46 protein-coding genes (1 of these 46 only partly in view) are annotated in these 52451 nt (G+C 38.5%); 4 read left to right on the plus strand and 42 right to left on the minus strand.

All coding sequences use genetic code 11. The features are described 5' to 3' along the window. From BANA01_RS13090 to BANA01_RS13150, 13 genes are all read right to left on the minus strand, one after another. Nucleotides 1-690 carry the 5' portion of an enoyl-CoA hydratase/isomerase family protein gene (locus BANA01_RS13090; RefSeq protein WP_063253437.1) on the minus strand. It extends 84 nt beyond the left edge of the window, so only the first 690 of its 774 coding nucleotides appear in the window; it begins with the start codon at nt 688-690; its stop codon lies off the left edge, out of view. A 218-nt stretch (nt 691-908) separates the two neighbouring features. After that, nucleotides 909-1313 carry a Zn-ribbon domain-containing OB-fold protein gene (locus BANA01_RS13095; protein WP_063253438.1) on the minus strand — a complete coding sequence of 135 codons (405 nt, stop codon included), beginning with the start codon at nt 1311-1313 and terminating at the stop codon, nt 909-911. Nucleotides 1314-1317: 4 nt separating this feature from the next. Next, nucleotides 1318-2487 (minus strand): acetyl-CoA acetyltransferase, encoded by a 1170-nt coding sequence (locus BANA01_RS13100; RefSeq protein WP_063253439.1) that lies wholly within the window; start codon nt 2485-2487, stop codon nt 1318-1320. Nucleotides 2488-2562: 75 nt separating this feature from the next. Beyond that, on the minus strand, nt 2563-3324 hold the full coding sequence (locus BANA01_RS13105) for an SDR family NAD(P)-dependent oxidoreductase (RefSeq protein ID WP_063253440.1): 762 nt from the start codon (nt 3322-3324) through the stop codon (nt 2563-2565). A 19-nt stretch (nt 3325-3343) separates the two neighbouring features. Beyond that, nucleotides 3344-4549, minus strand: a complete 1206-nt coding sequence (locus BANA01_RS13110) for an acyl-CoA dehydrogenase family protein (protein ID WP_063253441.1) — start codon at nt 4547-4549, stop codon at nt 3344-3346. Nucleotides 4550-4570: 21 nt separating this feature from the next. Further along, a complete protein-coding gene (locus BANA01_RS13115; protein ID WP_063253442.1) occupies nt 4571-5626 on the minus strand; it encodes a phosphotransferase family protein in 1056 nt (351 codons plus the stop codon). A 106-nt stretch (nt 5627-5732) separates the two neighbouring features. Then, nucleotides 5733-6515 carry an enoyl-CoA hydratase/isomerase family protein gene (locus tag BANA01_RS13120; RefSeq protein ID WP_157411785.1) on the minus strand — a complete coding sequence of 261 codons (783 nt, stop codon included), beginning with the start codon at nt 6513-6515 and terminating at the stop codon, nt 5733-5735. A gap of 85 nt (nt 6516-6600) precedes the next feature. Beyond that, the gene (locus BANA01_RS13125; protein WP_063253444.1) at nt 6601-7413 is read right to left on the minus strand and encodes an enoyl-CoA hydratase/isomerase family protein; all 813 of its coding nucleotides are present in this window, start codon (nt 7411-7413) and stop codon (nt 6601-6603) included. Then, nucleotides 7414-8505 (minus strand): acyl-CoA dehydrogenase family protein, encoded by a 1092-nt coding sequence (locus BANA01_RS13130; RefSeq protein ID WP_063253445.1) that lies wholly within the window; start codon nt 8503-8505, stop codon nt 7414-7416. Next, a complete protein-coding gene (locus tag BANA01_RS13135) occupies nt 8502-9656 on the minus strand; it encodes an acyl-CoA dehydrogenase family protein (protein ID WP_174524421.1) in 1155 nt (384 codons plus the stop codon). Before BANA01_RS13135 ends, BANA01_RS13130 begins: the two co-directional genes overlap by 4 nt. Before the next feature lie 133 nt (nt 9657-9789). Further along, nucleotides 9790-10728, minus strand: coding sequence for an MBL fold metallo-hydrolase (locus BANA01_RS13140; protein ID WP_063253446.1), 939 nt, complete (start codon nt 10726-10728; stop codon nt 9790-9792). Between the two features lie 78 nt (nt 10729-10806). Continuing rightward, nucleotides 10807-11961, minus strand: coding sequence for a thiolase family protein (locus BANA01_RS13145; protein WP_063253447.1), 1155 nt, complete (start codon nt 11959-11961; stop codon nt 10807-10809). Between the two features lie 51 nt (nt 11962-12012). Further along, nucleotides 12013-12780: a 3-hydroxyacyl-CoA dehydrogenase gene (locus BANA01_RS13150; RefSeq protein ID WP_063253448.1), complete on the minus strand. Its 768-nt coding sequence runs from the start codon at nt 12778-12780 to the stop codon at nt 12013-12015. A 220-nt stretch (nt 12781-13000) separates the two neighbouring features. Between BANA01_RS13150 and BANA01_RS13155 the strand changes: the two genes are divergently transcribed. Beyond that, nucleotides 13001-13600 (plus strand): TetR/AcrR family transcriptional regulator, encoded by a 600-nt coding sequence (locus BANA01_RS13155; protein ID WP_063253449.1) that lies wholly within the window; start codon nt 13001-13003, stop codon nt 13598-13600. Between the two features lie 98 nt (nt 13601-13698). Here the strand turns inward: BANA01_RS13155 and BANA01_RS13160 are convergent, their stop codons facing one another. Further along, nucleotides 13699-13947 (minus strand): hypothetical protein, encoded by a 249-nt coding sequence (locus tag BANA01_RS13160; protein ID WP_063253450.1) that lies wholly within the window; start codon nt 13945-13947, stop codon nt 13699-13701. A 141-nt stretch (nt 13948-14088) separates the two neighbouring features. Between BANA01_RS13160 and BANA01_RS13165 the strand changes: the two genes are divergently transcribed. Continuing rightward, nucleotides 14089-15456 carry an aldehyde dehydrogenase gene (locus BANA01_RS13165; RefSeq protein ID WP_063253451.1) on the plus strand — a complete coding sequence of 456 codons (1368 nt, stop codon included), beginning with the start codon at nt 14089-14091 and terminating at the stop codon, nt 15454-15456. Nucleotides 15457-15505: 49 nt separating this feature from the next. Here the strand turns inward: BANA01_RS13165 and BANA01_RS13170 are convergent, their stop codons facing one another. The 9 genes from BANA01_RS13170 to pruA form a co-directional block, all read right to left on the minus strand. After that, a complete protein-coding gene (locus tag BANA01_RS13170; RefSeq protein WP_063253452.1) occupies nt 15506-17107 on the minus strand; it encodes an amidohydrolase in 1602 nt (533 codons plus the stop codon). A gap of 46 nt (nt 17108-17153) precedes the next feature. Then, entirely contained in the window at nt 17154-18485 is a 1332-nt protein-coding gene (gene brnQ, locus BANA01_RS13175) for a branched-chain amino acid transport system II carrier protein (RefSeq protein WP_063253453.1), read from the minus strand. Nucleotides 18486-18719: 234 nt separating this feature from the next. Then, complete coding sequence (locus tag BANA01_RS13180) at nt 18720-20090, minus strand: sigma-54 interaction domain-containing protein (protein WP_063253454.1); 1371 nt, start codon at nt 20088-20090, stop codon at nt 18720-18722. Between the two features lie 163 nt (nt 20091-20253). Further along, nucleotides 20254-20946 (minus strand): amino acid ABC transporter permease, encoded by a 693-nt coding sequence (locus tag BANA01_RS13185; protein WP_063253455.1) that lies wholly within the window; start codon nt 20944-20946, stop codon nt 20254-20256. Between the two features lie 39 nt (nt 20947-20985). Further along, on the minus strand, nt 20986-21780 hold the full coding sequence (locus BANA01_RS13190; protein WP_063253456.1) for a transporter substrate-binding domain-containing protein: 795 nt from the start codon (nt 21778-21780) through the stop codon (nt 20986-20988). A 22-nt stretch (nt 21781-21802) separates the two neighbouring features. Then, on the minus strand, nt 21803-22525 hold the full coding sequence (locus BANA01_RS13195) for an amino acid ABC transporter ATP-binding protein (RefSeq protein ID WP_063253457.1): 723 nt from the start codon (nt 22523-22525) through the stop codon (nt 21803-21805). Between the two features lie 211 nt (nt 22526-22736). Continuing rightward, a complete protein-coding gene (locus tag BANA01_RS13200) occupies nt 22737-24002 on the minus strand; it encodes a Glu/Leu/Phe/Val family dehydrogenase (RefSeq protein ID WP_305802734.1) in 1266 nt (421 codons plus the stop codon). Between the two features lie 68 nt (nt 24003-24070). After that, complete coding sequence (locus BANA01_RS13205; RefSeq protein WP_063253459.1) at nt 24071-25273, minus strand: ornithine--oxo-acid transaminase; 1203 nt, start codon at nt 25271-25273, stop codon at nt 24071-24073. Nucleotides 25274-25285: 12 nt separating this feature from the next. After that, nucleotides 25286-26830: an L-glutamate gamma-semialdehyde dehydrogenase gene (gene pruA, locus BANA01_RS13210; RefSeq protein WP_063253460.1), complete on the minus strand. Its 1545-nt coding sequence runs from the start codon at nt 26828-26830 to the stop codon at nt 25286-25288. A 206-nt stretch (nt 26831-27036) separates the two neighbouring features. On the opposite strand from pruA, the gene BANA01_RS13215 reads away from it, so the two are divergent. Then, a complete protein-coding gene (locus tag BANA01_RS13215) occupies nt 27037-28464 on the plus strand; it encodes a sigma-54 interaction domain-containing protein (protein WP_411834857.1) in 1428 nt (475 codons plus the stop codon). A 97-nt stretch (nt 28465-28561) separates the two neighbouring features. Then, a complete protein-coding gene (locus BANA01_RS13220) occupies nt 28562-28975 on the plus strand; it encodes a hypothetical protein (protein WP_063253461.1) in 414 nt (137 codons plus the stop codon). A 39-nt stretch (nt 28976-29014) separates the two neighbouring features. Here BANA01_RS13220 and BANA01_RS13225 read toward each other — a convergent pair whose 3' ends face one another. From BANA01_RS13225 to BANA01_RS13315, 19 genes are all read right to left on the minus strand, one after another. Then, nucleotides 29015-29287 carry a DUF1292 domain-containing protein gene (locus BANA01_RS13225; RefSeq protein WP_063253462.1) on the minus strand — a complete coding sequence of 91 codons (273 nt, stop codon included), beginning with the start codon at nt 29285-29287 and terminating at the stop codon, nt 29015-29017. 83 nt (nt 29288-29370) lie between these two features. Beyond that, nucleotides 29371-29895 (minus strand): type 1 glutamine amidotransferase domain-containing protein, encoded by a 525-nt coding sequence (locus tag BANA01_RS13230; RefSeq protein ID WP_063253463.1) that lies wholly within the window; start codon nt 29893-29895, stop codon nt 29371-29373. Between the two features lie 487 nt (nt 29896-30382). Continuing rightward, nucleotides 30383-31756: a nucleoside recognition domain-containing protein gene (locus tag BANA01_RS13235; RefSeq protein WP_063253464.1), complete on the minus strand. Its 1374-nt coding sequence runs from the start codon at nt 31754-31756 to the stop codon at nt 30383-30385. Continuing rightward, complete coding sequence (locus BANA01_RS13240) at nt 31753-32448, minus strand: FeoB small GTPase domain-containing protein (protein ID WP_063253465.1); 696 nt, start codon at nt 32446-32448, stop codon at nt 31753-31755. Before BANA01_RS13240 ends, BANA01_RS13235 begins: the two co-directional genes overlap by 4 nt. Continuing rightward, nucleotides 32438-32692 carry a FeoA family protein gene (locus BANA01_RS13245; RefSeq protein WP_063253466.1) on the minus strand — a complete coding sequence of 85 codons (255 nt, stop codon included), beginning with the start codon at nt 32690-32692 and terminating at the stop codon, nt 32438-32440. Before BANA01_RS13245 ends, BANA01_RS13240 begins: the two co-directional genes overlap by 11 nt. A 132-nt stretch (nt 32693-32824) precedes the next feature. After that, nucleotides 32825-33688 carry a DUF3307 domain-containing protein gene (locus BANA01_RS13250; RefSeq protein ID WP_063253467.1) on the minus strand — a complete coding sequence of 288 codons (864 nt, stop codon included), beginning with the start codon at nt 33686-33688 and terminating at the stop codon, nt 32825-32827. 19 nt (nt 33689-33707) lie between these two features. Further along, a complete protein-coding gene (locus BANA01_RS13255) occupies nt 33708-34484 on the minus strand; it encodes a hypothetical protein (RefSeq protein ID WP_063253468.1) in 777 nt (258 codons plus the stop codon). A gap of 98 nt (nt 34485-34582) precedes the next feature. Beyond that, nucleotides 34583-36859: an ATP-dependent DNA helicase gene (locus BANA01_RS13260; protein ID WP_063253469.1), complete on the minus strand. Its 2277-nt coding sequence runs from the start codon at nt 36857-36859 to the stop codon at nt 34583-34585. A gap of 112 nt (nt 36860-36971) precedes the next feature. Then, nucleotides 36972-38213 carry a glutamate-5-semialdehyde dehydrogenase gene (locus BANA01_RS13265; RefSeq protein ID WP_063253470.1) on the minus strand — a complete coding sequence of 414 codons (1242 nt, stop codon included), beginning with the start codon at nt 38211-38213 and terminating at the stop codon, nt 36972-36974. Nucleotides 38214-38221: 8 nt separating this feature from the next. After that, complete coding sequence (gene proB / locus BANA01_RS13270; protein WP_063253471.1) at nt 38222-39334, minus strand: glutamate 5-kinase; 1113 nt, start codon at nt 39332-39334, stop codon at nt 38222-38224. Between the two features lie 345 nt (nt 39335-39679). After that, nucleotides 39680-41923 (minus strand): AAA domain-containing protein, encoded by a 2244-nt coding sequence (locus BANA01_RS13275; protein ID WP_063253472.1) that lies wholly within the window; start codon nt 41921-41923, stop codon nt 39680-39682. Between the two features lie 132 nt (nt 41924-42055). Continuing rightward, a complete protein-coding gene (locus tag BANA01_RS13280) occupies nt 42056-43411 on the minus strand; it encodes an aspartate aminotransferase family protein (protein ID WP_063253473.1) in 1356 nt (451 codons plus the stop codon). 16 nt (nt 43412-43427) lie between these two features. Further along, nucleotides 43428-44894 (minus strand): CoA-acylating methylmalonate-semialdehyde dehydrogenase, encoded by a 1467-nt coding sequence (locus BANA01_RS13285; RefSeq protein ID WP_063253474.1) that lies wholly within the window; start codon nt 44892-44894, stop codon nt 43428-43430. Nucleotides 44895-44983: 89 nt separating this feature from the next. After that, nucleotides 44984-45202, minus strand: coding sequence for a hypothetical protein (locus BANA01_RS13290; protein ID WP_063253475.1), 219 nt, complete (start codon nt 45200-45202; stop codon nt 44984-44986). A gap of 29 nt (nt 45203-45231) precedes the next feature. Further along, nucleotides 45232-46701 carry an NCS1 family transporter gene (locus tag BANA01_RS13295; RefSeq protein ID WP_063253476.1) on the minus strand — a complete coding sequence of 490 codons (1470 nt, stop codon included), beginning with the start codon at nt 46699-46701 and terminating at the stop codon, nt 45232-45234. A gap of 160 nt (nt 46702-46861) precedes the next feature. Next, on the minus strand, nt 46862-48280 hold the full coding sequence (gene hydA / locus BANA01_RS13300) for a dihydropyrimidinase (RefSeq protein WP_063253477.1): 1419 nt from the start codon (nt 48278-48280) through the stop codon (nt 46862-46864). A 15-nt stretch (nt 48281-48295) separates the two neighbouring features. Continuing rightward, nucleotides 48296-49582: an NAD-dependent dihydropyrimidine dehydrogenase subunit PreA gene (preA, locus tag BANA01_RS13305; protein ID WP_063253478.1), complete on the minus strand. Its 1287-nt coding sequence runs from the start codon at nt 49580-49582 to the stop codon at nt 48296-48298. Between the two features lie 80 nt (nt 49583-49662). Continuing rightward, on the minus strand, nt 49663-51027 hold the full coding sequence (locus tag BANA01_RS13310) for an NAD(P)-dependent oxidoreductase (RefSeq protein ID WP_063253479.1): 1365 nt from the start codon (nt 51025-51027) through the stop codon (nt 49663-49665). Nucleotides 51028-51562: 535 nt separating this feature from the next. After that, nucleotides 51563-52240, minus strand: coding sequence for an oxidoreductase (locus tag BANA01_RS13315; RefSeq protein WP_063253480.1), 678 nt, complete (start codon nt 52238-52240; stop codon nt 51563-51565). Between the last annotated feature and the right edge of the window lie 211 nt (nt 52241-52451).

Raw genomic sequence — 52451 nt, forward strand, 5'->3', positions numbered from 1 at the left:
GAAGAGTTCACCTTCTTTATTTAATCCTTCTATTAACCCAATATTTATTCCTTGATTAATACTGATTTTGCTATATTGAACGGCTAAGGGAGCTTTTTTTGTTATGATTTTAGCAATTTTTTCAGCCTCATTTAACAAGTTCTCCTGATTGACCACCATTTGAATAATACCCAGCTTTTCTGCTTCATCTGATGTAATCAGCTTCCCAGTATAAATCATTAGTTTTGCGAGTCCTGGGGAAACAAGCTTTGGCAGTCTCTGTGTTCCACCTCCGCCTGGGATCACCCCTAACCCCACTTCAGGTAAACCAAACTTTGCATTCTGTGTCGCAATACAAATATCACAACACATTGCAATTTCAAAACCTCCACCTAATGCTGAAGCATTTATTGCAGCAATAATTGGTATCGGATAGTTCTCAATATAAGAAAATAATTTTCTGCTTTTATTTACCCGATTTCTTCCACTTTCTTCATTTAATTTTGCTAATTCCTTTATGTCTGCTCCTGCGACAAAAGTCTTTTCACCTGTGCCGGTCAAGATGATGACGTGATTGTTATCCTTTAATGATTCTAAGACAACTTGTAGTTCATGCTTCACTTCATCACTTAATGCATTAACTGGTGGATTGTCTATCTGAATAATGGCATATTTTTCCTTTTGATGTACTTTGTGAAATTTAAAGCTCATATGGTAACCTCTTTCCCGATTTATTTTATATAAAATAAAAGTGAGATTACTTTCAGTTTTATTTTATAACAGCGTAAATATATTGTAAACTAAAAAGTCGATATTTTTAGAATTGTCCAAAAATTTTTGTAAGAACTTTACTATAACTAGTAAAAAGATGACAAAGTTAACTATTCTTACTTTGTCACCTCTTTAATTTCCTTATAACAGAATCAACTCTAAACAAGCTCAAACTTAGGTAATACCATCCCTTCTTGCTTTTGAAATATTACCTTAACATCCATATCACATCGTACTTCCTCAACATCACAATTAATAATATTAGACATCAACCTTACACCCTCATCTAATTCTATTAATGCGACAATATATGGTACATCCTCTATAAGGGAAGGGTGTGCGGCCCGGCGTGCAATGGTATACGAGTACACTTTGCCTTTTCCACTTGCTTCAACCCAATTTAGCTGGTCTGACATACAATGAGGGCAAACCTCTCTTGGGTAAAAAATATGATTCTTACAATCATTACATTTTTGAATTAACAGTTTCCCTTCACTGCAGCCATCCCAAAAGGTTTTAGAATCACCATCAGGTGTTGGAATTGGTTTTTTGTATTCAGTCATAACTTTAATCCCTCCCTAAAATACACGTAGAAGAAGTGGAAAGCGAGCCGCCTATACCATTAACCAACGCTATTTTTGCACCTTCTACTTGCCTTTCGGCACATTCCCCGCGCAATTGGCGGACAGCTTCAATTAATAAAAATATGCCATACATCCCAGGGTGTGCATAGGAAAGACCCCCGCCGTTTGTGTTTAATGGAAAAACTCCGCCAGGGGCAGTTCTTTGATTGGCAACGAAGTCCCCTCCTTCTCCAGGCTTGCAAAAACCAAGGGCTTCAAGGGTGAGCAAAACAGTAATAGTAAAAGAATCATAGATTTCAACCACATCAATATCATCATGTGTAACTCCTGCCATCTCAAATGCCGCTTTTCCAGATTTCTGCGCCGATGTGACCGTTGCTAAATCAGGCATTGCATGAATTGACCAATGGGAATGTGATTCTCCCTGGCCCAATATCCAGATAGGTTTCTTTCGACAATCCTTTGCTCGTTCGGCTGAAACTAATACAATCGCTCCTGCGCCATCGGTTACAAGACAGCAATCCAACAAATGCAGTGGATCACTAATCATTTTAGAATTTAACACATCATCTATCGATAAAGGTTCTCGCTTTGTAGCTTCTGGATTGAGCTGTGCCCATTTTCTTGTGGCTACAGCAATCTCAGCAAGGTGCTCTTGTTTTGTGCCGTACTGATGCATATGTCTATGAGCTGCCATTGCATAGGCACCTACTGGGTTTGGCAATCCAAAAGGTGTTTCATATTGCCCTGTAAGAGTAGTTGGTTTAACAGGCAGCCTCACGCTATCTGAGGCTTGCGTACTTCCATATAATATCAAAGCCACTTCGCACAATCCCGATTGGATTGCAGCTGCTGCATGGCCAACATGTGCTTCAAATGATGAACCACCTATTTGTGTGGAATCCGAATATCTTGGCTGTATCCCTAAATATTCACCGATAACAGCAGAAGGAAATTGCCCAACTCCAGGCAATCCCCATAATCCTGCTGTAAATAATCCATCCACTTCTTCTTTTTTAATTCCTGCGTCATCTAATGCCCTTTTAGCTGCCATAGCCTGTATTTGAAAAACGGATTTGTTTCCTATAACTTTGCCGTTTTCTAACTCGACATCTCCGACCCCCACAATAGCGGCTGCCCTTTTTATTGACATTTATAAATCGTCCTTCCCCAAATATATTCCGAAATTTCATTTAAAAGGTTTTTTGAACTTTTCTTTCTCTTACTACTATTCTACTGTTTTGCCGCCGTCAACAAAATAAGTCTGACCAGTAATATAATCAGAAACCTTGGCAGCCAAATACACTGCCATGGACGAAATATCCTTTGCTTCTCCTAAACGTCTTTGCGGTATCATTTTAAGCATTCGGTCTAAGGCTTTCGGATCCGATAGATCTTTTTTATTTATGTCCGTTGCAATTAACCCTGGTGCGATAGAGTTAACCTGAATATTGTAACGAGCCCATTCATTTGCGAGTGACCTGGTGAGGTGCATAACAGCCGCCTTGCTCGCTGCATAGGGTGCAATATTTCGATAAGCTCTTGAACCTCCGATTGAAGAGATATTGATGATTTTTCCAGTCTTTTGAGGAATCATAATTTCAGCAGCTTGTTGACTGCAAAAAAACAGCCCCTTTAAGTTGATATTGAATATATAATCCCATTCTTCTTCTGTCACATTAATGGCTTGATTAGTAGAATTAGCCCCGGCATTATTTACTAGAATATCAAGTTTTCCAAATTCTTGAAAAGTAGTTTTAAACATTGCTTTAATTTCATTTAGGTTGGAGACATCCGCAGAAATTGGTAGTGCCCTTCGGTTCATTAGGCTGACTTCATGTGCAATTTCTTCACATTTTCCGATGTCCCTGCCAACAATAACAACATCCGCACCTTGTGCTGCGTAATCTTTTACTATTTGTGCACCAATCCCTCTACTTCCTCCTGTGACTAATGCAACCTTACCTGTTAAGTCTAGTAATTTTTCCAAAATAGGTTAGCCTCCTGTCCTATTGATATTTTTTAATTTCTAATTTAGCAATAGTAGTTTTATGGACTTCATCTGGACCGTCAGAAATTCGAGTAGTTCTGGCCTTTGCCCACAATTTTGCCATCGGGAATGTATCACTAACTCCGCCGCCGCCATGTACTTGGATTGCTCGATCGATTACCTTAAGTGCCATTGAGGGTGCTGCTACCTTTATCATCGCTATTTCACCCCGAGCTTTTTTGTTTCCAACGGTATCCATCATGTAGGCTGCTCTTTGAGTGAGTAAGCGTGCCTGGTCAATCTCAACTCTTGATTCAGCTATCCAATTACGTATAACACCTTGCTCAATTAATGGTTTTCCAAAAGTAACCCGTTGTTGCGCTCTTTTAATCATGTATTCCAAAGAGCGTTCTGCAGAGCCAATCAGGCGCATACAATGATGAATTCTCCCCGGTCCAAGTCTTCCTTGAGCAATAGCGAATCCTTTTCCTTCAGCCCATAAAATATTCGAAGACGGTACCCGTACATTGTCAAAAATCACTTCACTATGCCCATGTGGCGCGTCATCATAACCAAAAACGGATAAATGCTGGATGATTTTTACTCCTGGCGTATCTTTTGGTACAAGTATCATAGATTGCTGATCATACTTAGGTGCTGTTGGGTCCGTTTTGCCCATGACGATTAATATTTTACAATTTTCATAGGCAATACCAGAAGACCACCATTTTCGTCCATTAATGACATAACTGTCACCGTCTTTTCTTATACTTGTTTGAATGTTCGTCGCATCAGAGGAGGCAACCTCGGGTTCTGTCATACAGAATGTTGACCGAATCGTTCCAGCTAGTAATGGTTTGAGCCATTTCTCTTTTTGTTCCTCTGTTCCAAACTTCTCTAGTATTTCCATATTTCCAGTATCAGGAGCCGCGCAATTAAACACCTCAGGTGCCATTAACGAACGTCCCATGATTTCCATTAATGACGAAAACTCTAAATTTGTTAATCCTACTCCGTGTTCATAATCAGGCATGAACAAATTCCACAGTCCAGCATTTTTAGCTTTTGCTTTCAATTCCTCCAAAATCGGCGGAACCTGCCAACGATTTTCATTTTGATTTAATTGTTCTTCAAATAAGTTTTCATTGGGATAAATATACTCTTCCATAAATGCCGTAATTTCATTTTCCAACCTTACGAGTTTTTCTGACTTTTCAAATATCATTATTCTTACCCTCCATATACTTTATAAATTTTTATTCTGGGTTAGTTTTTCTGCATAAATGATGAGATTTTTAACACTATCCTGGAATTTAGCAAAACGGTAATCTTGTGTGGCACCGGTTTTGTATCGATAGTAGATTTGTTGTTGAGTGACAGCTATTTTGAAGTAAGCTAAGGCAAGATAGTAATTAAAAGAGGATATATCACGATTCGTTTTATTAGCATAGCTTTCTAGAAATTCCTTTCTACTAATAAAACCAGCTTGGGCAGTAGTTGTTTCTAAGCTATTTTTTAGTAAATCAGAATCCGTTACTTCAACCCAATAACTTAATGAAGCGGCGAGGTCGAATAAAGGGTCCCCAATGGTAGCCATCTCCCAATCTAAAATAGCCGTAATAGATTTGGAGTCGTCGGAAAGTAAAACATTATTTAACTTAAAGTCGTGGTGGATAAGGGTTGGTTCTTGAGGTTTTGGGATGTTATTAGCCAGCCATTTAATTAAATGATCAATAACCTTTATGTCATCTGTTTTATATCTGTCATATCTGTTTATCCAATTTTGAAGTCTTCTTTCAATGAAACCCTGTGGATAACCAAAATTCTCTAAACCAGCTTTTTTGTAATCCACATTATGAAGTTCTACGATAGCGTCGATCATTAGTTGTGAAATAAGTTGTTTATCTTGGATGGTCATATTTTTTTTACGTATCAAATCGTCATTAAGGGTCAGCCCTTTCTTACGTTCCATGATATAAAAAGGACTACCTATAATTGTTTTATCGTCACTGTAAATATAAGGCTTTGGCGCTAATGGAAAACAAGTATAAAGATTATTTAATAATTCGTACTCTCTTTTCATGTCGTGTGCCTTTGGCGGTAATGGCCCAAATGGCGGTCTTCTTAATACTGCTTCCCATTCACCCATTCGGATTTCATAGGTTAAATTCGATTTCCCTGAAGGAAATTGTCTTACCTCTATATTATCATCAGGAATATCCGACAATTGATTTAATACAAACTGTTTAAGGGATTTCTGGTCTATTCCTTCTCCCTGTCTAATGGGAATGGTTTCATTCATTTAGATTCCTCCTAAAAGTAAAAGTGAGCACACTTTCATTTTAATTTTAAAAGAATATTTAGAAAATTTCAACTTATATATTGTGTATTTAAATATTTTTTTGATTTTACTTACCGATGAAATTTGGTGCCCGTTTTTCTCTAAATGCTAGTAACCCTTCTTTATGATCCGTTGTCTGCTGCAAAACTGCCTGCGCAAAATTTTCATATTGGATCGTCCCATTTAAATCAAGGTATTGACTGTTTTCTATAATCGTTTTAACAAATGTCATAGCCTGTAAGGGTCCAGCTGCTAATTTTTTTGCATAGTCTAATCCTTCAGATAATGCTTGATCTTCCTCAACTAATCTATTTACAATTCCATACTGGTAAGCCTCCGCTGCAGTCACAATAGCACCAGAAAATATTAATTCTTTTGCTTTCCATGGACCAACTATTTTTGGCAGAAAATGAAGAAGTCCACAGTCTGGTACTAACCCTACATTAATAAAACTTAATCCAAACTTTGCATTTTTCTGGGCTAAAATAATGTCACTGGCCAATGCTAAACTCAACCCAGCTCCCATTGCATAGCCGTTTATAACGGAAATAAAAATCTTTTTCATCTCTGTGATACGTGTTATAACCTTAGTGGCCTGACTCATGATTTCAATCGTTTCAAGGGTAGTCCTATCCCCCATACTTTTTACATTTCCACCGGCACTAAATGCTTTACCTTTACCTGTTAATACGACAATCTTCACTTCTAAGTCGTTTTCAACTTGATTTAGTACATGGTTTAAATCATTGATTAGTTCGGAATCTAGGGCGTTTAGGGTTTCGGCTGAATTTAATGTTATGACCGCTATATTTTCAATAACGTCATACTTAACTTTTTGATTGAATGTCATCTTCATGCATTCCTTTCAAAACCTTAATAAATTATGATGAAAAAATGCAGGGTAAAGTCCTGCACTTTCTTAAGATCTGATTCATTTAGCTAAAATTAGGTTTTCTCTTTTCAACGACTGCATTAACCCCTTCTTTAAAATCCTCTAGTTCTGTCACAATTCCCATTGCTGAAGATATCATATCTAAAGAAGTACGCAAATTGATATCTAAACCCTGATAAACTGCTCTCTTTGTAAAACGAATCGTTTCTTGCGGACCATTTACTAATTTTTCAACATAATTTTCAACAAATTCATTTAACAGATGATCTTCAACTACATGTGTAACCAGACCAAGTTCCTTCGCCTCTTTTGCTGTAAACACCCTGCCCGTCCATAACAAATCTAACGCTTGATCAACACCAACCATCCGTGGTAGAAAATACGCTGCTCCATCACCTGGTACGATACCAGCTTTAATATAACTTTCAGAGATTTTCGTCGTTTCAGCAGCGATTCGGATATCACAAGCCAAACTCATATCAAATCCCGCACCGAATGCGACACCATGTAGTACAGCAATTACAGGTTTATCAATCTCTTGTAATAGAAGAGGAATTCGTTGTACTTTTTTCCATAGTTGGTTTTTTCTAGCCAATGCTGTTGATGTAAGATCTTCCTGTCCTTCACTTTTAAGGAAGCCCTCACCTTTAGCCATTGATTTAATGTCTCCACCTGCACAAAATCCACGCCCATTTCCGGAAAGCACAGCAACACGAATATCATCAGAATCACGAATTGTCTCTAGTGCATGAATCCACAAAGAAATCATTTCAGAACTGAAAGCATTTAGTGAATCTGGACGGTTTAAAATGATTCTTGCGATATTGTTTTCAACATTAAAAATTAAGTCCTGCATTTATTGTTCCACCTTTTTAAGGGTATTTTTTACATTCGTCATTAATGACCATAATTCATTTTTATCTAGTTTCATTAACTCAGCTGTAACAATTTGCTGCCAATCTCTTTCTGTCCCATTTTCATCTCTCCAAGACCAAAGCCTGCGGGTATTGTGATGTAATGTATGTTCATACGTAAATCCAATTGCAGCAAGTACTTGGTGTGCAATTTTACAAGATGTCCCTGCAGCTTCATTCACACGAATTTTGGCTAGTGCAATCTCTTTTGAAAATGGATTTGTTTCAAATGACTTTATCGCACAATTAGCCGCCATACTTGCTGCTGCTGTTTCACCTGTCAGAAGTGCTAGTTGCTGTTGAATGGCTTGAAAACGGTGGAGAGGTTTTCCGAATTGCGCTCTTTCGGATGTATGGTTAATCACAATATCTAATATACTTTCTAACGCCCCCGCCATCATGACAGATCTTGTAAGACCTCCGGCAAAAAATAAATAATTTAATTGTTCATCTTTATCAATATGGATTACAGTTGAATCCTCCACATAGACATTGTCAACACTTACCTCATCCCGTGCCTCACCAGCAAGATTCATGTTGTTCTTTATTTGGGCATAATCTAAATTGACTGTGGTGAGTACATCGCCTTCAGTTGTTTTTCCGAATACAAGCATTTTATTTGCATATCGTGCCCAAGGAACATTTTTGGCCCTCCCTGAAATACTCCAGCCATCATCGGTTTTATTTAGCACAAAGGATTGTGAATCATCAGGGTATGAAATCGTTACAATTTCCTCTGAAACGGAAATTCCAAGTCTAGATAAAATCCAGTTGGCCATATATGTTTCTGCAATGGGGATAGGTGCAGCATATTTTCCTGCTAAGCGGAGGATACATAATGCATCCGAATGATCTCCACCGTTTCCACCCAACTCTTCCGGGATTGCAACCGTTATCATTCCATTGTTTACAAGCTGATTCCAAAGGTTCCCTGCCCACTGACCTTCTTCTGCACTATTGATTACTTCTTTTGTAGAATACTTTTGCATAATTTTTTCAGTGGTTTCAATGATCATTTCTTGGATTTCACTCATTTTTGAATTACCCCCTTTGCAACAATGCCACGTAAAATTTCCGTTGTACCCCCTCTTAAGGTAAACCCAGGTGAATGTAAAATTGATTGAGCCATAAATCGTTCAATCAAAGAATCTGATTGTAGTGAAGGAGTTACATTTACAACTAATCTAGCAATCTCTGCCATCTCCTGTTCTAATTTTGTTCCCATATCTTTTACAAGAGAGGCAATAGTATTTGAAGGGACACCTTCTTCTAACAGTTGTGCTATTCCGAGAGACATATTTCGTAAGGTCCATAATCTAGAAACGACTGTACTTACCTGATTTAATCCATTTTTATCCCCTTGTTCTACTAAAATATTGGTAAGTTCATTTAGAAGTGGAAAGGTACTAAGAAAGCGCTCGGGACCACTTCGTTCATATGCTAATTCAGCCATTCCTTGATTCCATCCATTCCCAATTTCACCCACAACCATTTCATCCGGAATAAATACATCATCAAAAAATACCTCGTTAAAATGGTGTTCTCCAGTCATTAGTTGAATGGGTCTAATTGTCACCCCAGAAGAGGATAAATCGACTACCAATTGACTCATAAACGCATGACGGTTGTTGGGGTCCTGAGTAGAAGTTCGGCAAAGAGTAATCATATAATGAGAGAAATGTGCTCCACTTGTCCAAATCTTACTGCCATTTAAAATCCATCCTTTATCCACCTTTACGGCTCTAGATTTGATAGCAGCAAGATCTGATCCGGCATTTGGTTCACTTAAGCCAATTGAGAAATAGCATTCACCTTTGGCGATTTTAGGTAAAAAAAACATTTTTTGCTCTTCTGTACCAAATTTAAGAAAAAGTGGGCCTGATTGCCTGTCTGCAATCCAATGTCCTGCAACAGGTGCACCTGCGGCTAAAAATTCTTCCGTTACAATATATCTTTCAATGGAGGAACGTTCTTGACCACCGTATTTAGCCGGCCACGTCATTCCTATCCATCCTCTTTCTCCCATTTTTTTTGATAAATCAGGTGAATATCCGCTAAGCCAGCTATCACATTTAGGTTCGAAAGTACCTTTTTCTCTTTCCTCTGATATAAATTGTCTAATTTCATCTCTTAACTCTTCAGACTCTTTGGGAAGTTCAATGATAGGAATACGAATAGCTTTCATTGATATATCACCTCAATAGTTATTTAAAATTAAATATCTAATTTTAATGTATGTAAGTTATCTCCTAAAATAAAAATGAGACCACTTTCATTTTTATTTTAAGTGATTATTTTGAATTTTGCAACTAATTTTCTTATAAAGCTGTATAATACCATGTTCCACCTTCAATAAATTTTTTCGCTCGATGTTTAGATATAAGGTACTCCAAATGTGCGAGCGTCTCACCCACTGCAAAACGTGTTTCATGGATATTCAAGTTCTTAAACAGCTTTGAGTTAACCTCATAAATGGTAGCAGGTTGAATAATCGACTCATATGTCTGCTCTAATCGTTCGTGGTGATGTGCCAATAATTTTTCAATTCGTTGATTAGCATTTCTAAATGGTTTTCCATGAGAAGGAATGACATAGTCAACATCCAATGATTTTATTTTTTCCAAGGAATTCATAAAAGATTGTAACGGATTTTGATTACCACGAAACCAGTACGAAATATTGGGAGATATTTTCGGTAAAATATGATCGGTTGAAAATAATATACTATTCTCTTTATTAAACAAAGTTATTAAACCATCTGAATGCCCCGGAGTATGAATAACCTCATATTCATACTTTCCTATCACCATTTTTACACCTTCCTCAAGATAGTGCTGAATCGTTGGATAAGGCTTGACATGTTGATTAAAGCTGCGTTCATCGGAAGTTATCACCTGTGATAAATTATTAGGAAGCCCACAGGTATCATAATGCTTATTTACATTCCTTATTGTATTTGGTTCCCAATAGGTCAATCCTGCTTCTGCGTCTATTTCCGTCATCCACACATCTGCGTTTGTAAGCTGCTGCAGGGTTCCTGCATAGCCGAAATGGTCAGGATGGTAATGTGTTACAATAATATCCATGACATCATGTGTTTCAATAATGGGTCTCCAAATATCCCTAGATACTTCATTATTTAATCCAGCATCTATAATGGTCCATCCTCTCAGTCCTTCTGCTAAAAAGCAATTTACATGATTTAATCGAAATGGCAAAGGGATAGTTATTTGTTTTACACCTATATCGCTTAGCAAAATATTAATCTCCTTTCTTTTTTTACAAAGGAACAAGCAACAAATACATATTTTTTGCTGCTTATCCCTTAGAGTTTCTTATTCACTAATTCTTTCAATAATCGTTCCGTTCGCCATACCGCCGCCTTCACAAATTGCCTGTAATCCATAACGGCCGCCAGTTCTTTCTAGTTCATGCATCAACGAAATCATCAATTTTGCTCCTGTTGCTCCTAGAGGGTGTCCAAGAGCAATCGCTCCTCCATTAGGATTCAATTTCATCGGATCCGCTTTTATTTCTTCTAACCAGCACATTGGCACCGGTGCGAATGCCTCATTAACTTCATAGGTGTCCATATCTTCAATTGTCAGACCTGCTTTAGCTAAAACCTGTCTTGTTGCTTCAATTGGACCTGTCAGCATTAATGTTGGATCAGAGCCCACTACTGAACGGGCGACAATCCGGAATCGTGGTTTAAGCCCCAGTTCCTCCGCTTTCTCACGTGACATCAATAATACAGCCGCAGCACCATCACTCATTTGGCTGGCGTTTCCTGCATGGATTTTTCCATCTTCCTTAAAGACTGTTTTAAGTGTGGACAACTTTTCTACAGTGGAGCCCTTTCGAGGTCCTTCATCCTGCTTCACGACCACCGTACTGCCATCCTCTAAAGTAACCTCTAAAGGCATGATCTCTCTGTCAAATCTACCTTCTTCTTGCGCTTTTAATGCACGATTATGGCTTTCTACTGAAAATTCATCTAATTGAGTGCGTGTAAACCCCCACTTATCAGCAATTCTTTCTGCAGATAAGCCTTGATGAATAATTTCATACCGTGAAGTAAGCTCCTCACTTAATTGTGAATTTTGACGAGTCGAACCAAGTGGGACACGTGTCATGCTTTCAACTCCCCCGGCAATCACAATATCCATATCACCACTAAGAATGGCTTGGGCAGCAAAATGAATGGCTTGCTGACCGGAACCGCATTGTCGATCTAAGGTGGTTCCTGGCACATGGATTGGGAAATCTGCCATTAAAACGGCATTACGTGCTATATTTATACCTTGTTCTTCCACCTGTGATACACAACCCATGATTACGTCCTCTACCATCCCAGGTGAAATGCCGGCACGATTTACTAATTCTCTTAATACCTTTGCAGCCAAATCGTCTGGACGGACTGAGCTCAATATTCCTTTTCTTTTTCCAACAGGTGTACGAACACCTTCTACAATCACAACTTCACGCATAATCTCTTCCCCCATTTGTAATTAATATTTTTATTGTAAAAATTTCGCGGCTTACCTAGGTGCCATACGAATGGCTCCATCTAAGCGGATGGTTTCTCCATTAAGCATGGAATTCTCGATAATTGACTGTGTTAATTGCGCATATTCAGAAGGACGTCCGAGTCTGGATGGAAATGGAACCTGGGATTCCAATGCAGCTTTTGCCTGCTCCGTTAGTGAAGCAAAAAGAGGTGTTTCAATTAATCCAGGTGCGATGGTCATCACTCTGATTCCGGATTTCGCTAAGTCGCGTGCGATTGGAAGCGTCATTCCTACAACACCGCCTTTGGAAGCACTGTAAGCAGCCTGACCAATTTGACCATCAAATGCGGCAACAGACGCTGTATTAATAATTACTCCTCTTTCACCTTCTTCATTTGGCTGGTTATTTGCCATTTGGGCAGCAGCAAGACGAATCACGTTAAACGTACCAATTAAATTGATTTCAATCACTCTTTTAAAATTATTAAAACTGTGTGCTTGGTTTCTGCCTACAGTTTTTTCAGCAATAGCAATACCTGCACAATTCACCACCGTATTAATACTCCCAAATGTAGCAATCACAGATTCGATGGCGTTTTGTACATCATCCTCATTCGTTACATTCGTTTTGTAAAAAACAGCGTTCTCCCCTAATTCTTCTGCTAACTTCATCCCTCTTTCTTCAGAGAGGTCGAGAATAGCTGCCTTACCACCGTTTTTAATAATATTCCGGACTGTTGCTTCTCCAAGTCCCGAAGCACCACCCGTTATCAAAGCTATAGAATCTTGTATTTTCACCTTATTTCCCCCTTTCTAGTGATACCGTTTTCATCCCTTGTAAAAATAATAGCAATTTTCTAATAATTTTACAATTGATTTATTTTTTGAACACAAAGTCAAAAAATCTTTGAACGCTGTTGATTTATTAGATATGCTGTCCTATAGTTAAACAAAGGCAAAAAATTAACCAATAATTGATGATAGATTACGAAGTTTAAAGTGTTAGGAGGTAAAGTATATGTCCTCTTTTAGAACGCAGAAAATGGCGAAAAAAAAGCAGGAAATCCTTCGTTCTGCTGCAGCTGTTCTTGTGGAAAAAGGATACCAAGGAACGACGATGGAAGAAATTGCTGCCAAACTCTTGATGACAAAAGGATCGATGTATTACTATTTTAAAAATAAAGACGACCTTCTCTATCAATGTCATTTAATGATTATGGAGATTTGTCTAGATGGAATTGAGAAAGTAATTGAAAGTGATTGCAACCCAATCGAAAAGCTAAGAAGTGCGATTAAGGAACATATTCTACTTGCTGCAAGTGAAAAATCAATGTTCATGGCTCTAACAAAGCCAAATCATAATTTTTCAGAAGAGCAGCTAAAAGAAGTTCTCGACCTTAGAAAAAGTTACTCTCACTATTTTGATAGAATCATTCATGAAGGTATAAATAAACAGGTGTTTGGTGAAGTGGACGTAAAAATGGTACGTTTAATCATTTTAGGTGCTCTTAACTGGATCCAAGAATGGTATAACCAAAACGGTCCCCAAAGTGCAGAAGAAATCTCTGAAGCTTATGCTGACTACTTATTAAAAATGTTAATAAAAGCGGACGGTTAATTTTTTAGTAAAGTGGCTGGAGTGACTAAAAATGCCATTTTGATTTTCGGTGCACTCCAGAAAGAAAACCTCCTTGTGAAAATGGGAGGCTTTCCTTGTTATCCTATTTTTTCTTCATTTTCTGAACTTAAAAGTACTCTCTTATTCGAAGTCATTGGGGTAAGATTGGATCGCCTTACTAAATAGTTTAAGTGATCCAGTGGCATTGACCCATGTCCTTTTCCATCTTCTAGTGTAAATTGAACGGTAATACCATTATTAGTGGTAACCGTCATTGAATCTGCAGAATTAAAATTCCCCTTAATGCTTTGAGAAATTTGATATTTCATTCCTATTTCAATAGACATTCCCTATCTCCTTTACTGGTATTTAATTATAGTATTCTCCGATAATTTTTATTCATACAAAATTATTCCATTTAGCCTAAAACAAAACTGGTGATTAAAATATGTTGTGATAAAATATCATTATCTATGAGGAGGTGTCCTATGGAAGGGTTTAGTCATTTATTAAAAATGCAGCGTGATTTCTTTCAAACCGGAAAAACAAAAGATGTATCCTATCGAATAGAAGCATTAACAACCTTAGGGGACATGATTCGCTCACACGAGACAGAGATTATGACAGCACTTAAAAAGGATTTGAATAGAAGTGACTTCGACTCTTATATTAGCGAAATGGGAATATTGCTTGAGGAGATCCGCTTTACGCTTAAACATATAAGAGATTGGACACAGCCAAGAAAAGTAAAGACAGCAATGACTCAAATAGGATCTAAGGGCTATATTTATTCTGAACCATATGGAATTGCTTTGATTATTTCTCCCTGGAATTATCCTTTGCAATTAGCCATAGCTCCTCTCATTGGTGCGATTGCTGCGGGAAATTGTGCTGTCCTTAAACCCTCTGAACTAACACCTGAAACATCAAACCTAATGGCCCAGCTGATCAATAAGACATTTCCTGAAGAGTACGTTTCAGTTGTTCAAGGTGATGCCGAAACCACTCAGCTGTTATTAAAAGAAAAATTTGACTATATCTTTTTTACCGGAAGTGTTTCCGTTGGGAAGGTCATTATGGAAGCAGCCGCAAAGCACTTAACCCCTGTTACTCTTGAACTAGGAGGAAAAAGTCCTTGTATCGTTCATCATGACGCAAATATTAAATTAGCAGCGAAACGGATTGCCTGGGGCAAGTTTATTAATGCTGGTCAGACATGTGTGGCACCTGACTATTTATATGTCCACAAAGACATAAAGGAAGAATTTATAAAGACATTCAAAGAAAGTATCAATGAATTATATGAGGATATCGTTAAAAAAGGGGAATTTACAAGAATCGTAAGTGAACGTCATTTTAATCGTGTGACCGGCCTGTTTTCGGGCGGGAAAATCCTTCATGGCGGCAATTATTCAAAGGATACTCTTACAATTGAGCCGACCGTGCTTGACGGTGTCACGTGGGACGACCCAGTAATGCAGGAGGAAATTTTTGGACCCGTTCTCCCTGTTCTTGAATATGATCATGAAACAAACGTGATTCAAAAAATTAACGAACACCCTAAACCATTAGCTCTTTATATTTTCTCAGAAAGCAAAAAGTTCCAAGATAGTATTTTGGATTCTATCTCTTTCGGAGGCGGCTGTATAAACGATACCGTCATGCACCTCAGTTCACCATACCTTCCATTTGGCGGTGTTGGTGAAAGTGGAATTGGTGCTTACCATGGCCGAGGCAGTTTCGATGTCTTCTCCCACCAAAAGAGTATTTTAAAGCAGACGACCACCTTTGATTTACCTTTTCGGTATCCAAACCGAAAAGACGCACTAAAGCAAATTAAACGCTTTATTAAATGAATAGCGTGTAAAAGCCTTGCAGATAGTGACTGCAAGGCTTTTAATATCATTATTTAATGGGTACTCTATCAAGTTGGTAAACCAATTCTCCACCAATATAAGTTTCTAAGACATTTATTTCATCAATCTTTTCCGGATCCACTTCAAGAATATCTTGGTCCAGAACGATAAAGTCTGCTTGATAACCAGGGGCTATTTGTCCAATATTGGGAATTCCAGATATCTCTTGCGCTGCTTTTGTGTATAATGTAATTGCAGTTTTAATATCTACTTTTTGGTCTTGACCTGTATCAGTTCCATCATAAGCTTTACGAGTTACAGCAGATTTTATACCAACGAATGGATTTACAGGATCAGCCCATGCGGTTGCTGGTGCATCAGATGAAAAGGCTACCTTCACTCCAGCTTCTAACATGGATCGGACAGGATACGTTAATTTAGTCCGCCCTCTTCCTAAGTTTTTTAAATAACTTTCAATTTCGGCAAAAAGAAAAATGGGCTGGGTAACAAAGGCAATTCCTGTTTCGGCAGCTCTTTTAAGTGCCCGTGGTGTCGGCATTGCAGCATGTTCAATTCGGATAGATGGTGTATCCTTTAACCAGCCTTCTGTGCCATAGAAAGTATCAATAATTAAATCAATCGCCTGCTCACCCATCGCATGGACAACCAATTGCACATTATGTTCTACTGCAGCTTCTTTTGCGGCTAATAATTCTTCCTTAGTTGTCATTTGAATACCGAAATTAACTTGATCCCCTAAAAACGGAGGGTTCACCCATGCGGTTTGGCCCGAAACACTTCCATCTGCAAATAATTTAATGCCTCCGATGTATATTTGACGCTGTTTATTCGTTTTTTCACTTGTTAAAAAGCTTTTCCCTTTTAAATCTTCCCATTTATAGTTAATAACCGTACGTTGTTTTAATCCTTTTTCTGCTGCTAGATTATACATCTCATAGTAATCCGTGGGCTCTGCCTTACCAATAAGCTCTGAGATCGCAGTGATTCCTTTTGATAGTAAAAGTGGACTTAGCTCAGCTAACAATTCTGCATCTTCTTTAAGTGTTTTTGACGGGATAATAGTAGCGAGGAGGTCTTTCGCATTTTCACGCAATACCCCCGTTGGTTCACCATTTTCATCACGGTCAATCTTTCCGCCTTGCGGGTCTGGGGTATCCTTCGTTATCCTTGCTAATTCTAACACCTTGCTGTTAACAGCAACGATATGACCACAGGTACGAGTAATAATCACCGGTACATCCGCTGCAGCTTCATCTAAATCCCAACGTGTTGGTGAACGCCCCTCCAACAATTTACCTTCATCATAGCCCCATCCTTCGATCCATAAATCAGGGCTTTGTGCAGCCCTTAGATTTCTTATCTTTTCCTTTAACTCTATAATTGAATGAACATTTGGAGCCATACAGGCAATTTGCTTGGCGGCACTTGCCAAATACAACGGATGTAAGTGGGCATCAATGAGTCCGGGAAGTGCACGTCTTCCGTTAAGGTCAATACTTTCTCCATCAATATTCACCAGTTCCGACTGATCACCTGTCCAAACAATCTTGCCTTCTCGTATCACCATGGCACTTACGATTGGTTGATCTGGATTCGAAGTAAAGATTTTCCCATTAATAAAAGTTTTCATTAGATTATATTTCTCCTCTCGTTGTGCGTTACAATCCTTTGTATAATTAGTCATGGTTTACAGGATTTATATCCATTCCATACTTATCATTTTTTGATACCAAGTTATTAATAACTGCGCCGACAATAAATCCAATAATGGCTGGCAGCAGCCAGGCAAATCCAACTCCACTTAATGGAATCCTTGAAATCCACTCATTTGCAAATGAAACATTCATACCAAAGGCTCCTAACGTTTCAAATAGACTAATTAATAACGTTAAGATAATAGAACCTTTGTACGCACCTGCATTCGGAATATATTTACGAAAGATCCCTAAAAAGACTAATAAAATAGAAATAGGATATAACCCTAAAAATAATGGAAGGGAGAAATTAATAATATTCTCAACACCTAGTAATCCGACAGAGACGCCTGAAATACATATTAAAATCACCCAAGTTTTGTAACTTATTTTATTTTTCGTTAATTGGCTGAGGAAATCAGCTATGGCGGCTGTAATACCAATGGCTGTTGTCAAACAGGCTAATGAAACGGCAACAGCTAAAGAAACCGTACCGTAATTACCCAGTAATTGATTGATAAGACTAGTTAGTAAAGCCGTACTCTCAATGTCTTTTGGAAACAAACCGCTGCCTTCTGCTCCTAAGTACAGTAAACCACCATATACGATTAACAGACCGATTCCAGCAATAACTGTTCCGTTAATAACAATTTTTCGCATATCAGTAGATTTGGTGTACCCTTTATCAACTATGGCTGCCATAAAAACGGAAGCACATAATAGTCCAGTAAAAACATCGCCAGTTTGATAAGCTCCTATAAAAGCATGACTAAAAGAGTTTTCAAGATTGGTTTGAATCGGTTCCCCTACTGGGTCAAAGGTGCCCTTCAATACAATAAAAAGGAGAATAGCGAATAATGCCGGAGTTAAGAACCTCCCTACTTTATCTAATAGATTTGATTTATCCATTGCAAAATAATAATTAAGTCCAAAGAAAATAATCATCGTACCTGACACCGGGAAATCAGGAAATAGTGTATGTACACCTATTTCATGTGTGGTAGCGGCCGTTCGCGGTACCGTAACCAGCATCGCAATAAAAACCATACAAATAAGGTTAAATGCCTTGTGAAACCATGGACTGATTGGGTTTGTTAAACGTTCGAATTTTCCCCCTGCATTTAATACTGCAATTAGAGCTAATAATGGAAGGACAATACCAGTAAGAACAAAACCAACTAAAGCAATCGACCATTCGGAACCTGAAGCAAATCCAATTGATGGTGGGAATATTAGATTCCCAGCCCCAAAAAATACAGCAAAAAAGGCAAAACCAAAAATAATACTATCTCTTATGATGTTGTTTGTTTTCATCTTTTTCCTCCCCTTTAGTAACATAGTATTTAGTAGAACTAATTTTTAAAATCCTCTCCTCACTAATGAGTTTATCGAATATATTCATTATTCCTATAATATAAACTATGCAAGTTTCATACCAGTTTAACTTATAGTGAAATCAACTGTTTTCTTAAGGGATTTTGTTAATTTAACACCTCGAAAGTAAAAAAAAAATTTTACCTTTTGTAAAATTTTTTTTACTTTGTTTATTTAACTTAATTGGTACTTGTCTATTTTATATTTTAATAATTGTTTAGATATCCCCAGCCTTTTCGCAGCCTCTGTGATTTTTCCATTCATATTGGTTAATTCTTTACTAATCATTTCCTTCTCGTATTGTTCAACTGCTTCTTTTAGTGACTGTGAACCATGTTCGTTACTTTTTACCGGAAGGGATTGGTTAAATTCTCTCATTCTCTTCGGAATATCCTCCATTGTAATGCGCTGTAAGGATGTATGGTTAAAAGCTGTTTCAACTGCATTCTTAAGCTCTCGTATATTTCCTGGCCAACTGTAACGCTTAAAACATTCCAAAACATCATCCTCGACACCTTCAACTACAATATTCATATTGTTATTGTAAAAATCAATATAGTAAGTTAGTAAACTTTCAATATCTTCTTTTCTTTCAATTAACGGTGGTAGATCGATTTGGACAACACCAAGGCGGTAATAGAGATCTTCTCTTAAACGTTTCTCCGAAACTAATGTATCTGGATCTTCATTTGTTGCTGATATCACCCTAATATTTAAAGGGATGTTTCGATTGCCGCCTATTCTTCTTATCGTTTTTTCTTCTATTGCTTTTAAAAGTTTTACTTGAAGATAAATATCCAAAGAATTTACTTCATCTAAAAACAAAGTGCCTCCCTCAGCTTGTTCAAATAAACCCGGCATATCAGTGGAACCCGTAAAACTACCTTTCACCGTACCAAATAACGTGCTTTCTAATAAATTTGGCGGAATGGCACCACAGTTTACGGATAAAAAAGGTCCTCCATAACGATCACTTAAATTGTGTATAGACTGCGCAATCATTTCTTTTCCTGTCCCTGTTTTTCCGTAAATTAAGACCGTGGAGTTTGTTCTAGAAATTTTTTGTATTCTATTTTTTATGATTTCCATTTTAGGGTTAATGCTAATGATATCGTCGATGGTATAGTAGGTATTATTTCTCCGGTATACCTTATGATGTGCCAATTTATCCAGTGATTGAATGTTTTCCTTTGTGTAAAAGTGTTTGGAGAATTCTATCGCTCCTACTATTCGATCATTCTCGATAATCGGATAAGTGGAATTAACAGTCAGTAAGACGTTGCCATGGTTCGTAATGAGCTCTTGTTTCTCATTGGTTACGGCAACTCCTTTTTTTATCACCCTCATGATCGTACTATTTTCATTGGTTAAGTTTTTATAAAATGTCGTAATATGCTTTCCCATAAAATCTTCAGGTCTAAGACCAATTTGTTTAAGGACATTAAGATCGACAACATCGTAAAAAATGATGACACCATGTTCGTCACAAACTAAAATATTGTCAAAATCCGTTAATTGCTTAAAATTTTCTATATTTATATTCAAAAGTGAAGCCTCCTTTTATGACATAATATTCAACGTAAATAATTATTTTAATTAGTTAAAACTTTCACTCTATTTAATTATATTAGTATAAAGTAAAATGAACAAAAAGAAAATGGAATTAAAAAGCGGCAGATTCCATTTTAGAAATCTACCACTTGTATTGTTACCTTTCTACCGTAATCCCTTTACTATTTTTAATACTGCGTTTTACTGATTTTTCTGGATCGTATCTTTTTTCTAGTTTACTAAAGATAAATGTAAATAATCCTACTAGAACTAAATAAAATAGTCCTGTCACAATATACGTTTCTAGCGGGCGGAAGTTAGAACCCGCGATGGACATGGTTGCTCCCCACAAATCAGTCATTCCAATATATGCTACAAGTGCTGATTCTTTTAGCAATAGTATAAATTGATTTCCAAGTGCAGGAATGGCTCTTTTGAATGCCTGTGGGAGGATAATTCTTCTCAATGCCAGTTTGTAGTTCATACCTAGTGAACGTGCTGCTTCCATTTGCCCTTTATCAATCGATTGTATAGACCCACGGAAAATTTCAGAGATATACGCTCCATTGTGCACTGCTAAAGCAATGACTCCTGCCCAAAATTGGGGAAGTGTTACAATCGAGGAGATCCCAAAATAAAGTATGCAAATTTGTACAATCATAGGTGTTCCTCGCACAAGAATGAGATATCCTTGTGCGATATAGTTTAAGAGTTTAATATGGGAAATACTAAAAAATGCAAATACAAGACCAATGATACTTCCTAATAAAAGTGAACTAATCGTCACCTTTATTGTAATTAATAATGCTTCAAATAATGCATTATAGTTTGATTGAAAGATTTCTAGCATCTGAACCACATCCAGTCGAAAAATTTAAGCAGGTCATTTTTAATTTTCAGTTTCCATTAGATCATAACCAAACCATTTTTTACTGATTTCTGCGTAGGTTCCGTCGGCAATAATTTCTTCTAATGCCTTGTTTATTTTTACTGTTAATTCTTTGTCTTTTTTGTTTATCGCAATGGCTTGATTATCGACTTGCAGCAGTTTATCTATCGGTTTAATTTTTAAGTTTCCTTGCGTAACCGCTACTTTTCCAAAAATATCGTCAACGATTACGGCGTCAACCCGACCAGTAGCTAAATCCATTAATGCAGTCATATCTCCTTGGGAATAAGCCATGACATTAGCTTCTTCTGTTAATTCTTTTGCTAGCTTTTCATAAATCGTTGCAGGAGTTACCCCAATTTTTTTACCCTTTAAATCCTCTTTCGACTTAATTTCAGTATTATCAGTGTTAACAAAGATACGTGAACCTGATTTGTAGTATGGATTTGTAAAATCAACAGCCTTTTGACGTTCTTCCGTTACCGTCATACTTCCAAGTATTGCGTCAAACTTTTCATCTCTTAACCCTTGAATGATTGTCTCGAATGGAAATGTAATAGCATTTGGTTTCATGTCCATTTTTTCTGCTAAGGCTTCACCAATTTCCACGTCAAAACCTGTAAGTTTATCATCTTCTTTATAATTGAAAGGCTTAAATAAGCCACTCATCGCATAAACAAACTCTTCTTGTTTTGGTTCGCTGGTTGCTTCTTCTTTTTTAGAACTGCAACCGGCAAGAGCGATGATAACTAATAAAACGGCTGCTAAATAACGGTTCATCGTTTTCTGTTTCATGTAAATACCCCCAAGTTTATTTTTATAAGATTCTACTTAAAAACTGTTTTGTTCGATCATTCTGTGGATTATCAAAGAAATTCTTAGGATGCTCTTGCTCTAATATCTGCCCGTCATGCATGAAGGCAACTCGGTCTGCCACTTCCCGTGCAAAACCCATCTCATGTGTAACAACAACCATTGTCATACCATCATTGGCCAGCTGCTTCATTACCTGAAGGACTTCACCCACTAATTCAGGGTCGAGTGCTGATGTAGGTTCGTCAAATAACATAATCTTAGGCTCCATGGCGAGAGCCCGAGCAATCGCTACCCTTTGCTTTTGTCCTCCAGACAAACTATCAGGATAGTTATCCGCCTTATCTCTTAATCCTACTTTTTCGAGTAATATATTGGCATACTCCTTTGCTTCATCACTTTTCATCTTTTTTACATAGACGGGTGCTTCTATGATATTTTCTAGAACCGTATTATGAGGGAACAAATTGAAGTGTTGAAATACCATTCCAACCTCTTCACGTATTTTATTTAAGTCTGTTTTAGCTGGGTTAATTTGTTCCCCATTAATTTGAACTTCCCCTTGGTCTAATATTTCTAAAAAATTAATGCACCGAAGCAAAGTACTTTTCCCTGAGCCGCTTGCCCCAATTAAAACCACCACTTCTTTCTCACTAACCGTTAAATCTACTCCTTTTAAAACGGTTAACCCTCCAAAGGATTTAACCACTTTTTTTAGTTCTATCATCTTCCTACTCCCCTCTATTTCTTCAATTATAGTAGTGCAATTCTTATGCCAATTTTCAAAATCTTCAGAACCCTATTGATTATCAACGTATGATTTGCCTCATTTAAAAAACTAGTAAAAATTATTTTACTTCCGGTAAAATAATTTTTACTAGTTCAAAAAAAATACCCCTTCCTTCAATAAGGAAAGAGTACTTTTTATAGTGTACCTATTAAACCCATCCTCTGAATTGAGAGGCTTCTGCAACTTTTTTAATTCCAATCATATAAGCCGCTAAACGCATATCAACTTGATGGTTCTGGGCCAATTGATAAATGGTGTCAAAAGAACTAACCATTACCTTCTCAAGCTTTTCCATTACTTCTTCTTCAGTCCAATAGTAACCTTGATTGTTTTGCACCCACTCAAAGTAAGAAACGGTTACACCGCCTGCACTCGCAAGAATATCAGGGACAAGAAGGATTTCACGTTCTGTTAAGATTTTTGTAGCTTCAAGAGTCGTTGGTCCGTTTGCCGCTTCTACGACTATACTTGCTTTAATATTAGCAGCATTCTCTTCGGTAATTTGGTTCGAGATCGCTGCAGGTACTAAGATATCACAGTCTAATTCAAGTAATTCTTTATTGCTGATTGTATCATTAAAAAGCTGTGAAAATGTACCGAAGCTATCTCTTCTATCAAGTAAATAATTGATATCCAGTCCATCAGGATCATAAACTCCGCCATATACATCGGAAACAGCAACTACTTTCGCACCCGCGTCATGCATAAATTTAGCTAGGTAGCTGCCTGCGTTTCCAAAACCTTGGATCACCACACGAGCACCTAATAGCTCTTTTCCTATTTTTTTAACAGCTTCATTAATACAAATGGTAACACCACGTGCCGTTGCTGTTTCACGTCCATGTGATCCGCCTAATACAAGAGGTTTTCCAGTGATGAATCCTGGCGAGTCAAACTCACGCAAACGGCTGTACTCATCCATCATCCAAGCCATAATCTGTGAGTTGGTATAAACATCCGGAGCAGGGATATCTTTTGTTGGCCCAACAATCTGACTAATAGCACGAACATAGCCGCGGCTTAATCTCTCTAGTTCTCTGAAAGACATTTTTCTTGGGTCACAGATAATACCGCCTTTTCCACCGCCATAAGGAAGGTTCGTAATTCCACACTTTAAACTCATCCATATCGATAAGGCTTTTACCTCGGCTTCATCTACATCTGGATGGAAGCGAACACCGCCCTTTGTTGGACCAACTGCATCGTTATGCTGTGAACGGTACCCGGTAAAAACTTTTACCGTACCATCATCCATGCGTACTGGAATCCGCACCGTTAATAAACGAATAGGTTCTTTTAAGAGCTCGTACATTTGGGTATTATAGCCTAACTTAGTTAGCGCTTCCTGTATAACGGTTTGTGTTGCATAGTATAAGTTTAAAGATTCTTTTTCCTTTTGCGATTCTTTTGACATTTCATTTATCACTGTCTTAACAGACATGGCTAGACACCTCTTAGTTTAGTGGAATATGAAATTACTATTTAAGCAAAAACTTTCGTAATCTTCTCAAATGCCCAATCGATTTCTTCCTTAGTGATTACCAGCGGTGGAGCAAAACGAATAACGGTATCATGTGTTTCTTTACATAATAACCCCTCTTCCTTTAATTGCTCACAGTAAGGTCTTGCTTCTTCCGTAAGTTCCACACCAATAAATAAACCTCTGCCTCTTATATCTTTAATTACAGGATTATTGATTGTTTTTAATTGTTCTAAGAAATACTGTCCTAATTCAAGTGATCGTTCTGCTAATTTTTCTTCCTCAATTACTTGTAGGGCTGCAATTGACACCGCACAAGCAAGGGGATTTCCTCCGAAAGTGGAACCATGTGAACCTGGGTTAAATACACCTAATACATCTGAGTTTGCAACCACACATGAAATAGGGAATACTCCGCCGCCTAATGCTTTTCCTAAAATTAACATGTCTGGGTTCACTTCTTCCCATTCCGTAGCGAACATTTTTCCTGTACGTGCTAAACCAACTTGAATTTCATCGGCAATAAATAATACATTGTTTTCTTTACAAAGATCAGCTGCTGCTTTTAAGAATCCTTCAGGCGGCAGAATAATTCCTGCTTCACCTTGAATTGGTTCAATTAAGAATGCTGCTGTATTAGAAGTGATAGCTGCTTTTAATGCTTCAATATCTCCATATGGGATAAGCTTAATGCCCGGAAGCATTGGACCAAATCCTCGCTTATATTCAGGGTCAGAGGATAAAGATACAGCACCCATTGTCCTGCCATGAAAGTTACCTGTACAAGCAATAATTTCAGCTTGATTCTCTGCGATTCCTTTTACATCATAGCCCCAGCGGCGTGCTGCTTTAATAGCTGTTTCTACCGCTTCAGCACCTGTATTCATAGGAAGTGCCATTTCTTTATTGGTTAATTTACAAATTTTCTCATACCACGGACCAAGCTGGTCATTATGAAAGGCACGTGAAGTTAACGTTACTTTGTCTGCTTGATCTTTTAAAGCTTGAATGATTTTAGGATGACGATGTCCTTGATTTACCGCCGAATAAGCACTCAGCATATCCATGTAGCGGTTTCCTTCTGGATTTTCCACCCATACTCCCTCTGCTTTCGAAACCACGATTGGCAGTGGATGGTAATTGTTGGCACCAAACTTTTGTGTTTTTTCGATAATTTCAGTTGTTTTATTTGTAGTAGTATTCATTTTATTTCCTCCTTATAGCGTTTCGGAAGTTGTTTTAGCTTGCATGTGAAGCAGTAAATACTCGGGACCGCCTGCTTTTGAATCTGTTCCTGACATGTTGAATCCTCCAAATGGCTGATAACCAACTATTGCACCTGTACACACGCGGTTAAAATATAGATTTCCTACGTGGAATTCTTCACGTGCACGTTCAATATGCTCGCGGTTGTTTGAAATTAAAGCTCCTGTTAGACCGTAATCTGTGTTGTTAGCGATTTTCATCATATGGTCAAAATCACGAGCTTTGGAGAAAGCCAGAACTGGTCCAAAAATCTCCTCTTGCATAAGTCGCGCATTTTCATTTATATCAGCAAAGATTGTTGGCTGGATAAAGTAACCCTGTGAGTCATCGCCTTCTCCGCCAGTCATTAATCTTCCCTCTTGTTTACCCACTTCGATATAACTCATGATTTTCTTAAAAGATTTTTCATCAATCACTGGACCCATGTAATTAGATAAATCTTCTGGGTTACCAAGTGTCAGTGTTTTGGTTAAAGCCACAGCTTTTTCAAGCACTTCATCATAAACATCCTGATGAACAACTGTACGAGAGCCAGCAGAACATTTTTGACCAGAGAAACCAAAAGCTGAATAAACGATACTTGCTGCAGCCAAATCTAAGTCAGCATCATTATCGACAACAACTGTATCCTTTCCGCCCATTTCAGCGATAACGCGTTTGATCCAAATTTGTCCTGGGTGAACTTTTGCCGCTCGTTCATTGATTCTGCACCCTACTTCACGAGAGCCAGTGAAGGATACGAAACGAGTTTTTGGATGATCAACAAGATAATCTCCAATCTGCGCCCCGCTGCCTGGTACAAAGTTTAATACACCATTTGGCAGACCAGCCTCATGCATTAGCTCTACAAACTTTGCAGCCACAATTGGTGTTGAGTTTGCAGGCTTTAAAAGCACCGTATTACCAGAGACAATTGCTGCAACCGTTGTTCCAGCCATAATCGCCAATGGGAAGTTAAATGGAGAAATAATAATCCCTACTCCAAGTGGAATGTAGTGATATTGATTGTATTCACCATCGCGGCTTTGAACGGGAAAACCTTCTTTAATACGCAGCATTTGACGACCATAATATTCAATAAAATCAATTGCTTCAGCCGTATCCGCGTCTGCTTCCTTCCATGGCTTTCCAGCTTCTTTTACAAGGTAAGCAGAAAATTCATGTTTACGGCGGCGCAACATCGCTGCTGCACGGAATAGGATATTAGCACGGTGTTCAGGCTTCCACTTCTTCCAAGATTCAAATGCAGTTAATGCCGTTTGCATGGCCTTTTCAGCAAGTTCTTGGTCTGCCATGAACACACTTCCGATGACTTCTTCTTTATTTGCTGGATTAATAGATTGAATCTTTTTATCGGTAGTAATGGATTCCCCGCCAATCACAACGGGATATTCCTTTCCTAGCTGGGATTGAACATATGAAAGAGCTTGTTGAAATGCTTGTTTATTTGCTTCTTCTGTAAAATTAGTAAATGGTTCATGCGTATACGGTTTCATTCTTTTATCCCCCTTGTGGTTTGTACACAATATAATAATGCAAGTATCGTGCCAAACATAAAATGCTATATTACTAAGGGATTTATATTATTAACTGCAAAATATTTTTGCGCCAAAATATTTATTTTCTTGAAGCGCAAAATTATTTTGCGCTGTTTTGTATTTTCTGTTTTAATAGAAACATAAACAATAAGGGGACTGCTCTCATGGAAAATACAAAAATGACCATCGAATATTTACAGTTTCTTAACTCGATGTATAAAAGGATTCTAGACGAAGTCGATGTTGGGGTCCACGCAGTAGATGCCTCGGGAAATACGGTTATCTATAATCATAAAATGGCCCAAATTGAATCAATGGATATCCAAGATGTAATGAATAAAAATCTCCTAGATGTCTTTATGTTTAAAGAAGATCAATCTAGTACACTTGTAAAAGCGCTCCAAGATAAAAAAGAGACAAAGAACGTTAAACAAACCTATTTTAATAACAAAGGCCGAGAAATTACCACCAACAACAATACCATTCCAATTTACGAAAACGAAGAACTGTTGGGTGCAGTTGAAATCGCCAATGATGTCACAAAGCTTGAACGTTTAATAAAAGGAAATATCACACGTAAAGGTTCCACTAGATACACTTTTGATAGTATTACTGGAAACAGTACAGCGATAAAGGAAGTGATTGAGGGCGCAAAGCGTGCAGCACGGACCTCTTCTTACGTCTTAATCGTAGGAGAAACGGGAACTGGAAAAGAGCTGTTTGCCCAAAGCATTCATAATGCCAGCAATCGATTTTCAGGTCCTTTCATTTCTCAAAACTGTGCGGCATTGCCTGATAACTTAATAGAAAGTTTGCTATTTGGAACAAAGCGCGGTGCATTTACCGGGGCCATCGACCAGCCAGGATTATTTGAACAGGCTAATGGCGGAACGTTGTTACTGGATGAGATTAATTCTCTTAACCTAAATCTTCAGGCTAAACTACTTCGTGTACTTCAAGAAAAAACGATCCGACGGGTTGGGGATACAAAGGATACTCCCGTTGATGTCCGGGTAATCGCAAATATTAACGAAGATCCAATTGATGCGGTAACCAACAATCATATGCGTAAAGACTTGTATTATCGTCTTGGAGTCGTTACTGTCTTCATTCCCCCTTTAAGAGAACGTAAAGAGGATATCCCGCTGCTTGCCCAGCTCTTTATTAAGAAGTACAACGATCACTTTCAAATGAATGTAAAAGGTTTATCAGAGGAGGTGATAGCTTCATTTTCTGAGTATGATTGGCATGGAAATGTTCGTGAACTAGAACACCTGATTGAAGCGGCTATGAACATTATGATGGATGATGAAGAAATCATTGGGTACTCGCATCTACCCTATCAATACCGGAGTAAATTGCATGTAAAAGAAAGAAACACTCCTTCCGTCACCGTAGATATGTTTTTAAAAGAAGGGACAGATAGGATAGCGTCACTGAAGGATCAAATGGAATACTTTGAAAAGTCTTATATAGAACATGTCTGGAAAAATAATGATTACAACATTTCTAGAACTGCTGACGTACTAGGATTAAGCCGCCAAAGCCTTCAGTATCGAATGAAAAAACTAAACATTAAGAATGAGCAATAAGAACTGGTAAAATTGTCAGAAACTTTTCATAAAATTTGCAGGAAATTGTCGAGAAATAGAGGAATATATAAGTAGTACATAAAAAGGAGGAAAATAAATGAAAAAGATTTTAACAATACTTTTTACTAGTTTGATTGTTTTCTTGATGTTTGTTGGTCCGGGAAATGTAGCTTTTGCACACGAGGGTGAGGAAGATTGTTTATGTAATTCCTTTACAGTTCTAGATGGTGCCGAAAAGAACAAAATTGTTGCAGAATTTTTAGCAAGTGACGAGTTTAAGACATTAAAATCAAATAACTTAGACAGCGGCTATAAATGGAATGGAATAAGTAAAGCAGAAGTTACCAAATTTATTAAGGACATACATTCTAATCCCAAAGATCCAGATAGTCCAGTGGTTATTAATGCTGGTACTATAGGTGTTGCAGTTCCCTTTTTTACCAGTGATGGAAAGTTAGAAGTTTTCTTTTTTCTTAATGGGATACCTAGTGGAAGCCAGGTAATTGAATAATTGCTTAAAAAAAGCTGGCATCTGCCAGCTTTTTTAACTCTACTCTTCTTCCTCATCCATAATCTCATCAAAAGCAGCAGAAACTTTATCAAATTCCTCATCACTCTCGATCGCTGTTAAATCTCCATCCTCGTCCACTTTTAAGAAGAAAATATCAATGTCCTCTTCTGTTTCTTCTTGAATATCTTCAACGAATCCTACTGCCACATAATTAGTACCTTCTATATTGATTGAAGCAAGTACTTCCACTTCCTGTTCTTGCTCTGTTTCATCACTGATTGTAAAAACCTCGCCTACTTCAATATTAGCCATGTTGTATTCTCCCTCTTATTTAGAATAAATATTTCATTCCATCAGTATCTCTAAAACATCTGGAAATAATCCTTAAAAATAACTTATTTTTGCTCGATGACTTTAATAAATTCTCGCATATAATCCGGTAAATCTGGCGGGCGTCTGCTTGAAACTAAGTTTCCATCAACCACAACCGGTTCATCATACCAAGTTGCACCAGCATTCTCCATATCATCCTTAATACCAGGAGTACTTGTTACCTTTTTACCCTGCAAAATTTTTGCAGAAATTAAAACCCAGCCAGCATGGCAGATTTGTCCAATCGGCTTTTGGTTTTCTTCGAAATGTTGAAGCAGTGAAAGTACTTCAGGAAAGCGGCGAATCTTATCTGGCGCCCAGCCTCCTGGCACCAAGATGGCATCATAATCCTCCCCTTTAATATCACTAAAAGCGTAATCCGATTTAGCCGGCACACCATATTTTCCTATGTACTCATCCTCCGCCTTCTCACCTGCTAAGTGAACAACGGCTCCTTCTTCTCTTAATCTAAGAATAGGATACCATAATTCAAGATCTTCAAAATCATGATGGACAAGACTTATTACCTTCTTACCTGTTAAACGCATGATGGTTCCCTCCTCCTTCTTGTTTATTATGACATAGAAAAAGCAAACCAACAAAAAAGACACCACTTTTAAAGGGTTCCATTTTATAAAATGAGATTCTCTTGGATTTTTATGATAAAACTTACTCCTGTTTTAATATGATGTCTTGTCCTTATTGAGTAGCATGTAAAGTAAAATAATAAGCGGAAGTTTTCCGGTTAAATGCAGGATGCACCTCGTTTCGGGGGATTTAAGTGGAGATATTCCGTCTACGCAAAGCAATATCACCCATTTTCGATTTTTACGAGCCAATTGGCGGAATCTCTCCGTGTATTTAAGCCTATTTTAATAATAATTACGAAATAAGCGGAATTTTTCCGTCTATTTATCGGCTCAGGTATTTATATACCCTGGTCCCCCAACAGAGAAACTTTATAAATAAAAAAAGACGTATGCCAATTCATACGTCGTCAATTCTTAATAAGTAAGCACCCGAAAACCAAAACCCTTACAACCATCCAAAAAATCTAACAGTTTGAGTAATAATAAGTGGAACAAGAATCGCAATTACCGTTGGAATTAAAAAGGCCAGGAAGGTCCATTTCTTACTTTTTGTTTCTTTATAAATATTTAGAAGCGTTGTTCCGCACGGATAATGAAGCAGTGAAAATAACATCATGTTTAGGGCTGTGAGCCACGTCCAGCCATGATCGAGAAAGATTTGCTTTAAATCGACCAAGCTATCCACCTCTGTTAACGATCCTGTTGAGAGATACCCCATTAACAGAATGGGAAGAACAATTTCATTCGCTGGCAAGCCTAAAATAAACGCCATCATAATATAACCATCGAGACCTAGTAGTTTTCCAAATGGATCTAAGAACTCAACTGCATACATCAGAATACTGGTATCACCAATAAAAATGTTAGCAAACACCCATGTTAAAATCGCCGCCGGTGCTGCAACTTTCACCGCACGCATTAACACCGACCAGGATCTTGTTAAGGATGAGCGAACAACAGTGTCAAAAATTTTAGGTTTCCTGTATGGCGGAAGTTCTAACGTGTAGTGTGTTGGAATTCCTTTTAATGCAGTCTTTGATAAGACCCAGGAGACAAAGAAGGTAACAATAATACCAAACATGACGATCCCGACAATCACTCCGGTTGTGACGAGTGATTTAAGTCCGCCTGTAAAATTTGCAGCCATAAATAATGAGGCTAATACAATTAACGTTCCCCAACGCCCATTACATGGCACAAAATTATTGGTCAATATCGCAAGCATTCGTTCTCTAGGTGACTCGATAATCCTTGTCGAAATCACCGCAGCGGCATTGCAGCCAAAACCCATAGCCATCGTTAAGGATTGCTTACCGTGAGCACCTACTCTTTTAAACAGGCGGTCCATATTAAAAGCAACACGCGGGAGGTATCCATAGTTCTCTAAGAGTGCAAAGGTTGGAAAAAAAATTGCCATTGGAGGAAGCATGACGCTAATAACCCACGTTGTACCGCGGTATAAACCGAGAACAAGAACCCCATGTACCCAGTCAGGTGCTTTAATAAAAGTAAAAAATGCAGTTAAGTATTTCTCCATCGAACCAAAGAACTCTGCTAACATCGATGACGGAATATTTGCTCCAGCAATCGTCAAATAAAACAATACTCCCAACATCGAAAGCATAATCGGAAATCCAAAAATCGGCGAAGTAAATATCGCATCCAGCTTTTCGGTCCTTGTGTCTCTTTTCGACTTTGTATATTTAATACCTTCTGAACAAAGGCGATGACTTCGTTCATAGAGCTGTTGAACAATATCATCCCTCAGCTTGGCTGTTGAAAGCTGCTGTGCTTCTGTATAAAGCTGTTGAATACTCATTCTGCTCTCTCCTTTTGTCCATAGCGCTGGTTAATCTCATTCAGTAGTTTTTCGTCACCATCCAACAGCCTTAACGAAACCCAGCGGGCGGACATCTGATTACCAATAAGTTCAGAAACTTTTGGTTCAATTTTCTTTATTTTGTCTTCAATTTCATCGGCGTAGGTTGTTTGAACCGGTTGACATTCGATTGCCCCGGTCACGATACGATCGATGGTATCAAGCAGCATAGGGAACCCTTTTTTGTTTCGCGCCGATATTTTAATGACCGGAACGCCTAATCGATTTGTTAAAATCCGCTCATTAATGGAAATCCCTTGTTGTTCTGCCACATCGATTAAGTTAATACAGATGATTACATTTTTTGTCATTTCCAATACCTGTAAGGCCAAATTAAAATTTCGCTCTAATGAAGTTGCATCCAGTACAACTACAGTAACATCAGGTTTCTCGAAAACAATATAGTTTCGTGCTACCTCTTCATCACTTGAATTGGAAAAAAGCGAATAGGTACCTGGAAGATCAATCAAATTAAACATTTTATCTTTATATTGAACATTCCCTTGTGCGAGCGAAACAGTCTTCCCAGCCCAGTTCCCTGTATGTTGTCTTAAGCCCGTTAAGGCATTAAATAAAGTACTTTTTCCGGTATTCGGATTTCCCGCCAAGGCCACACGATAACTATTCCCCATCTGTCATCAACACCCCTTCTATACGAGAACTTTCCTCTTTTCTTAAAGCAATGGTCGTTTGACTAACTCGATAAGCAATTGGATCTCCTAAAGGGCTTTTTCTAATGACCTCGACAATCGCCCCAGTTACAAAGCCTAAATCTAATAATCTCCTTCTCATTACACCGTCCAGATTTAAAGAAGTGATTTGAATCAAATTTCCCTTTTCACCATCCACAAGTTTTACTGTTTTTGGTTCGCTCATATCTCTTTCCCCTTTATTAAAGTTTTTCCTTCGTGCAACTTTTTCTTAATTATATGCTAAAACATACAACTTGTGTCAATTTTCGAAAAAAAAAAATTAGCTGCCTACTTTAGGCAGCTAAAAATATAAATTTTAGGTCAATACTTCCCTTAGGAGTATTCCCAGTGTAATTCCTAAAAACATCGATGTCAGCGTCCCCAAAAGAAAATACTCTGCCCAGTTCCGGTCATCCATTTGTTTGAAACGGGCAATCGACTTTGCCGCAACGATAAATCCAATCGCTGGATAAGCACTGTAGAAGGTTAACAATATAACTAGTAATCTCTCAATATACCCAATTAATTTTCCCCGGGAGAGATCGTGTTTGCTAAAAATGGTATAGTTATATTCCTCTGTCAAAGCTCTATTGCCCTTATGGTTCATGGCATATTGAGCCTCTTGCCGTTCATTTTTAAATGTATATTTTCCTTCAAATGTTAAAAGCTGATTTGGCAGTGAGCCTAATAAAATTTTTATCATGTGCCCACTAACACTAGTGGCAAGAATCAGAACAATAAGAATGAATAATACCGAGTTTATGGTTCCTAATTCTTTCCCGTTTAGGAAAAATTCATGGATCCCTGCAAGTTTAACTCCTAAAAAGAATTGTCCAGCAAGTAGGATTATTCCAAGGTGTAACAGCTGATCAATCGTGAAGAAACTAGCTCTTTTTACGTTCTCTTCACTGCTTATTTTTAAGGTATCGAGAAGTCTGATTTTAAGGATATCGATAATAAAATGGCTGCTCACAATAAAAAGCAACGGAAAAATAAGACTCGTTACAATACTCACTTCTTCAGATAAAAAAAGGTAAAAAACAGTAAGCACAAGTATATTAACAAGAAAATGGTGGCCGATATGCTTCGTAATATTTTTCATCTTATCTACGACCATTTTATCGGTCTGCAAATAAAAGTCAGCTATGAGATGGGCCAGAACGAGGGATAATAATAGCATGGAAACTCCTCTCTATCGATCATTTCTTAATATAATTTAATTTCAACTGATGTCGAATTGATACCATTAATGATTCACTTTTTACCTTCCCTTGATTATCGTTATACGATTTTTCCTGCAGTGAATCTAGAATGGTGACTAACTCGGTAAAAACCTTTATGATTTCTTCAGATTTTCCTTTTTTATAATGACTGGAAATGGTCGGTGCTGTTTTTTCAAGCAGCTTTGCTACCATTTTTTGCTGCTGCAAAATAAGGTAATAGCTAAAAACCTGTTCCTGAATCGGAGTTTGCTCTTCTAACATGGTCATTTGTAAACGTAATAATGAATTGATTAAAACCTCAAACTCATTCCGAAACTGGTTATATGGAAATTGTGAAATATCTTGATAAAATTGATCAAGTTCAAATTTAAATAGTGGTCTAACTGGCTCCTGTTTTAATAAATCGTTCGCATATCTTGCTTGCTTGATTAACGGGTGGATCCACTTCTCAATATCGACTTCTTCTAACTTTTTATCACTATCGCCAAAGGACAAACCAAAATAAGGGGTATGGTCACGATACTTCCAAACCCTGCAGATAAAAAAAGCGATAATATATGCTGTCGAATAGCCATAGCCGGCAAAAATAATCTCATCGCCCGCACGGTGTTTTACCTTGCAATGACCGAACTCCTTCGTCCAAACATTAATCGAGTTTACCATCTCATCTAGATAGTTCGTCAATTCTTCTCCCATTTCAACGGATGAAGAGTTACTTACATCTAGTATAAAAATGGAAATAGGATGATTCATTAGCTTACTCCTTCATTCCAAAAATTAGATTATATAGTCTAATTTTAGTTGATTTAGAGTAAATAGTCAAACTTTCATCCGAATAGATAAAAATGCACCTATATGACCGTAAAACTCCGCCACTCTTGTGGGAGTATGTCTTGATAGTGTCTATGTAAAAACCGGTCGTCTACCAGCACAATCGTCCCACGGTCTTCTTCAGAGCGGATTAACCGTCCACCCGCCTGTAATACCTTGTTCATTCCAGGAAATACATAGGCATAATCATAACCGCTTTTTTCCTTTTGATTAAAATGGTCCTTGATAAGATTACGTTCATAGCACAACTGTGGAAGACCTACACCGATCACCACCACGCCATTTAACCGGTCACCTTTTAAATCGACACCTTCTGAAAAAACTCCGCCAAGTACGGCAAATCCAACCAGTGTCTTTGTTTGATTTGGTTTGAACTCTGCTAAGAATGCTTCTCTTTCCTGCTCAGACATTCCCGAACCCTGAAGTAAGGTATTGATTCCCGGAAATTCTGTTACAAACTGTTCATATACCGCAAGCAAATATTGATAGGACGGAAAAAAGACTAAATAATTACCCGGTCGATTTTGAACTAAGGAATGAATCATAGATGCAATTGGCTCTTTTGTTCTCTCTCGGTCACGATATCTAGTCGAAAGCGGCTTAATAAAAATATCTGTCTGTTCTTCTTTAAAAGGTGAAGGAATCGACAGTGAATAATCGTCCACTTGCCCGCCAAGTATATCCTGATAATAAGATAACGGAGATAGCGTGGCAGAAAAAAAGACTTTTGAACGATAGTTTTTTCCCATTTTCTGCAATAATTTGGATGGATCGATACAGAACAATTTTAGTTTTACATCGTTTTTATTTTTCTCTCCATAAATCACATAATGATCATCAAGTAGTTCAACTATTTTCAAAAAAGCATTGACTTGAAAGTACATTTCCAATAGGTTTGGAGCATTCTCTTTTTGTAGATACAGCTCAGCACCTTCATGAAATTGGGTTAACAACTCCACCAGTTCTTCATCCAACTGTTCCAAAGTAAATTCACTCTGCTCGCCATGATTCTTTTTTAAAGAGATAAACCAAGCATTTATTTGAGAAGCAGAATCAGATATAACTTTATTGACAGGTTTAAATTCCTTCTTTAATTGAAGAAACGTATCCTTGTTTATGGAAGCAGAGAACATTTCTCTTCCGCGATCAACCAGATTATGAGCTTCATCAACTAATAAGAGTGTTGACTTCTTCTGATCCTCAAACAAACGTTTTAACGAAACGCGAGGATCAAAAATATAATTATAATCACAAATGACAGCGTCAACTGCATAAGCAAGATCAATCGAGAATTCAAAAGGACAAAGGGTATGTTTACGAGCGTATTTCTCGATTACTTCACGATTCATAAGGTTTTCATTTGAAACCATATCTAATACAGCTTTATTGATTCGATCATAATAACCATCAGCAAACTCACAATAATCTTTCTGACATTTGGTCTCATCCTTAAAACAAACCTTGTCCTTCGCCGTAATCGTAACGGATTTCATACATAGCCCGCAAGATCGCATTCGTTCTACAGCCTCTTCTGCGGTTGTCCGCGTAATAGTCTTAGCGGTGAGATAAAAAATACGATTTAAAAGCCCCTCTCCCATAGCTTTTACAGCAGGAAAAAAGGTTGAAATCGTTTTGCCAATCCCAGTTGGTGCTTTTACAAACAAACTTTTTTCTTCTAATATTGTCTTATAAACACCACCCGCGAGTTTCCGTTGTCCAGCTCGGTATGATTCAAATGGGAAAACGAGTTGTTTACTACTTTCATTCCGCGCTTTTCGGTGATCATGAAGTAATTTTGCATAAGGATAATAATTCTCGACTACCTCATGAACAAACACATCTAATTCCTCAATTGTAAAACTCTTTTTTAAATATCTTTTCTCATCACTTTCAACCTGCACATAGGTGAGCTGAACGAAGATTTCCTGTAACTGATGATCCTTGGCATATATATAAGCGTACATTTTTACTTGTGCCCAATGAACGGGGAGACCCTCTTGCCCAAGGTGTTCCAACGGCTGAGAGGTAGATTTAATCTCATCAATTATTACCGCTCCATCACGCAATAATAAACCATCAAATCTTCCATCAATTGTAAATACAAGATCTTTTAAGGGTAGTTCAGCCCGAAGATAAACTTCCTTTTGATCAGTTTCTTGATATGTACGTTGGATTTTTTGGTGAATTCTTGTTCCATCTAGCATCGTGGACTGTGATCTGAACCTGGAATCAATACTGCCACTGCTATAAACATGTTCCACGAGCGTTCTAACCGCAATTTGAATGGTATTAATCAAGAATCTCACCTTCTCCGAATAAGAATGTATGTTCCTATGTTATTATATCAGAAATCAATCAATAATTGAAAAAAAATAGAGAACAAGTATCTGCCTTGTTCTCTATTACTTATTATGAACGAATTTGACCTGTCCCCTGCACGATTGCTTTTGTAGTAGTAATAGCTCTTAACCCCATTGGCCCGCGTGCATGCAATTTTTGTGTACTAATGCCAATTTCAGCTCCATAGCCAAATTGTTCCCCATCAGTAAAACGGGTGGAAGCGTTATGATAAACCACGGCTGCGTCGATCGCCTGGAAGAATAATCGTACATTTTCATCGTTCTCACTTATGATCGCTTCCGAATGCTTTGTACCGTACCCGTCAATATGTTGGATGGCTTCCTTCACACCTTTAACTACTTTTACGGCTAGTATGGGTGCTAAGAATTCATTCTGCCAGTCCTCTTCAACAGCTATGTTTATAAATGGATATTGTGCAACAAGCTCTTCATCGCCTCTAAGCTCCACGCCTTTTTCTTTTAAGGAATGAACCATCTCGGATATATATGGCCAATTCTCATGTAGGACAAGGGTTTCAGCTGCATTACATACAGATGGACGATGCAATTTTGCATTAATCGTAATATCAATTGCCATTTGTTTTTGTGCAGTTTCATCGATAAATATGTGACAATTTCCAACACCTGTTTCAAGAACAGGTACGGTTGCATTTTGAATAACAGATTGAATCAAACCTGCGCCGCCTCGAGGAATCAGCACATCAAGATATTGGTTTAGTTTAAACATTTGCGAAGCCGTTTCCCTGCTCGTATCCTCAAGGAGCTGTACCGCATCTGCCGGTATTTTACTTTCAGCAAGAGCAGCACGCATTACTTTTACCAGAGCCTTATTGGAATTCAGGGCAGAAGTGCTTCCTCGTAACAGGACAGCATTTCCGGCTTTAAGACATAGACTGCCTGCGTCAACTGTTACATTCGGACGAGCTTCATACACCATTCCGATGACACCGAGCGGAACACGAACGGTATGAATCTGTAAACCATTGGGCCGCTCCCAAGCTTCTATGGTTTCTCCAATTGGATCTTGGAGTTTAATTAACTGGCGAATCCCTTCTACTATTTGTTCAATTCTTTCTTCGGTAAGCAATAACCGATCCAACAAAGACGGAGAAAATCCATTTTCCTCTCCAGCTTGAATATCTTTTGCATTTTCAGTAAGGATCAATTCCTTTTCCGTCAATAATCGGTCAGCCATTTTCGCTAAGGCTTCATTTTTCTCATCCGTAGAGAGAATAGCAAGAGCCTTTGAAGCTGATCTTAGTTTTTTTGCTTTTTCTAATAATTCACTCATGATAAAATTCACTCCTCTGGCAGAGTGACCCAGTTATTGCGATGAATCACTTCTGCTCGTTTATTAATTGAAAAATCTTTCGTTTTCTCGCCAGGTAACCCTTTAATCATTTGTAAATTTTTTGCAGAATAATAGATTTGTCCTTTACCAATCAATTCACCTCTTTGATTGTGCACCTCGACAACATCCATTGCATTAAAATCACCAATTACCTTCGTAACCCCGACAGGCAGCAAACTTTTCCCATTTGTAATAATCGCCTCTTCTGCCCCGTCATCAATCTCCACAATGCCTGCTGTATGTGAATGAAAAGCAATCCATTGCTTTTTCTTTTGCATTTGTGTCTGAAAAGAGCCTCCAATATAAGTTCCGTCGCCTTTACCCTCTAAAATAGTTAAGAGCTTTTCCTTCCCCTGACCTTTCCCAACAAAGACACTAACACCGAAGGAAAGAGCTTTCTTGGCTGCCAAGAGCTTTGATTTCATTCCGCCTGTTCCAACGGAAGAACCACTGCCTCCTGCTTCTTCAAGCAGTTCATCGTTAACCCTTGCAATGAAGTCATATTTCTTCGCATCCTTAACCACTTTTGGATTTCCATTATATAGGCCGTTTACATCCGTTAAAATGATTAAGGCATTCGCATGTAAAAATCCACTGACGAGAGCAGACAGCATATCATTATCACCAAAGGTTAATTCCTCAATTGAGACAGAGTCGTTTTCATTAATAATGGGTATAACCCCCCTTTGAAGCAGCTCCGAAATTGTATTGTAAAGGTTGTGAAACCGCTCAAGGCTATAAAAATCTTCTCTAGTTAATAAAATTTGGGCTGGGACAATACCAAATTCCCTAAATTGCAAATGGTAATGCTGCATTAATAATCCCTGACCAACTGCAGCAGCAGCCTGCTTTCCAGCTGTACTTTTAGGCCGTGTCGGATAACCAAGTGCTCCAAAGCCCGCTGCTACAGCACCCGATGAGATTAGTATGACATCGTGCCCTTGTTCTTTTATGCAGGCAAGTGCTTCGACATGGTCCCGAATTTTCTCTTCAGATATCGTACCTGAAGCTGTAGTTAACGAACTGCTTCCTATTTTTACAACCACAAGTTGTTTCTTCATCTTACTCTTACCCCTCTTAAAAAAATAAAAAAAACGATTCTTCTGTCCCTAAAACAAGGACGGAAGAATCGTTTCCGCGGTACCACCTTCATTGATGCCTTAAAAAGCATCCACTTTGATTCCGTAACGAGGGAAAACGGCTTATGTTTGCATAAGCGGTGCGAAAAGGGCAGGTTCAATCTCTTTCCCGTGAGAAACCTTACAGCCTGTGGGTTTCACTCTCTAGCACGTTCCCAAGTTTACTAATCCCATACCATTAACAATTTGTAATTTTACTTATTATCTATAGAAATGAAAGAATTGTCAAGGATGTTTTTTGAAAATTAAATTATTACTCTCGTTCTTTTAGTTATTTGTTACTACCTGTCCGATTAAATAATCGCATACCTTTTCTGAAGTTAATTTTGCAGCAATAAAGGGAGGCTGTAACCCTTTTCCTCTTCCTAACTGAAAACCGAGCCAAAGAATTTGCTCATCTATAACGACAAACGGGAAGGAACAAGAAGCCTCCTGCCACGAGTCGGGCTGTATTTCTGGAATTGGTTTCTCAGAAACAACGGTAAGTCTGGCAGACGGGTTCCGACGAACTAAAACATTTGTCCATGACTCTGGTAAAACAATTGTTACGGGTAAGGAAATGACGATTGAAGACCTTGCATTTTCGATGTCCTTAAGCACCTTATCTAACTTTAGTGCATGGATCCACTTTAAATTAGAATGCTGATTTTTAATCCACGTGCCAATATCCTTTGTTCTTACACTTTGCTGCTGTTTTTCTTGGTGTTCAACAAGCTGTCTAATCGTTTTTCGATTGTAGACATGTTTACGGATAAAAGCGATATTACAGACATGAATAAATTTCCCCTTAGTTCTTGTAATGGCTACATTAATTAGTCGTTCACTATCTTTTCCCGTTAATAGCATTCCCGCCCGTTCCTGGGAGTTGGAATCAACCGTATCAAAAATCATAACATCTCTTTCACTGCCCTGAAAGCGGTGAACGGTAGCAGAAACGATATCAGCCGTTTGCCGTTCTTTTTCATATAAATCCTGCAGCAAAAGGTCCATTAAATTTGCTTGTGCCCGGTAGGGAGTTACATACCCAATGGAACGTGCTCCACCCAGATAGGATTCGTGAATCAATTGAAAAGAAATCAGAGCCTGCCATAGATTTGACCTTGAATTAGAACTTTTTTCAGTTATACAAAAAGCTCCCATATAACTTGTATCTAAAAGAATGGCAGCCCGTCCTGGAAAAGGTGCATAATCTACAATCTGCTTCCTGCTGCTTCCTACACTTGGATGATCACCTACAAGTGAATGATAAATGTATTGATTGGTAAAAGCAGAGATATCGGGGTGCATCCTTCGCTGTTCTTTCAATAAGAATAAATGCGGATGGAGCTTACCCTCCTCAACCCAATCGACAACACCTGCTCGATGAAACACATCCTCTTTCAGCCATTTTGTTACGAGCGAGTCTCTAGAGGAAGCGATTGGAGGTAATTGTTTAAAATCTCCGCAAATGATGACTCTTTTACCAAGCGATGCCGCGAATGCTGCCTGTGGAACATACGCCATACTTGCTTCATCCACGATTACAACATCAAACTCCTTCCCATATATAGCAGGGTCATTTGCTGCTTTGGCAAGCGTGGATCCAACCACAAGGGCATTTTTTACAAACTCTATCTCTTTTTGACGTATTTTTTCAAGCACTCTTGTAATCTTTTTCTCAAGCTCCAGCAGCTGATTCGTATCCCTTTTACTAAAGGAGCGGGAGATATCTTGTTTTAAGTTTTTTCTTTCTTCTATTAGTACATTTTTATCTTCAACAAGACTATGTTCCTGTTTCTTTAGGAGTTGACTGGTGGTAAGTGCTTCATCACTTTCCTCTCCCACTCCAGTATTAGAACCGTAGCGAAGGACATCCCCTTCTTTAAAGCGGTCTTTCTTTTTTATAAAAGCCGATATCTCACTTATTAATACATCTACTGCCTGATTACTATGTGAAAGAATGAGGACTGTTTTTTCTTGAAAATACTTATTTGCTGCAACCCGTGCAAGTGTATAAGTTTTTCCAGTGCCCGGCGGTCCCCATATAAAGGTAACAGGGTTGTATTTTGAGCGTAGAACTAATTCATGGACATTGCTTTTAATCTTTTCTATTGGGTGTTTTGCAGGCATTGAAGGGTTCATTAATCGATTGACTCTTAATCGTTTCTGCTTGCTTTTGCCAACTTCATCTAACCGTTCGATGAGCTGTTCCAGAAGCTCCCATGGATCGTGATAGATATAGGCTTCAGGAATTAAATCCCCTAACGATTGTTCTAATTGAACAATAATCCCCTTCCCCTCAGATGATAGGGTACGTCCTCCTTGTTTTATCCCCCCCCATACAATCGTGATAGAAGATCCAACTGGTATTTTTAACGAAAAAGCAGTGTCAAAATAATAAGTATATATACCATCGTTTGACAGCAGCCTGCCATTGGTCACTCTATATTTGTTACTGCCGTATTTTTTTAAAAAAAGTATTTCATTTTGAAGTGCCTGTTGCCACTCTTTCATATAATCCGTCTTCATCATCGTTTTCATCCTTTAAATAAAAAGCTATTTTCCCTAAAATGGTCAATTTACTATAGCATGTTTTATCCATAAAAATAAATCTAACTCGCATAAAAAGTCCTAAGTGTTTTTGGCACTTAGGACTTTTTATGCTTATATAATTTTCTTTAAGCTCTCACTCACTGTCTTAATAATGAACTGGATATCTTCTTGGGTGATATTTAATGGCGGGGATAGGGTTAGTACATTATTGTACCCAGCTACAGTAGCTCCGTTTTTACCAATTAATAAACCTTCCTGTTTACAGTTTGCAATCACTTGATTAACCAGTGTTACCTCCAAAGGTTCCTTTGTCTTCTTATCCCTCACTAATTCAATACCCACCAATAAACCTTTTCCACGTACATCACCAACAAACGGATGGTCCTGAAGGAGATCACTTAATTTATTGACCACTTTTTTACCAAGGTCACGCGAGCGGTCAAAGAGATTTTCTTTTTCCATAATTTCTAGGTTTTTTAACGCCAAGGCACAAGCAGCTGGATTACCGCCAAAGGTGTTCACATGACGGAAGTAATCATATTCTTCCGTTCCTTTAAACGCTTCGTATATTTCTTTCCGAACAGCCGTTGCGGATAGAGGCAGGTATGCACTGGTTATCCCTTTCGCCATTGTGATAATGTCAGGCTTAACATCATAATTCATAAAGCCAAAAGCTTTTCCAGTTCGACCAAATCCGCAGATGACTTCATCTACAATTAACAGAGCACCATGTTTTTCACAAACCTCTTTAGCTGCCTTCATATAACCTTCAGGAGGAACTAAAATTCCCCCGCCCGTAATGATAGGTTCCATAATCATCGCCGCTATCGTTTCGCTAAGCTCCCACGTCATGGTCCGGTCGATTTCTTTTACAGATGAAAGTTCTTTTGGATCACTTACATTAATATCATCCCTATAGGAATCTGGCGGAGAAACATGAATGAAGCCTGGAGCGAGCGGCTCATATTTATATTTTCTTTGTGCTTGACCAGTTGCTGCTAATGCTCCCAATGAATTTCCATGATAACCGCGGTAACGGGAAAGTATTTTATATCGACTATGTTCCCCTCTTTGCTGGTGATATTGGCGGACAATCTTGAAGGCTGTTTCATTTGCCTCTGAACCGCTGTTCGAGAAGAAAATTACATATTCATCACCGAGCATTTCATTTAACTTTTCAGCTAGCTTGATTGCGGGAATATGGCTTTGAGTTAATGGAAAATAAGCCATTTCCTTTAGCTGTTCATAAGCTGCCTCTGCAAGCTCTGTTCTGCCATAGCCTACATTCACACACCATAATCCCGCCATTGCGTCCAGATAGCGCTTCCCATCGGCGTCGGTTATCCAAGAACCTTCTGCCTTTGCAGCCACAATGGTGGCATGGGGATTATAGGGCTTCATCGAATGCCATAAATATTTATCATCTTGTGCAAGTAATTCCTCATGTTGACGACCAGTTTGAACCATGTCGGTCCCTCCTTTTCTAAGCTTCAAAACGGGATGTAATCATTTTTTTACGAGTATAGAAGTTTAAGCCGTCTTTGCCATTAACATGGAGATCACCATAAAAGGAGTCCTTCCAGCCTGAAAATGGGAAGAACGCCATAGTTGCTGGAACACCCACATTTATTCCGAGCATACCAGCGTCTGCTTCTTCACGGAATTGTCGGATTGCTTTTGCATTATTTGTATAAATCGTGGCTCCATTTCCATATCTTGATTTTCGAATATACTCCAAACCCTCATCTAAATTGCTGGCCCGCAGCAGACTTAACACTGGGGCAAATATTTCTTCCTTGGCAATGGTCATTTCAGGGGTAACATGATCAAAAATGGTAGCTCCTAAGAAATTCCCTTTTGGATGGTCACTCATCTCTTTGCGTCCATCGCGAATTAAGTCAGCACCTTCTGCTATCCCTTTTTCAATGTAACCCAGAACTTTGTCACGATGTTCTTTTCTAATGACAGGAGTTAATAACACCTCGTCATCCATTCCATTACCAATGATCAACTCATCTGCTTTTTTCGCTAAAGCCTTAACGAATGGTTCATTGTCACCAACAACAACAACCGCACTGCATGCCATACAGCGCTGCCCTGCGCTTCCAAACGTTGAAGATATAATGTGTTGGACTGCCTTATCCAAATCGGCGTCAGGCATGACAATATGATGATTCTTCGCTCCAGATAGCGCTTGAACCCTTTTTCCTTTCGCTGCGGCTCGTTCGTAAACATACTTTGCAACAGGCTGAGAACCAACAAATGAAATGGCAGAGATATCTTCATGATCTAGTAATCCATTTACGACATCGTGTGCACCATGGACGACATTTAAGACTCCAGGAGGAGCCCCCGCTTCAGAGAACAACTCTGCTAATCTATTAGCCAAAATCGGTGTCCGTTCCGATGGTTTTAACACAAAGGTATTTCCGCAGGCAATGGCTAATGGAAACATCCAAAGCGGTACCATCATTGGAAAGTTAAAAGGAGTGATGCCTCCAATAACCCCTAATGGATAGCGGAACATTTCCGAATCAATCTCTTCCGCAATTCCAGATAATGTTTCACCCATCATTAAGGTAGGTGCTCCTGAAGCAAATTCTACACACTCAATACCACGTTGAACTTCTCCATATGCCTCTTTGTATGCTTTACCATTTTCCTGAACAATCAATCTTGCCAACTCTTTATGGTTATCAGTTAATAGACTATGATATTTAAAGAGGATTCTTGCTCTTTTTGGGACCGGAACCTTTTTCCATTTATTAAACGCTTCTTTTGCAGCTGCTACAGCTTCATTTACATCCTCCTTCGTTGATACGTGAACTTTCGTGAGTAATTCATTTGTTGCAGGATTTGGGACATCTAGTGTCTGAGTACTGTTTGAACTTACCCAAACCCCATTAATAAAATTTTGTAGAAACGTAGTATCCTTTTTTGTCACGCTCATTGATTCCCCTCCCTAATGAAAGTGCTTAAATCAACAAATTCCAAAAGAGGATGGGTCATTAGCACCGATCCCCTTTATTTCTACTAACCTTACTTTATGCCTAAATTCTGTTTAATAAGTAAACTAGAAAAATACTTTCTTGCATTGGCTGTGCCAATAATTAATGTTTCTCTTTCTTTACTCGCTGGATGATAAAACTCAACGGAAGCACCATCTAAATGTTCATGGACAGCGTGAATTCGAAAACCTTTCTGAATGAAAAAATCAAGCTTATCACGTTCATTAAGATATTGTTGATAATCCGACATCGTATCCTCCTACCATTTAGATATTCTCATTAGTCAAATTTTAGACTTGCAGGTGTTTCCTCTATAACAGGCTCGAATGCCTCTACAATAACCCAATCACGACCGACAGAGATTCCTAAATATTTCGCATCACTTGGATCTTCGATTTCTGCTTGTAGATACTTCTTAAACCACCAGAATTTAGCCAGGAAATAATAGATAGCTGCTCCAAGTGAAAATCCTACCAAAAATCCATATGCTGGGACTAAGTAGGAAATATATCCCCCAATAATCCAAGCAATAAAGCCTGCAAGATTTACACCGCCCGAATATCTAAACTGGCCGTAGTCTTCATATAATTCCGGCACATTTACCCGTCTTTTACGAATTAAATAATAGTCCGCAAAGAGAATACCGACGATCGCTGACAACACTCCTCCAACAATAAGAAGTATAGGAATGATAACCCCGAATAACTCCCAAGGTTGAACAACCGTCCCTACAATCCCTGCTGTAATAACACCGGCCCAAAATGGAAACTTCGGTCCGCCTACATTAGAGAAAATTGTTGCTGCTGGAACAACATTCGCAGCAGTATTCGTTGACCACTGTGCTAATACGATCATCAACAGTAAAACGGCAAGAACTATCCCGCTGGCTGACTCTTGAAGTGCAACCACTGGGTCAGCATTTAATACCGCAATGTAAGAGACGGCACCAATGATAATCATAAAAGTTTGCGTTAATGGCATGGCAATAAGGTTTCCAACTAGAGAACTTTTGTTTCTCTTAAACCAGTTTTTTTCGTTTACTGGGGCTTTCATGAAGCGCGAGATCGAAGGAATATCTGCACTTAATGTTGCCCAGAAGCCCATGTTACTAAATATTACAACCATAAATGCAGTAACCGCAGCACCTCCGGTAACAGGGGATTCAACCCAGCTCCAAACATCTCTTCCCGCAGCTTGTGCTTGGTCAGATAATGAAGAGTACATCCATATCGAGATTAATATAATGATCGGGGCTGCTAAGTCAGCAAATCGTTCAATCGATTTAATCCCTAAAGCCGTATTGACCAATTGGAAAATGGCAAAAATGATAAAGCAGACAAACCAATTGTCGAAACCAGATAAAATATTTAAAATGCCGTTCATAGCTGTCGCACCGAAATAGGTATTGATTCCGAACCAAGCTGAAGCGGTAACACCCCTTGTTATTGAAGGAATATGAGTCCCAATCGTCCCAAACGGGGCTCTCATGTAAACTGGAAAAGATAAGCCGTGCTCTATGCCGATATCAGCAATTAATGATATAAAAAAGCCGATTGCGAGTGAGCCAATTATTGTTGCAAGAATAACAAGCGGTAAAGACAGGCTTTGTACACCTGCACCGCCAATCGCAAAGGTAGCTAGAACGACAACCATCCCGACCCACATAAAGGAATATCCTAGTTTTGTAACTTTTCTGTCTTTTTGCTGTATTGGTAATAGATCAGAAGACTTTAAGTGGCTTTTTTTCATATGAACTCTCCTTTTCGGTTTAAGGTACAAGAATTTAAACATTCAAATTCAATCACCGACAACAACTGAGGTTTTTAAGTGCAATTGCTTGCTTTTTATGGCAAGCAATTGCAGGAGTAGTTCAACAATGTGGAGAACAAAGATTCTCAATAATACTGCGTTAAATGGATAAGATTTCGATTTGGTTTACTGGTGCATTCACATTGTACTTGGCTCTCTTCAAGTATTGACCTGAACCTGGTTTGCCGACGAATCGCTTATCTCTCACGACGAATTCACCTCGTGATAATACGGAAACAGGCTCTCCAGTGACTCTCATTCCTTCGAAAGCATTATAATCGACTGCCATATGGTGAGTTTCAGCAGAAATCACTCTTTCCACTTGTGGGTCAAAGATGACAATATCAGCGTCTGCCCCCACTGCAATCGTTCCTTTTTTTGGGAATAAGCCAAATAATTTGGCCGCTCGAGTAGACGTTAAATCAACAAACTGATTAAGACTAATTCGCCCCTTTTTCACCCCCTCAGAGAATAAAATCGATAGTCGATCTTCAATAATCGGACCACCGTTTGGAATTTTAGTAAAGTCATCTCTTCCTAAATCCTTCTGGCCTTTAAAATCAAACGAGCACTGGTCAGATCCAAGTGTTTGCAGTTGACCGCTTTTTAAAGCATTCCACAAGACCTCTTGGTTCCATCTTTCTCGTAATGGAGGTGACCAAACATACTTTGCCCCCTCAAAATTTGGTCTTTCTAAGTAACTTTGATCTAAAACTAAATATTGCGGACAGGTTTCACCCCAAACATTAAAGCCCTTGCTGCGTGCTTCGGCGATTTGTTCCACTGCTTCCGCGCAAGAAACGTGCACCACATATAATTGCGAGTTTGCCAGTCCGGTCAATGTCGCTGCTCTTCCCGTAGCCTCCCCCTCTAGTTCAGGCGGTCTAGTCAGGGCGTGATAGATTGGATCTTTGTTTCCTTCTGTAATCGCCTTTTTCGTTAAATAATCAATGACATCTCCATTTTCAGCATGGACCATAACAAGAGCTCCATGTTCTTTCGCTGAAACTAGGGTTCTGAATAGTGTTTCATCATCGGCCTGGAACACGTTTTTGTAGGCCATAAACACTTTAAAAGACGTAATACCTTCTTCATTGATTACATAAGGAAGTTCATTTAAGACATTCTCATTAATTTCCGCAATCATTAAATGGAAACCATAATCGATAACAGCTTTCTCTTTCGATTTAGTATGCCAGGTTTGGATTGCATCCTTTAAGGGTTCACCTTTGTTTGTTAAGCAAAAATCGATTACCGTTGTTGTACCGCCAAAAGCGGCAGCTATGGTTCCAGTCTTAAAATCATCCTTTGTCACGGTTCCTCCAAAAGGCATATCTAAATGGGTGTGAGGATCAATCCCTCCAGGAATAACAAGACAGCCATTGGCGTCGATTATTTCTGCTCCCTGCGCTGAAAGTTGGCTGCCAATTTGAGAAATCTTTCCGTTTTCAATTAGTATTTCTGCTGTATAGGTATCTGAGGCAGTTACAATCGTTCCATTTTTTATCAATTTCTTCATACCATTTCTCCCTTCTTATTTATGACTATCAATCTTACATTCTGCAGCAAGACTCAAGGCAGACTGTCTTTCATTCCAGGTCATCGGCGGCAATTCATATGGTACTTCCACCATATCGATTGCTCCATCAACAGGGCATACTATAGAGCAAAGATTACAGCCAACACAATCCTCTTCTCTCACTTTCAAATAAGGCTTACCGTTTTTGTCTGTTAACCTATCAATACACTGATGGGAGGTATCCTCACAAGCGATATGGCACTTGTTACAATTGATACAAACATCGGTATTGATTTTTGCGACAATATTATAATTTAGATCTAAATTACCCCAATCCGAATATTTCTGGACAGATTTACCAATGATTTCACTAACGGATTTAATCCCCTTGCCATCTAAATAATGACTGAGGCCTTCAATCATATCTTCAACAATACGGAATCCATGATGCATGGCAGCGGTACAAATTTGCACACCAGTTGCACCCATTAACATAAATTCAACGGCGTCCTGCCAGTTCGAAATACCACCAATTCCCGAAATCGGAATATTAATATTTGCATGTCGAGCGCACTCTGCCACCATATTTAGGGCAATTGGCTTTACTGCAGGGCCACAATAGCCGCCATGCGCACCCTTGCCAGCTACATGAGGTATCGTATTCCATGTATCAAGGTCAACTCCCATTAAGCTATTAATGGTGTTAATCATACTGATAGCATCCGCTCCGCCATTACATGCAGCTTCAGCAGTAGCTGTAATATCGGTAATGTTTGGGGTTAGTTTTACAATGACAGGAGTTTTTGCTACTTCCTTTACCCAATGTGTCTGACGTTCTACTAAGGCGGGAACCTGCCCAGACGCTGACCCCATTCCACGTTCAGCCATTCCATGCGGACAGCCAAAGTTTAATTCCAGACCATCCACCCCAACATCCTCAACACGTTTAACCAGTTCATGCCACTTCTCTTGTTTTGGCTCCATCATTAAGGATGCAATAATTGCATGGTTTGGAAATCTCTTTTTCGTTTCATAGATTTCCTTTAAATTAACATCCAATGGCCGGTCGGTTATCAATTCGATATTATTGAACCCAGCAACACGTTGTCCGTTAAAACTTATCGCCGCAAACCTGGAAGAAACATTTAAGATGGGGTCACCTAATGTCTTCCAAACGGCACCACCCCACCCTGCTTCAAAGGCTCGCTGTACCTGATACCCTGAATTAGTTGGAGGTGCAGAAGCTAACCAAAATGGGTTAGGAGATTTTATTCCTGCAAGATTAATACTTAAATCAGCCAAATGAATTCACCCCTTTTAAATAGAAATATACTTCAGCGAAGGAAAGCGCTTACACAATTATTTCCTTGGGTATCAAAAAATCATTGTGCTCTACTAGCTGCTGTAAATTGTTTGTGAATGCTATAGGCTGCCAGCTTTCCTTGTTGTGCAGCGGTAACCACCATTGCGTCGCCATTTCCTTTTCCAAAAACAACATCACCACATGCATATATTTGGGGATTGGAAGTTTGATAGGTTTCTTTATTTACTAGTACGACACCACGATCATGTTGTAGTTCTAGAGCATGTATTAACTCCAAATGTCTTGTTTGGCCGATCGCTTTGATAACCGCATCCACAGGAATAACATATTCAGATCCTTCCACTGGATAAGGTCTTCTGCGCCCGTCTTTATCAGGCTCACCAAGTTCCATTTTGATACATTCAATCCCGATTACCTTGCCATGTTCATTCCCAATAATTTTTTCAGGTGCTGTTAACCAGCGAAACTCAACACCGTCTTGCTTGGCAAATTCATATTCAAAATCATAGGCCGTCATTTCTTCTTCTGTTCGACGGTAAAGGATTTTTACATTTTTTGCACCTAAACGCACTGAACAAGTGGCACCATCAATGGCTGTATTACCTGCTCCAATGACAACCGCACGCTTGCCAACAAAATCCTTAGATACTCTTCCACTTTTTGTTTCCTTTACAAACTCAATGGCATCGTATACTCCCTCTAGGTCTTCCCCTTCAATACCTAAATCAGGAACATGTGCCATACCAACCGCTAAAATAATGCAATCAAAATCTTTAACTAAATCCTTTACGGACACATCTTTCCCAACTCTTGTATTTGTTTTGATTGTCACATTAAGTTTTTCAACCTGGTCCACTTCCCAGTACGAGATGGCTTGTGGAAGGCGGAAGGAGACAATTCCGTAGGTATTTAAACCTCCCGCTTTTTCAGCAGCTTCAAAAATTGTTACTTCATATCCCAACCGCGCTAGTTCTCTCGCTGCGGATAACCCAGCTGGTCCTCCGCCCACCACGGCAACTGATTTACCATTTGGTTTTCCTGGCTCAAACAGGTTTATTTCATTTTTAATGGCCCAATCTGTGGCATATCGCTGTAAGTTTCCAATCATTATGGGTTTTGTGGAATGATTTAAGACACATGCACCTTCACACAGCTCCTCAGTTGGACACACTCTGGCGCAGCTTGCACCAACTGGATTAGAAGACATGATTGTTTTTGCAGATCCAAGCAAATTTCCTGAAGCAATTTTTTTTATAAAAGTTGGAATATCGATGCCTGTTGGGCATGCCTTAATACAAGGAGCGTCATAGCAATAAAGGCAGCGATTCGATTCTTCCAATGCTTCTTGATTTGTCAGTGCGCGTTCCACTTCTTGAAAATTTCGTTCCAGATTGGCAGTGGAGATTCGCTGTGTTTTTTCCAATAAAAAGCCCTCCTTTTTAAAAGTGATTTTACTGAAAACCTTGCATCTATTTACAATTTTACAGTCCACAAAAATATGTTTCGTTATGAAAACTGTAAAATGATGCTCGTATTCTACTAACAGATAGGCCAACTAGACTCGGAGAGAAAAACATGAAAGGTGATTCTTATTTTAGATGATAGCTTGAAGGGTATTTTTGCGATGAATAGTGCAGCTGATAAATGGGAGTTATTCTTGTACCAATATTACTCTTTTACCAATTTATCACATCTGAACAGAAAATTTTGTAAAATCACATCGAACGCGTTATAGTTTAGTATTCATTTACATTTTGCGGAAAAACCAATATTTTTACATACAAAATAGAGTTAATCTAAATATCATTGTCAGTTAATCTAATTAATAAGTTCTCGACATTCTTGAATTAATTGCCGAATGACAACGACCAACAAAAAAAGTGCACCTAATTGGTACACTCTGATACATAGATTGATTAGCTTCTTATACTCATTCAGTAACTTGGCTTAAAACTTTTTTATACTGACAACCCAACTATAGCTTCAATTTCATGTGAAAGATAGATATGTTTTCCCTTTTTATTGGACTGTGCGACAACGGCCATTGCGGCTGCCACTTTTCTTGCATGTATCCCTCGGTATGGACGCATGGGACCTATCAGGATCTTGTTTAATGCACCACTAGCTTTTTCAGCAAGTTTCTCACCCAACCGAAACTCTTCCCGCTTTCCTAACAATAAAGAAGGTCTAAAAATATGGAGTGAAGGTATGTCTAAATTAGACAGAGTTTCCTCCACCTCTCCCTTTACTCGACTATAAAAGAATAATGACTTGGTATCAGCCCCCATAGAACTGACAATGAGATACTTTTCTGCACCGTTTTCCTTTGCTAGTTTTGCAGCCTCAATCGGATATTCGTAATCTACTTTACGAAATGCTTCTTTTGTTTTTGCTACTTTTATCGTTGTGCCTAAGCAACAAAAGACATCTGTAACTTGGAATAACTCATGGTACTTATGTAGTTCATCGAAATCAACGATATGTACTTCACATTTTTCAGATTCAATTTCAATCGATCTGCGAACCAACAAATGGACTTTTTGATAGTACCCATTTTCACTAAGTTTTTTGACTAATTCTTTTCCAATTAGACCTGTAGCCCCGAGCACAAGTGCCGTTTTTTTATTTACACCCATGATTTTATAAGCCCCTCTCAACAATAAGCAATCTAATAAGGAAATTATACCATGCACAAAAGGTTCCAATAAAAAATGGAGAAGCATTTTGCTGTGCCGTTTTGTGTTCCAATTTTATTGATCTTTATTGACTGGTCGATAAAAAGCTAGTGATGGTTCAATAGGATCTGCACTTATCGGTTGGGGAATCAAGCTAAGCACCCGAGCTGAT

The sequence above is a fragment of the Neobacillus niacini NBRC 15566 genome, assembly GCF_001591505.1.
GTDB classification, from domain to species: Bacteria; Bacillota; Bacilli; order Bacillales; family Cytobacillaceae; genus Neobacillus; species Neobacillus niacini.

Coding starts and splice junctions, on each gene's coding strand:
- BANA01_RS13155 (WP_063253449.1), top strand. CDS start 13,001: ATGTCCTCTTTTAGAACGCAGAAAATGGCGAAAAAAAAGCAGGAAATC.
- BANA01_RS13225 (WP_063253462.1), bottom strand. CDS start 29,287: ATGGCTAATATTGAAGTAGGCGAGGTTTTTACAATCAGTGATGAAACA.
- BANA01_RS13170 (WP_063253452.1), bottom strand. CDS start 17,107: ATGAAAACTTTTATTAATGGGAAAATCTTTACTTCGAATCCAGATCAA.
- BANA01_RS13200 (WP_305802734.1), bottom strand. CDS start 24,002: ATGTCAAAAGAATCGCAAAAGGAAAAAGAATCTTTAAACTTATACTAT.
- BANA01_RS13230 (WP_063253463.1), bottom strand. CDS start 29,895: ATGCGTTTAACAGGTAAGAAGGTAATAAGTCTTGTCCATCATGATTTT.
- BANA01_RS13125 (WP_063253444.1), bottom strand. CDS start 7,413: ATGCAGGACTTAATTTTTAATGTTGAAAACAATATCGCAAGAATCATT.
- BANA01_RS13255 (WP_063253468.1), bottom strand. CDS start 34,484: ATGAATCATCCTATTTCCATTTTTATACTAGATGTAAGTAACTCTTCA.
- BANA01_RS13145 (WP_063253447.1), bottom strand. CDS start 11,961: ATGCGTGAAGTTGTGATTGTAGAAGGTGTTCGTACACCTGTTGGAAAA.
- BANA01_RS13165 (WP_063253451.1), top strand. CDS start 14,089: ATGGAAGGGTTTAGTCATTTATTAAAAATGCAGCGTGATTTCTTTCAA.
- BANA01_RS13250 (WP_063253467.1), bottom strand. CDS start 33,688: ATGCTATTATTATCCCTCGTTCTGGCCCATCTCATAGCTGACTTTTAT.
- BANA01_RS13235 (WP_063253464.1), bottom strand. CDS start 31,756: ATGAGTATTCAACAGCTTTATACAGAAGCACAGCAGCTTTCAACAGCC.
- BANA01_RS13095 (WP_063253438.1), bottom strand. CDS start 1,313: ATGACTGAATACAAAAAACCAATTCCAACACCTGATGGTGATTCTAAA.
- BANA01_RS13315 (WP_063253480.1), bottom strand. CDS start 52,240: ATGGGTGTAAATAAAAAAACGGCACTTGTGCTCGGGGCTACAGGTCTA.
- BANA01_RS13160 (WP_063253450.1), bottom strand. CDS start 13,947: ATGTCTATTGAAATAGGAATGAAATATCAAATTTCTCAAAGCATTAAG.
- BANA01_RS13215 (WP_411834857.1), top strand. CDS start 27,037: ATGGAAAATACAAAAATGACCATCGAATATTTACAGTTTCTTAACTCG.
- BANA01_RS13185 (WP_063253455.1), bottom strand. CDS start 20,946: ATGCTAGAAATCTTTCAATCAAACTATAATGCATTATTTGAAGCATTA.
- BANA01_RS13135 (WP_174524421.1), bottom strand. CDS start 9,656: ATGAAAGCTATTCGTATTCCTATCATTGAACTTCCCAAAGAGTCTGAA.
- brnQ (WP_063253453.1), bottom strand. CDS start 18,485: ATGAAAACAAACAACATCATAAGAGATAGTATTATTTTTGGTTTTGCC.
- BANA01_RS13130 (WP_063253445.1), bottom strand. CDS start 8,505: ATGAGTGAAATCCAAGAAATGATCATTGAAACCACTGAAAAAATTATG.
- BANA01_RS13195 (WP_063253457.1), bottom strand. CDS start 22,525: ATGATAGAACTAAAAAAAGTGGTTAAATCCTTTGGAGGGTTAACCGTT.
- BANA01_RS13290 (WP_063253475.1), bottom strand. CDS start 45,202: ATGTCGGATTATCAACAATATCTTAATGAACGTGATAAGCTTGATTTT.
- BANA01_RS13120 (WP_157411785.1), bottom strand. CDS start 6,515: ATGACATTCAATCAAAAAGTTAAGTATGACGTTATTGAAAATATAGCG.
- pruA (WP_063253460.1), bottom strand. CDS start 26,830: ATGAAACCGTATACGCATGAACCATTTACTAATTTTACAGAAGAAGCA.
- BANA01_RS13115 (WP_063253442.1), bottom strand. CDS start 5,626: ATGAATGAAACCATTCCCATTAGACAGGGAGAAGGAATAGACCAGAAA.
- proB (WP_063253471.1), bottom strand. CDS start 39,334: ATGAAGAAACAACTTGTGGTTGTAAAAATAGGAAGCAGTTCGTTAACT.
- BANA01_RS13190 (WP_063253456.1), bottom strand. CDS start 21,780: ATGAAACAGAAAACGATGAACCGTTATTTAGCAGCCGTTTTATTAGTT.
- BANA01_RS13285 (WP_063253474.1), bottom strand. CDS start 44,894: ATGAGCGTGACAAAAAAGGATACTACGTTTCTACAAAATTTTATTAAT.
- BANA01_RS13110 (WP_063253441.1), bottom strand. CDS start 4,549: ATGATATTTGAAAAGTCAGAAAAACTCGTAAGGTTGGAAAATGAAATT.
- BANA01_RS13245 (WP_063253466.1), bottom strand. CDS start 32,692: ATGAGCGAACCAAAAACAGTAAAACTTGTGGATGGTGAAAAGGGAAAT.
- BANA01_RS13265 (WP_063253470.1), bottom strand. CDS start 38,213: ATGAGTGAATTATTAGAAAAAGCAAAAAAACTAAGATCAGCTTCAAAG.
- BANA01_RS13275 (WP_063253472.1), bottom strand. CDS start 41,923: ATGATGAAGACGGATTATATGAAAGAGTGGCAACAGGCACTTCAAAAT.
- BANA01_RS13100 (WP_063253439.1), bottom strand. CDS start 2,487: ATGTCAATAAAAAGGGCAGCCGCTATTGTGGGGGTCGGAGATGTCGAG.
- hydA (WP_063253477.1), bottom strand. CDS start 48,280: ATGAAGAAATTGATAAAAAATGGAACGATTGTAACTGCCTCAGATACC.
- BANA01_RS13295 (WP_063253476.1), bottom strand. CDS start 46,701: ATGAAAAAAAGCCACTTAAAGTCTTCTGATCTATTACCAATACAGCAA.
- BANA01_RS13240 (WP_063253465.1), bottom strand. CDS start 32,448: ATGGGGAATAGTTATCGTGTGGCCTTGGCGGGAAATCCGAATACCGGA.
- BANA01_RS13205 (WP_063253459.1), bottom strand. CDS start 25,273: ATGAATACTACTACAAATAAAACAACTGAAATTATCGAAAAAACACAA.
- BANA01_RS13220 (WP_063253461.1), top strand. CDS start 28,562: ATGAAAAAGATTTTAACAATACTTTTTACTAGTTTGATTGTTTTCTTG.
- BANA01_RS13280 (WP_063253473.1), bottom strand. CDS start 43,411: ATGGTTCAAACTGGTCGTCAACATGAGGAATTACTTGCACAAGATGAT.